Raw genomic sequence first — 57,038 nt, 5'->3', positions numbered from 1 at the left:
GTAGCGCTCAACGACCCCGGCCAGCGCCCCTTCCACGTCGTCGCCCCCAGGCCCACCCGCCCAGCGGGCGTCCAGCGTCTCAGCAGACACAGATTCCAGCCCAAGCTGCTGGCGCATGGTCGCCAGGTTAAAAGCAAAGTCGCGGACATCCAGCCCCAGTTGCGCCACAATCGCGGCACGATCCTGAAGCAGCCACTCCTGGCGTACGGCACCATCAACACAGATGCGATCGGCCCAGGTGCGGACCCAGACATTTTTCCCGGTCGGCGGGCCAAAAAATCCCTCCCCCTGGTGCTGAATGCGGGCTACGGTACGCTGCGCCGCATAGAACTCGTCCCCCGGGTTCTGGCTGCACAGAATATCCTCCGTCAGCACCGCTCGCTGCGGGAAGCTGTGCATCGCCTCAAGCGTCAGGCGCATAAACTGGGAAAGCTCATGCAGCTGTTTTTCGGGGGTAGTGAAAACCACCGGCGTGGCGTAAAAATCCGCCAGCTGGCCGATATCTTTCTGCTCCCACACCACATGCGTCAGCGTCAAAATGAACTGCTGGATAGAGTCGAATTGAGGGCTGAAGCCCCGTAATCTGGTCATGTGCGCTCCTTAGACTGGAATAGCGTTAAACCATTGGTTTCGATAACGCCGCTGCGTGGGCGACGCGCCGAGTGGCGTATCACCAGCGTACCGGGCACCGTAATCTGTTCAGGCTCTATGGTTCCGCTGTCAATTTGCTTCATTAACAGTTCCACCGTGGCATCCACCATCGCGCCGACCGGCTGCGACGCCGAGGTCAACGCATAAGAGGGCCAGCCGGAAGGGCCGATGTCGTCATACCCGACAACGGAGACCTCCTCCGGAATGCGCAAACCAAACTCATAGCGCGCCACATCCATTACCGTGACGGCCATATGATCGTTGGCGACAAAGACCGCATCCGGCGCTGGCGACGTCGAAAACAGGCTATAGGCTGCCCGGGTGGTTTGCTGAGCGTCGTAATTCCCGTGCACCACCCGCACATCAGTGATGCCATGTTCTTCCAGCGTGGAAATAAACCCGCGCTGGCGGGCGATATTGACCGGGGAATCGGCCACGCCGCCCACGTAGGCAAAACGCTTGTGCTCCCCCGCCAGCAGAAACTCGGCAATCTGCCGCGCGGCCGCTTCGTTATTACTGTTGACGCTGGAGGCCATGCCACTCTCTTCGCTGCGGTTAAACAGCACTACCGGGATCCCGGCGGCAAGGCACTCCTCGGATAACTCCAGCGACAGCGTCACCGAGGCCAGCACAATGCCATCCACCCGGTACTGCATAATCTGGTCAAAAATACGGTCTACGTTACCTTCCCGATCGCCAACGAACAGCAGCAGGTGATAGTTCAGCGTATCCAGCTTTTGCGCCAGCGCCTCCAGCACCTGCGAGTAAAAGGGGTTATCAAAGTAAGAAATGACGACACCGATAATGCGCGAACGAGCCGTGTTGAGCGAACGGGCGATCGCATTCGGGCGATAGCCCAGCTCGCGCGCTGCCTTCAGCACTTTTTCACGCGTTGCCGGTGAAATGCTGGCCCCCGGCGTGAATGTTCGCGACACCGCAGATTGCGATACCCCCGCCAGCTGAGCGACCTGTTGGGATGTGACTGCTGCAAAAGTCTTACGTTTCATTACCCCTGATTCCTTATCAACGTCCTGCCCATTTGCGCGTGCTTCAAACGCCTCAGCAAGTGGGTGTTTTTTATACTTACACCACCTTTGCATGCGTATGCAACACAAAAAATTAAAATTCTCACAACAAGATCGAGATCACTTTACAAACATGAAACCTTTTCGTAACTTCAAATCTTGAATACGTATGCAAAGAGTTTTCATACCGTCAATGGTACCGGAGAGAACAGGAGTCGCCCAAAGGATTGAACCGGTAAACGTCGTCCCTGACTGGTTATAACCCATTAATTCTTAAGAGGTTCAAAACCATGTTTCAAGCTCTGTTACGCCGTCGGGAAGCCCGGCTCTTTTTCATCATCAGCATCCTGTTCTTTATCTGCATTCATAGCATTGATGCATTCCTGGCCCCCATGATGATCAACCAGGGCATTGAGCCACAGATCATGGGCATCATCATGGGCGCGTCCGGGCTGGCAACCCTTCTGATACGCTTTCCGTTAGGCATTATTTCCGACGTGGTTAAAAGCCGCAGGATCTTCATCCAGATTGGCCTGCTGCTGCCAATTATCGCCTGGCCGATTGCCTGGCTTGAACCCAACGCCATTACGCTGTATCTGGCGAAAGCGGCAGACGGCGTCACGGCGGCGACCTGGGTGCTGTACAACATCCTGTTCATGCGTTACTTCGGTCGCAACGAAGCGCCTGCCGCCGTCGCGCTGCTGGCGCTGGCAGGGCCCATCGGCGTGTTTCTCGGCAACTGTATTGGCGCGGTGCTGATTCACTATTTCGCCAATAACATCGCCTTTTTTGTCTCCTGCATCTCCGCCCTGGTGGCGTTGATCCTGACGACCCGCATTCAGGACGTACACGACCCGGTTCAGGCCCCCACGCTTAAAGCCTGCATTACCGGTGCGCGCCAGCAGCTGGCCGACCGTTCCGTCTGGCTGATTGGCATCCTGGCGACCGTCGTCATTCTGGTGCCCTTCGCCACCCGCGACACGCTGACGCCGGTCTATGCCGAACAGCTTGGCGCCCGGGCGGGGATCCTCGCGCTGCTGGGTAACATTCACCTTCTTTTTTACGGGCTGGCCATCGCCCTGTGCAGCTCGGTGTTTTATCAGCGCCTTGGGCTGGTTAAAACCGCCGTGCTCGGCATCGTTTTACAGGTGATCTCCACTTTCGGCATTCCCTTTACCAGCAATATCTATGTTATTTACCTGTGGCAGGCGCTGGCGGGGTTCTCGTTCGGTATGGCCTTTGCCGCATTCATGTCGCTCAGCGTAGTGAATACCTCGTCTGATGAACAATCCACGCGAATGGGACTATTCCAGACCATTTATTCCTGCGGCATGTTTGTCGGGCCGGTAATGATGGGCGTAATGATGCAACATATTAACCTGTCGTCCGGTTATATATTGATTGCTGCCCTTTCCGTTGTGGCCGCTATTGCCACGCCGCTGTCCGCTCGATGGGTATATGCCCGTAAAACGCAAACCTCAGCCCAATTATTAAAAAACGGTGCGTACGCTGCCGCGCCGGATCAATAACCCTTTCTGAAGTAAACACCCTTTCCCGGCTCGCCGGGAGGACAACTGACATCTGAAAAAGGTAAGGAGAAGCGAGTGTCCTGGAAATTAAAAACCGGTAAATCTACCGAAGAGCGCCAGCAAGCCAACCAGCAAATAAGAGAAACGGTTGAACAAATACTTGCGGATATTGAAAAACGCGGAAATAAAGCCATTCGCGAATTATCCATTAAATTCGATCGTTATGACCGTCAGGATTATCGTCTGACGTCCGCGGAGATTGACCACTGCATAAAACAGTTAAGCCGCCAGGATATTCAGGATATTGAATTCGCCCAACAGCAGGTGGCGAATTTTGCCCGCGCGCAGAAAGAATGTCTGCGGGACCTGGAAATTGAAACGTATCCCGGGGTGATCCTCGGGCATAAAAATATTCCGATTAACGCCGTAGGATGTTACGTGCCTGGCGGAAAATATCCCCTGCTCGCCTCCGCGCACATGTCGATCATCACCGCCAGCGTGGCGGGGTGTTCAAGAATCATCAGCTGTGCCCCGCCGTTTAACGGTCAGCCCGCCCCGGCGATTGTCGCGGCGCAAAAAATGGCTGGCGCAACGGAATCTATGCCCTTGGCGGCATTCAGGCGATAGGCGCCATGGCGCTGGGCACGGACTCGCTGGCACCGGTCGACATGCTGGTCGGCCCCGGTAACGCCTTCGTCGCGGAGGCCAAACGCCAGCTGTTCGGTCGGGTAGGTATCGACCTGTTTGCCGGTCCGACGGAAACGCTGGTAATTGCCGATGACACCGTTGACGCGGAAATGTGCGCCACGGATCTGCTGGGCCAGGCCGAACACGGCGTCACCACCCCTGCCATCCTGCTGACGAACTCGCCCCAGCTTGCCAAAGAGACGCTCAGCGAAGTGGAACGGCTGCTGGAAAAGCTCCCTACCGCCGACATTGCCCGCCAGTCGTGGCAGGACTACGGGGAAATCATCGTCTGCGACAGCCACGAAGAGATGCTGCTGGAGGCAGATCGTATCGCTTCCGAACATGTTCAGGTGATGACCGACCGGGACGACTGGTTCCTGGCTAACCTGACCAATTACGGCGCGCTGTTCCTTGGACCACGTACTAACGTGGCCTACGGCGATAAGGTGATCGGCACCAACCACACCCTGCCCACGCAGAAAGCCGCACGTTATACCGGCGGCCTGTGGGTGGGCAAGTTCATGAAAACCTGCACCTTCCAGAAAGTCCTCAGCGACGAAGCCACCGCCGAAATCGGCAGTTATTGTTCCCGTCTGTCGCTGCTGGAAGGGTTCGCCGGACATGCCGAGCAGGCCAATATTCGCGTGCGCCGTTATGGCCAGACGGAAGTTCCCTACGCCACACCGGCCCCGGTCAGGGAAAAGGTGTAAGCCATGACGCTTTTGCAAACGCCCTCTTTCACCCTGCACGGCAAACGCGCGCTGGTGACCGGCGGGTCAAGAGGGATTGGCTTCGCCGCCGCCGTCGCCCTCGCACAGGCGGGAGCAGAGGTATGGATCGCCGCCCGGGGTCGCGAGGCGCTGGCGCATGCCACAGGTCTGGCAGCGGAACACAGTCTCGCATTTCACCCACTGGAACTGGATATTACCGACACTCAGGAGGTGGAGCGTGTGCTGGCGACGTTGCCCACGCCCGACATTCTGGTGAACAGTGCCGGGCTGGCCCGCCACCAGCCGTTTCTTGAGGTGAACGAGGAAAATTTCGATGCGGTGATGGCGCTTAACCTGCGCGCCACCTTTTTTGTCAGCCAGCGCGTGGCGCGCAGAATGCGGGCGGGCGGTAAGGGGGGATCGATTATTCACATCTCATCGCAAATGGGACACGTTGGCGGCCCCGAGCGTAGCGTGTACTGCGCCTCCAAATTCGCGCTTGAAGGGTTAACCCGAACGATGGCGCTGGAGCTGGGCGATGCGGGGATCCGCGTCAATACGCTGTGCCCGACCTTCATTGAAACCGACCTGACGCGTTCGTCGCTTGCCGATCCGGCGTTCCGCCACTACGTGCTGGACAACATCAAACTGCGCCGGCCAGGCAGGCTGGAGGACATTATGGGGCCGGTGGTGTTCCTCGCCTCGGATGCCGCCGGGCTGATCACCGGCAGCGCCCTGATGGTTGACGGCGGCTGGACGGCTACGTGAGGGATGCAATGGAATATCCGCTTCTGGACAATACCGATCTGCCGCTGGTGCTGCTTGGCGGCACGCTCTGTAACGCCCGGCTCTGGCAGCCCGTCATTGAACGGCTGAACGTCTCAGCGGTGCTGTGCATCACGCTGACGGGCGCAGAGTCCGCGCCGCAGGCGTCACGGCGGTTATTAAAGGTTCTGCCGCCGCGCTTTCTGTTGGCGGGCTTTTCGCTCGGCGCGATTGTCGCGCTGCAAATGGCCGCCGACGCGCCAGAAAGAGTGAACGGGCTGACGCTGATTTCCGTTAATCCGTTGCCCGTTGCGCCGGACACCCTCGCTTCACGCCGGGAAGCGGTACACACCGCACAGGCGCGGGGCCTGGCCGACTGGCTGGTCTCCTCGCTATGGCAGAGCTATGTCGCCCCGTCACGTCTGTCCGATCGGATCCTGCAAGAGACTATTTGCCGAATGGCGCAAGAGTGCGGCATTGAGACCTTTGCGGAGCAAACGGAAATGGCCATTTACCGGCAGGACAACCGGGCTGCGTTTAACGCCCTCTCCTGCCCCACATTACTTCTAAACGGCGCGCAGGACGTTATCTGCACGCCCCATCATCATCAGCTACTGGCAGCAGGCAACGCGAACGTGACCAGGCATACGGTGGAGGCTGGCGGGCATTTTATTCCGCTGGAAACCCCGGATGAGATCGCGCCGCTGCTGCGTCAGTGGATAACGGAGTGCATACAGTGCGCAAAAACAGTTTAAAGACCGCATTTCTGGAAAATACCCCGATCGTTAACGGCTGGCTGGCGATCCCGTCCGGGTATAGCGCGGAAATTATGGGCCATCAGGGTTACGACGCCGTCACGGTCGATTTGCAGCACGGCATGATTGATTTTGCCAGCGCGTTGTCGATGCTACAGGCGCTGTCGGCCACGCCTGCCGTGCCGCTGGTGCGGGTGGCAGATAACGATCCGGCGCAAATCATGCGGGTATTAGACGCCGGCGCGTACGGCGTAATCTGTCCGATGATCTCCAGCGCGGAACAGGCTCGCCGTTTTGTCGCGGCCTGTCGCTATCCACCGCTGGGGGTTCGCTCCTTTGGTCCGGCCAGAGGTCTGCTCTATGGCGGCAGTGATTATCCGCAGCACGCTAACGACGAGATCCTGACGCTGGCAATGATCGAAACCCGCGAAGGGCTGGCGGATCTTGACGACATCCTTGATACCGAAGGACTGGACGGTGTGTTTATTGGCCCCAACGATCTCTCGCTGACGCTGACCGGCAGCGCCAGCGCCGAATCCCAACATCCCGAAATGCTTGCTGCTATTGAGCGGGTGATTCACTGCTGCCGCCAGCAGCAGAAGATTGCCGGTATTTTCTGCACTTCCGGCGCGGCCGCCGCAGCGCGTATTGCGCAGGGTTTCCAGTTTGTTACCCCAGCAAACGACGTTATGCAGCTGGGTCGCGCCTCACGTGAAGCCATTGCTCTCGCCCGCGGCAACGCCATCCCTACCACCGGTGCATCCGGTTATTAAAAGGAGAAATGATGAAAACTATCCATCTTACCCAGAGCCAGGCACGAACACGGTTAATCGCCCCCGACGATATGGTTTCCTGCAATCTTGCTTTTATTGATTGCAAGCTGCCCGGTTCGCATCTCAAACAAAACTATTCCTTCATCGGCCCGGGTGTAACCCAGTCCAGCGAGCAGATTGTTAATATCCCCGAGCCGCACGGCTTTAACATTGGCGCGGCGGCTATGCCGAAAGGGGTGACCAATAACCTGCATCTGCATTTCACCGCAGAAGTGTTCCTGATCCATGAAGGGACGTGGCGTTTTCGCTGGGGCGCCAACGGCGAGCATGAAGCTGAATTTAGCGCACCCACTATCCTCTCAATACCGACCTGGATCTTCCGCGGTTTTACCAACGTCAGTAAAGAAGATACCTGCGGCATGGTGTTTACGGTGCTCGGCGGGGACAACACGGGCGGCATCATCTGGCACCCATCAGTGCTGGCGGCCGCCAGCGAGTACGGTATGTATCTCAGCAAGGAGAATATGCTGATTGCGCAGGAGGCAGGTGAGCCAACGCCCGATCCCGCCACGCTGCTGACGCCGCTGTCAGAGCAATATATTGCCGGTCTGCGTGACTACAGCGTTGAGGAGATGCGCCAGCGTGCGGTAACCGGCGATGATCACTGCTGGTCAGCACAGGGACTGCTGGACTCGGTGCTGCCGGGACACGGCGGCGAAATTGCGCCGGTTATCGGTTTCGGCATTTCACAGGATCGGGATTCCGCTCCCGCTATCGTGAGCCCGCACGGTTTTTCCGTCGAATGGCTGCGCCTTGCTGACGACCACATTGTCGGTCGCCATCTCTGCCCGGATATTCAGGTGATCATGGTCTTTAAAGGCCAGCTGGAGGTGACCTGGAACGAGGCGGGTAAGGAAGTCAGCATTATCGCCCCGGAACGTTCGGTGATCTCCATTCCGGCAAACAGCTGGCGCCGCTACCGCGCGGTTGATGGCAATGTGGAGTTTATTCTGACGACCCGGGGCGATCAGCGTAAGCGCCTCTACTGGGACGAGGCGATTCTGCACGAGGCGAGAGAACACAATCGCTGCCTCGATCCTGATGGCTACGTGGCGGATGCCGACATCCTGCCAGCCACGGCCCGTCGGGCCGGAGAAAAAGTAGAAAAAGTGCCAGCAGCTAACTGATTTTTACGGCAAAGTGGCGCAAAATAGGGGGGCAGGGATCGCCTGCACCATCATCATTAATGATGCGCGTAAAACGGATTGCATGATAAACATGGATGGAAAATCAAATGTACAGACCCATAGTCGTTATCCTCTTTATTCTTCTGACGCTCGCCGCACTGATTGAAATAGGGATTATCTCTTTCGGCTAAACCTCCCCCCTCAGAAAGGCCATTTTTTCGGCCTTTTTATTTATTAAATATGTGAAGTCGGCAGTTTATTTTTATGCGTAGCAGAATATAAACCCAACCTGAAAATATATTTTATTTATGCGATCCCTTGAAATATATCATACAGCAGATAATTTACCCTAACTTAAATCGCAATTAAGCAGCCATTAACACTCGCTTAAACTATTATTAAAACCTATGTTTTCAGTATTATTTCCCTCTCACTCCTGCCGCTACCTAAGCCGCATCGCCTGTACGTCAGCGCTACTGCGGCGCGGCCCGCATAGCCAACAAAATATATTCACGCTATCAATTAATTTTCTCTGCAATCACAGTGCAGGGTTTACAGACACTTAATTTGCACATTCAGTTATTTATAGCTATATCATTTTTACAGCAAAATAAATTAATACCTGCATAAATAATAAGGTTTAAAAAACACGAAAATATAAATAAATAACAGTTTCTCATGTAAATAATTAGCTTCGCCCTGATGTTGCCACGTTGATTGCTGGCGGGTCTCGGTCGCTCTAAAGAAAGCAACGGTAAATACTGTTTTATTCACAGTATCTTCGCCGGGAGCGCCCTCATCCCTTCAGAAAATATGGCCACGTCTGACACGCCGTAAACAATAACTCTGCTGGAGTAATAACTGTATGAGCCAAATATCTGTTATATCTAAATTAACTGGCGTGGAAACGACCACGGAAGGGACACAGATAACACTCGATCACTCCTCAATCGTTAAACTTAACGTGGATCGCGCCGACATCTCAGGTTACTCCCGCAGCGGAAACGATCTGGTGATTACCCTCCACTCGGGCGAAGTGATTACCCTTAAGAATTTCTACGTCACCGACGCGCAGGGCGTGAGCCAGCTGGTGCTTGAGGAGAGTGACGGTGCGCTGTGGTGGATTGAAGATCCAACCGGTGCCGCCACCTATGAATCCATCGCCTCCACGGACGCCCTACTGGCGGCGTCAGGGAGTGATACCGGCGGCGCCGCAGCGTGGCCCTGGGTGCTGGGTGGCCTGGCCGTCGCAGGTGGGATTGCCATTGCGGCGGGAACCGGCGGTGGAGGCGGCGGAGATGACGATAACAACAGCCCGAGCCCCGGCAATCCGGGAAATCCTTCCGAGCCAGATACCACGCCTCCGGATGCCCCCACCAATCTACAGGTCTCCCCTGACGGCAAAACCGTCACCGGTACCGCTGAGCCAGGCAGCACGATTACCCTGAAAGATGCCGATGGCAACACCATCGGAACGGGCAAAGCGGGCAGCGACGGGAAATTTACGATTGATCTCGGTACGCCACTCACCAACGGGGAACAGATCACCGCCACCGCCACCGATCCGTCCGACAATACCAGCCTGGGCGGCCAGGTCACGGCACCGGATCTCACCGCGCCGGATGCCCCGGCCAATCTGGAGGTCTCTCCTGACGGCAAAACCGTCACCGGTACCGCTGAGCCGGGCAGCACCGTTACCCTGAAAGATGCCGATGGCAATACCATCGGAACGGGCAAAGCGGGCAACGACGGGAAATTTACGATTGATCTCGGTACGCCGCTTACCAACGGTGAACAGATCACCGCGACCGCCACCGATCCGTCCGGCAATACCAGCCCGGGTGGTCAGGTCACGGCACCGGATATCACCCCGCCTGCCGCACCGGGCAACCTGGTGGTGGCGGAAGACGGGGCCAGCGTCAGCGGAACCGCCGAGCCAAACAGCACGATTATCATTAAAGCGCCGGACGGTACGATCATCGGCCAGGCCACCGCCGGTCCGGACGGCACCTTTACCATCCCGATTTCGCCAGCCCAGACCAACGGCGAAGCCCTTGAGGTGACGGCCACCGACGGCAGCGGCAACACCAGCCCGTCTGGCTTTGCCGACGCGCCAGACAGCACGCCGCCGCTGGCGCCGGAAAACGTGGTGATCTCTGCCGACGGCACCACCGTAACCGGTACAGCCGAGCCGGGCAGCACCGTCACCATCCGTGAAAATGGCGTGAAGGTCGGGGAAGCGGTCGCCAACGATCAGGGGAATTTCAGCGTTGATCTGATCCCGCCGAAAGCCAACGGCGAAGCCCTGACCGCCGATGCCACCGATACCGCCGGAAACACCGGTCCGACCGCGCCGTTTGACGCGCCGGACATCACCGCGGCACAAATCCCGGTCATCACGGGCGTGGTGGATGATGCCCCCGGCGTCACTGGTCCTGTCAGCCAGAACGGTCTCACCAACGACAGCACGCCAACCATCAACGGAACGGGCGAGCCTGGCACCACCATCACCCTCTACAGCGGTACTACCGAAATTGGCACAGCAGTCGTGTCGGCGAACGGTCAGTGGTCCATCACGCTGGAAACCGCGCTACCGGACGGCGGGCACGTACTGACGGCGACAGCGGTTGACGCCAACAATAACCTCAGCGGGACATCGAACACCTGGAGCATCACGGTGGATACCGCCGCCCCGGGCGCGCCAGCCATTACGCAGGTCATTGATGACGTACCGGGTCGCACGGGTGCGCTCGACACCAATGAAACCACCAACGACACGCTCCCGACGCTGAACGGTACCGGCGAGCCGGGCTCCACCGTGACGATCCGCCTGGACGGACAGGATATTGGTACTGCCGTTGTTAACAGCGGTGGCGCATGGACCTTCACGCCCACCACCCCATTAGTGAACGGGCAGCATACGTTTACCGTCGTCGCGAGCGATGCGGCCGGTAACGCCAGCGCACCATCAGCTGACTTTACCCTTACCGTCGATACCACCCCGCCACCGGCGGCCACCATTGACACCGTCTCCGATAACGTGGGGCCGGTGCAGCTTCCGCTTAACAGCGGGGACACCACCGACGACACGCTGCCGCAGTTGCAGGGAACCGCACCGGACGGCACCACCATCGCGATCTATGACGGAACCACCCTGCTCGGCCCGGCCGTGCTCGACGGCAGCGGCGGCTGGAGCTTTACGCCAACCACGCCGCTGACGGACGGCCCGCACTCGCTGACGGTCCACGCAACGGATGAGGCGGGTAACACCACCATTTCGCCACCGTTTGAACTGGCGATCGACACGACAGCGCCTGCAACGCCTGATATTCCTGAGATCACCGTCAACCCGGACGGCGGCACGCCGGGGACGGCCCTGAATCCTGGGGAGACCACCCGGGATACCACGCCAACCCTGAGCGGCTCGGGCACGCCGGGCGATACCGTCAACATTTACGATGGCGCCACCAAAATTGGTGAAGCCGAGATCGATGGCGACGGTAACTGGAGCTGGACACCCACCACTCCGCTGCCTGACGGCACCTACGATCTCTCCCTGACGGTCACTAACCAGGACAGCGCCGGGAACGAAAGCGCGCCGTCCACGCCGGTGACCATTACCATTGATACCGACGCGCCTGCCCAGCCGGGAACCCCAACGGTGACAGACAGCGTAAGCCAGATCACCGGCCCCGTGCTGGATGGCGAATCCACCAACGATCCGCGTCCGGTCCTGAGCGGCACCGGTACGCCGAATGACGTCATTACCATCTATGACCAGGTGGGTACAGGCGAGCCGCAGGCCGTGGGCAGCGTTACGGTGGACGGTAACGGTAACTGGAGCTGGCGTCCTGAGAGCAACATTGGCGAAGGGACGCATGAATACACGGCGACCGCCACCGATGAAGCCGGGAATGAATCTGTGCCATCAGCCGGTATCACGATAACGGTCGACACCCTCGCCCCGAATACTCCGGTTATCAGTGCCATTGGTGGCGTGCAGAATGGCGAGTCTACCAACGACACTACGCCAGGCATCGGCGGAACCGGCACCACCGGCGAGACGGTGATCATCTACAACAACGGCGTGGAAGTCGCGCGCGTTGAGGTCGTCAATAATGAATGGTCCTATACCCTGCCGACGCAGACCGACGGCCCGCTGAATATCACCGTCGCGGCGGTGGACGAGGCCGGGAACGTGAGCCCGGTAAGCCCGGTCTTTACGGTGGAGGTTGATACCCAGGCGCCAACCGTGCCGCAAATTGACGCCGTCTCTGACAGCCAACTGACCAACAGCGTGCTTTACACCCGCGACGGTACGCCAACCCTCACCGGGATCGGTGAGCCGGGTTCAAGCGTCACCGTCTCCGTTGATGGTGTCGCATCGCCAGTGGTCGTGGAGGTTCAGCCGAACGGGACGTGGTCCTGGACAGCCGACCCTGCGCTGACCGAGGGGCCGCATACCTTCTCCGTGGCCGCGAGTGACGCGGCGGGAAATACCTCCGCCAGCTCCGGGGAGCTCAGCGTGACGGTGGATACCCTGCCGCCTGCAACGCCAACGAATATCGCCATTGCCGCGGAGGGCACTCCGCTGACCGGGACGGCGGATGACGGAACCACGGTGACGGTTCGTGACGCCAACGGCAATGTCATCGGGACCGGGGTCGCGACGGGAGGCTCCTTCTCCATTGCCCTCTCCCCGGCCCAGTTAGATGCCACTACGCTGACGCTCACCGCCACGGACCCCGCAGGCAATGCCAGCCCGTCAACCACCTTTGACGTGCCGGACTCCCCGCTCGATCTGCCTGCGGTACCGGTGATTACGGCGATCAACGATGACCTCGATCCCGTCATTGGTGATGTGAAAGATAAAACCACCAATGACACCACGCCTACCCTTACCGGCACCGCCGATCCGGGTAGCGTGATCGCCATTTATCAGGATGGGGTGCTGGTTCCGCTGACCAACGTTGTTGCAGATACCAACGGCAACTGGAGCTACACGCCGCTCCTGCCGCTGACGGAAGGGCCACACACCTTCGCCGTCACCGCCACGAATACCACCACTGGCGAGACCAGCGGGCAGTCGCCGATCGCGACCGTCACCGTCGACCTTACCGCCCCGACAGCGCCAGCCATCGGTGCGGTGACCGATGACGTAGGTCCGGTCACCGGCCCAATCGCCGACGGGCAGAGCACCAACGACAACCGTCCTACCCTGACCGGGACAGGCACGGCCGGGGACACCATTACCGTGTACAATAACGGCGACCCGCTGGGCACCGTTGTTGTCGGTCCGACCGGCACCTGGAGCTACACGCCGCCTGCGCTGGACGACGGCAGCCACACCCTGACCGTGACCGCCACCGACCCGGCAGGCAATGAGAGCACCCCGTCGGCCGGGATCACCATTGTGGTCGACACCGTCTCCACCACGCCGGTGATTACCAGCGTGACGGATAACGCAGGCAATGCGGCAACGCCTGTCCCAAGCGGCGATCCAACCAACGACACCACGCCAACCCTGACCGGTACCGCCGAGCCGAACAGCGTCGTCGCCATTTTTGATGGCGCCACGCAGATTGGTACGGTGGCGGCAGACGGTACCGGCGCCTGGACATTTACCCCTGAAACCGCCCTCGGCGAAGGGACGCATGACTTTACCGTCAGAGCGACGGATCCGCAGGGCAACGTCAGCCAGCCGTCCGGCGTCTGGAGCATCAATATCGATCTGACGGCGCCACAGGTGCCGACGATCGATACGGTCAGCGACAACGCCCCGGGTGGCGTAACCGGCCCGCTTACCGCCGGGCAGGTCACCAATGACACCACGCCAACCCTGAGCGGCACCGGCCAGGCGGGCACCACCATTCACGTTCTGAATAACGGCGTGGAGATTGGTACCACTACGGTCGACGGCAACGGTAACTGGACCTTTACGCCGGATCCGGTTCTGACAGACGGGACGTATAACCTGCGCGTCAACGCCAGCGATGATGTCGGAAACGTATCCGCCAACTCGCCAGTGTTTGCCTTTACGGTGGATACCACTGGCCCTGCGGCCCCGGTGGTCACCACGGTGATAGACGATGTCAGCCCGGGAACGGGAATCATCGCCAGCAACGGTTCCACCAACGACACCCGTCCAACCTTCAACGGTACGGGGGAAGTGGGCGCAACGGTGCACGTTATTGTCGATGATGTGGAAATCGGCACGGCGGTGGTCAACGCCCAGGGTAACTGGACCTTCACGCCGACCACCGCGCTCGGTGAAGGGCCGCATACCATTACCTTCAACGCCACCGATGCCGCAGGCAATACCGGGGTCACCTCGCCACCGTTCAACCTGACGGTGGATACGTCGGTGCCCGACGCACCGGTCTTTACCCCTGCCACCGACAATGCCGGTCCCGTGCTGGGCCCGGTTGCCTCGGGACAAAGCACAGACGACACCACGCCAACGCTGAACGGCACCGCGGCAGCCAACGCGACCATCACCATTTATGAGAATGGTCAGCAGGTGGGCACCGCCGTGGCGGATGCCAACGGCGTATGGAGCTTCACCACCGGCACGCTGGCAAACGGCAGCCACACCTGGACCGCCACGGCAACCGATGCCGCGGGCAACGTCAGCCCTGCCTCACCAGGCTTTACGCTGGTTGTGGATACGACTGCGCCTGCCGCGCCGGTTATCACCCAGGCGATTGACGATGTTGGCACCATCACCGGGGCGATTGGTTCCGGCCAGACCACGAACGATCCTCTCCCGCGTCTGGTGGGGACCAGCGAGCCGCTGGCCACCGTGAATATCTACGAGGGCACGACGCTGGTGGGCACCGGTACTGCCGATGCTAACGGCAACTGGACCGTGGATATCACCGTGCCGCTGGGCACCGGGTCACACACCTTTACCGCAGAAGCAACGGATCAGGCGGGGAACACCGGCGCACCGTCCGCCGATTTCAGCCTGACCATTGACACCACGCCGCCAGCGCTACCGGTGCTGACCAGCATCACCGACGACGTCGGTAACGCTGCGACGCCTGTCGCCAACGGCGGGTTAACCAACGATGCACGTCCAACGCTCACCGGTACGGCAGAAGCTGGCGCGACGGTAACCATCTATGACAATGGGGTACAGATTGGCACCGCGGTCGCCACCGGCGGCGCGTGGAGCTTCACGCCGTCCACCCCGCTGGCTGACGGGCCGCATAATCTGACCTTCTCCGCCACCGACGCCGTGGGCAACGCCAGCGCGCAAACCGGGGGTTACACCATCAATGTGGATGCCACCGCCCCTGTCGCACCGGCAATCACCTCGATTGTGGATGATGTGGGAACCGTCACCGGCCCTGTCACCGGCACCAACCCAACCAACGACACCCGTCCGACCTTAAACGGTACGGCGGAAGCCAATGCCACCGTACGTATTTACGACGGCACGACGCTGGTGGGAACCGTCACTGCCGATGCCAACGGCAACTGGACGCTGCCGCAAACCAGCACCACGCTGACCGAAGGCGCGCATAACTTCACCGCCACCGCCACCGATGCCGCGGGCAATACCAGCGCACCATCGCCGATTATCACGATCAACGTTGACCTGACGCCGCCGCCAGCCCCAACCGGGCTGGCGGTGATCACCAACGGGACGCAGGTTACCGGTACGGCGGAAGCGGGAAGTACCGTCACCATCACCAGCAGCACCGGAACCGTGCTTGGTACCGCCGTCGCGGACGGCAGCGGAAACTTCAGCGCCACCCTCACCCCTCCACAGACCGGCGGGGAGTCACTGATTGTCTTTGCTACCGATAAGGCCGGTAACGCGGGTATCACCACCTCCGTGATTGCCCCGATCACCACGATCCCGAACGCGCCGGTTATCGCTAACATCGACGATAACGTCGGCACGGTGACGGGCAACCTGACCAACGGGAAAACCACCGATGACACCACGCCAACCCTGAGCGGCACGGCGCAGCCAAACGCGACTATCACCCTCTATAACAACGGGGTGCTGATGGGCACGGTCACCGCAAATGCCAGCGGCAACTGGAGCTTCACCACGCCGGTGCTGAGCGAAGGGCCGCATGCCTTCACCGCCACGGCGAGCAACGGATCGGGCACCAGCCCGATTTCCACCTCGACCACGGTGATTGTCGATCTCACTGCGCCAACGGCTCCAACCGGGACCTTCAACGCAGACGGCAGCGTACTGACCGGTAGCGCCGAAGCGGGCAGTACCGTCACCATCCGTCTGGCGGACAACTCAACGGTCACCGCCACGGCAGACAGCAACGGCTCCTGGAGCTACACCTTCCTCAATAAACAGACGGAAGGTCAGACGCTGCAAATCACCGCCACCGACGCGGCAGGCAACGTCTCGCTGCCCGGCTCAGCCCTTGCGCCGGTGGTGCCGCTCTCTGCCAGCACCAACGTTGAAGAGCTGGCGCTGACAACCACCGCAACGGTGACCAACTCGCAGTACAGCGACTATGGTTTCCTGCTGGTGGGCGCCGTAGGTAACGTGCTGACGCTGCTCGGCAACGACACCGCGCAGGTAGGTTTCACCGTCGGCAGCGGCGGCAGTGCGGATATTGCCGTGAACGCCAACGCCACGGGTGCCGTACTCTCCCTGCTCAATACCCTTGAGCTGGTGGTACAGCGCTTTGACGCCGCCAACAACACCTGGACCACCGTGGTCGACACCGGACAGCCGCAGTTCGCTGACCTGCTGACCCTCGGCGCGACGGGGGTGTCGCTGAACCTGACCGGCCTGGCGGATGGTCAGTATCGCGTCCTGAGCTACAACACTAACCTGCTGGCAACCGGCTCTTACACCAGCCTCGATGTGGCGGTGAAAGAGACCAGCGCAGGCACCGTGTCCGGCGAGACCAGCGTTGTCGGGAACGTCATCACTGACGTGGACCCAACCGCAGGCAGCGACAACGCCCCGGCGGGCACCACCGTCACCGCGGTCACCAACGCCCAGGGCACCACCACCAGCGTTACGGCTGACGGCACGGTGATTCAGGGGCAGTACGGCACGCTGACCATCAACCTGGACGGCAGCTATACCTATAACCTGACCAACACCAGCGCCGCCGTCATTGGGCGCACGGAGAACTTTACCTACACCATCACCCACAACGGCACCAGCGCCTCGGCAAATCTGGTACTGTCGCTGGGCGAAGGCACCAGCAGCAGCGGTATCGTGGCCGTGGACGATACCGCCTCGCTGACCTTCGATACCACCGTGGAGGCGATCAACAACGGCACCTCGTCGCAGGGCGGCTTTACCCTGGTGGGGATCAACCTTGGCAATACGCTGGGGCTGAACCTGCTGGACGATCTGGCCAACCCGATCATCTATAACGTGGAAGAAGGCACCACCCGCACCATGACCGTTCAGGCGTCCGTGGGCGGCGTGGCGCTGGCCTCGGTGTTCGACCTCTACATCTATAAGTTCAACAATGCGACGCAGACCTTCGAGCAGATGCGCGTTGAACCCGGCTGGCTGCGCGCGCCGCTGCTGGGCGGCACCTCTTCGCAGCTGACGCTGAATCTGCCCGCCGGTGAGTACCTGTTCCTGCTCAATACGGCGGCGGGGATCACCGCCCTGACGGCCTACACGCTGAACGTCTTGCAGGATCATGTCTACAGCGTGGCAAGCGTGAGCGAGAGCACCACCGGAGATGTGCTGGCGGATGATATTGCGCCAGCGGGTACCGTGGTCTCCGACGTTAACGGCGTGGCGGTGAACAGCAGCGGCCTGACGGAGATCACCGGCGAGTACGGTACGCTGCGGATCAACGCGGCCGGGGAGTACACCTACACCCTGGACAGCGGGGTCGGCGCGGACCATATCAGCACGCCGGATACCTTCGTCTACACCATCACCGCGCCTGACGGCTCGAAAGACACGGCATCGCTGAACATCACCCCAACCGCGCGCCCAATGGATGCGGTAAACGATGTCAGCACCGCGATGGACGTCACGTCGGTTCACCATACGTCAACCTATACGGATACCTCCGTCGGCACCGCCAGCTGGACTACCGCCCTGTTGGGATCAACGCAGGGCAGCGGAAGCGGAACCTTCGTGGTGGATGCAAACACCGCGCTGCATAACGCCTCGCTGCACTTTAACGTGGCCTCGCTGCTGTCGCTGGGCGGGCTGACGGTGAACTGGTCAATCACTGACGGGACGAATGTGATTCGCAGCGGCTCCTTCAGCGGAGGCTCACTGCTGGGCGGCAGCATCGACGTTCCGCTGACCGGGCTGGATCTCAACGCCGGGACCTATACGCTGAACTTTACCGGCAGCGTACCGGGGCTGAGCGTGGGGAACATCACCATTACCCCAAGCGTAAACGGCACGACCTACTCCCTGTCGCAGTACGACGCGACGGGCACCCACACCGTTGACGGCAATATCTTCGACGGCACCGGCTCCGCAGGGGCAATGGACCAGCTGCACTCGGTTGATACCCGCGTGAGCATCACCGGCTTCGACGGCGTGACCACCACGCTCGATCCGTACACCGGCAGCACGATGTCTAACATCACGGGCCACTACGGGACGCTGGCGATTGCCGCTGACGGCAGTTACACCTATACCCTCAACCCGGGGATCTCGCTCTCTACCATTACCAGCAAGGAGGTCTTTAACTACACCCTGACCGATGCCAACGGTGTGAAAGATACCGCGTCGCTGACCATTGACATGGCGCCGAAATTTGTCAGTTCGGAGCATAACGATGTGATTAGCGGCACGGCCTACGGCGACACGCTGATTTATCAGGTGTTGAACAATACGGCGGGTAACGCCACCGCAGGTAACAGCACGGGCGACCACTGGACGAACTTCTCCCTCACGCAGGGAGACAAGATCGACATTGGCGATCTGCTGGTGGGCTGGAACGGTAGCGCGTCGACGCTGGGGAACTATGTCTCTGTTTCACAAAGCGGTAACAATACTGTGATCTCCATCGACCGTGACGGCACGGGAGCCGCCTACACTAAATCTACGCTCGTTACGCTGGACAATGTTCAGACCACCTACGACGAGCTTGTAAACCAGCAACACATCATTACCTGATAGCACCTGCAAGAAATGACCCGGGCGCGCACAGCGCCCGGGCATAAACAAAAAAGCAGTACTTTTTTATTAGGGACAAGACATGGGAAAGAAGATGCCTTACTGGTGGCTCTCGTGCTGCCTGATATCTGTGCCCGCTATCGCGGCAAACCCTGCGGCGATGATTAATACCGGACAATTAAGCGAAACGCAGGAACTCCCCTCTTTAAATGGCCGCGTGGCGCCCGTAGCCAGCAAAGCCGCCCCCGGCACGCTACAGCTGAATGAAGCGGTTAACCGCGCCGTGACCTGGCATCCGGCCATCAGTGAAGCCGTCGGCAAACTCTATCAGCAGAGCGAAAATGTGGACGTCGCCAAATCAAAATATTATCCGCAAATTAACGCTGGCATGGATAACGGCTATAGCCACGACGGCGACGATAATGGCTTTACCCCCTCGCTGGTGCTTTCTCTTTCGCAAATGCTGTACGACTTCGGCAAAGTCGCAAGCCAGGTGCGCGCCGAAAACGCGGGCGTCGCCCAGCAGCAGGCCAACGTGCTGGTGAGCATCGACACCATCGCCCACGATACCGCCATCGCCATGGTGCAGGTGCAGACCTGGCAGCAGATGGTCGAGACCGCCAAAGAACAGCTGGATGCCCTGTCCTCCATCGGCACCCTGACGAAACAACGTAATGATGAAGGCGCAACGTCACTCTCTGACGTGGTGCAGACCGACGCCCGCATCGAAGGGGCGCGTGCGCAGCTGATGCAGTATCAGGCCAGCCTCGACAGCTCGCGCGCCACGCTGATGAGCCTGCTGGGCTGGGACAGCCTGAACGCGGTCAGCAATGACTTTCCGCAGAGTCTGGCCCGCAGCTGCGACATCGCCGAGCCGGACGATCGTCTGGTGCCCTCGGTATTAGCGGCCTGGGCGCAGGCCAACGTCGCGCAGGCTAATCTCGACTATGCCAACGCGCAGATGACCCCTACCGTTTCGCTGGAGCCGGAAGTTCGTCACTACCTGAACGACCGCTACGCGGGCAACGAAACGCGGGACCGCACCCAATACTCCGCGTGGGTAAAAGTGCAGATGCCGCTCTATCAGGGCGGCGGCCTCACCGCACGGCGTAACGCCGCCGGACACGCGGTGGAATCCGCCCAGTCCACCATTCAGCGCACCCGTCTTGAGGTGCGGCAAAAGCTGCTTGAGGCGCGCAGCCAGGTAATGAGCCTGATGAGCACGCTTCAGATCCAGGGCCGTCAGGAAGCGCTCAGCGCCCGCACCCGCGAGCTGTATCAGCAGCAGTATCTCGATCTCGGTTCCCGCCCGCTGCTCGACGTGCTCAACGCCGAGCAGGAGGTGTATCAGGCGCGCTTTACCCAACAGCAAACCGCCGGACAGCTACATCAGCTTCAGTTGAACTGTCTGTACAACACCGGGCGCCTGCGTCACGCGTTCGATCTTGAAAACCGCACCATCCAGACCGTGGAGATCCAGCCATGAAGCAACGCGATATTCCGCAGGGTGAAAATATGACGGATGAGGCGCTGGAGCAGTGGGCGCAGGCGTTTGGCTATGTGGCGACGCGCTATCGCGTTGCCTGCTCGCCAGGCTCGCTGATCGCCGGCGCGCCGTGGCTGAAAGGCAAACCGATGGTGCCCGCGCTGACGCAGCTCGCCCGTGAAGCCGGGCTGACATTCCAGCTGCTGACGGCCGATCAGCACGCTATCAACAGCTGGCGTCTGCCGGTAGTAGTGGAGCTGAACGACGGTAAAATCGGCGTGATCGACAATTTCGACGGCGAGGATACGCTTGAAGTCAGCTTTTTCGACGACAGCACGCACACCAACCGCCTGTCGATGAGCGCGATGCTGCCTGCCATCCGCCACGTCATCGCCCTGCGTCCGCTGGCGGCGCTGAAGGACAGCCGCGTGGATGCCTATATCTCAAAATACCGCCCGGACTGGCTCTACCGGCTGGTGATGCGCGACCTTCGCCCTTACAGCTGGGTGATGCTGGCGGCACTGTTCATTAACGTGCTCTCCCTCTCGGGCATCGTCTTTTCCATGCAGGTGTATGACCGGGTGATCCCCGCCCAGTCCTATCCGACGCTCTATGTGCTGACCATCGGGGTGCTGATCGCCACGCTGTTTGGTTTTGTGCTGCGCGTGGCGCGCGGACACATTATGGATCTGCTGGGTAAACGCTCGGATCTGCGCGTCTCGGATCGGGTGTTCGGCCACGCGCTGCGGCTGCGCCACAGCGCCATTCCGCGATCCACCGGCAGCTTTATCTCCCAGCTGCGCGAGCTGGAGCAGATCCGCGAGATGGTCACCTCCTCCACCATCTCCACCATCGTCGATCTGCCGTTTTTTATCCTGTTTGTGATTGTGCTGGCGATCATCGCCCCGCAGCTGGCGTGGATCGCCCCGGTGGCGGCGGTGATCATGGTCCTGCCTGGCCTGCTGCTGCAAAAGAAGCTGGCGGAGCTGGCGAAGCAGTCGGCGCATGAATCGACCCTGCGCAACGCGGTGCTGGTGGAGAGCGTGCAGGGGCTGGAGGACATCAAGCTGATGCAGGCGGAGAACCGCTTTTTGCAGCAGTGGAACAGCTATATCCAGATCACCGCCGAATCCGGCCTGCGCACCCGCGAGCTGACGCAGAACCTGATCAGCTGGGGGATGACCATTCAGAGCCTGGTGTATGCCGGGGTGATCGTGGTGGGCGCGCCGATGGTGATCGACGGCACCTTAACCACCGGTTCGGTGGTGGCCGCCTCAATGCTCGCCTCACGGATGATCGCCCCGATGGCGACGCTGTGCGGCGTGCTGGCCCGCTGGCAGCAGGTAAAGGCGGCCAAAGAGGGGCTGGACAGCATTATGCAGCTGCCGACCGAGAATCAGCGCGAAGAGACGCCGATCCGTCAGGACGTGCTGCGCGGACATTACCTGTTCGAGCAGGCGCAGTTCCGCTATCACCCGGAAGATCCGCGCATGGCACTGCGCATTAACCGACTGGAGATCAAAGCGGGCGAGAAAGTGGCGATCCTCGGGCGCAACGGCGCGGGCAAATCAACCCTGTTGCAGGCGATGGCGGGCGGGATGGATCTGGCGGGCGGTGAACTGCGGCTCGACAACCTCAGCCTGCCGCATCTGGACGTGGCTGACGTGCGGCGAAACGTCGGCTTTATGACCCAGAACGCCCGGCTGTTTTACGGCACCCTGCGCGAGAACATCACGCTCGGCATGCCGCGCGCCACCGATAAAGAGATCTTCGAGGTGCTGGAGATGTGCGGCGCGGCCAGCTTTGTGCAGAAGCTGCCGAAGGGGCTGGATTACCCGATTATGGAGAACGGCGTCGGGCTGTCCGGCGGGCAGCGGCAGTCCATCCTGCTGGCGCGGATGCTGCTGCGCGACCCGAATATCGTGCTGATGGACGAACCGACTGCCTCCCTTGATGAACACACCGAGCGGGAATTTATTCAACGTCTCGGCGCGTGGCTTGGCAACCGCACGCTGATTGTCGCGACCCACCGCGTGCCGGTGCTGGAGCTGGTGGAGCGCGTGGTGGTACTCAAAGATGGCATGCTGGTGATGGATGCGCCAAAAGCCCAGGCGCTGAACAACAGCCGTATGCAGCAACAGCAGCAGGCAACCGGACGGGAGTGGAAAAATGAAAATCAGTCAGCGTGACGTTGCCGCAGTAGAAGATCTGGATAACGCGCTCGACTCCGAAAGCGGTTATACCGGTGCCCGGCGCATTGTTTTCTTCTCCCTGCTGATGTTTGTGGTGCTCGGCGTCTGGGCGTGGTTCGGGGTGCTGGACGAAGTCTCAACCGGCACCGGGAAAGTGATCCCCAGCTCACGCGAGCAGGTATTGCAGTCGCTGGATGGGGGCATCCTTACCGAGCTGAACGTGCACGAAGGGGATCAGGTGCAGGCCGGGCAGGTGCTGGCGCGGCTGGATCCTACCCGCTCGGAATCCAACGTCGGCGAAAGCGCGGCGCGTTACCGGGCATCGCTGGCCTCCAGCGCGCGTCTGTATGCCGAGGTGAACGATCTGCCGCTCAAATTCCCGCCGTCACTGGCGAAATGGACCGACCTGACCGCCGCTGAAACGCGGCTCTACAACTCGCGCCGCGCCCAGCTTGAGGATACCCAGCGGGAGTTGCGCGCCGCGTTAGATCTCGCGAACAAAGAGCTGGCGATCACCCAGCGGCTGGTGAAAACCGGGGCCGCCAGCCACGTGGAAGTGCTGCGCCTGCAACGGCAGAAAAGCGACCTGGAGCTGAAGCTCACCGACGTGCGTTCCCAGTATTACGTGCAGGCCCGTGAAGCGCTGTCGAAGGCCAACGCCGAGGTGGATATGGTGTCAGCGATCCTGAAAGGCCGCGAGGATTCCGTTACCCGTCTGACGGTGAAGTCTCCGGTGCGCGGGATCGTGAAAAACATCAAAGTGACGACGATTGGCGGTGTGATCCCGCCCAACGGTGAGCTGATGGAAATTGTGCCGGTGGACGATCACCTGCTGATTGAAACCCGCCTCTCGCCGCGGGATATCGCCTTTATTCACCCTAATCAGGAGGCGCTGGTGAAAATCACCGCCTACGATTACGCGATTTACGGTGGGCTGCACGGGGTGGTGGAGACCATTTCGCCGGACACCATTCAGGACGAAGCGAAGCCGGAGGTGTTCTATTACCGGGTGTTTATCCGTACCAGCCAGGATTATCTGGTGAATAAGGCGGGCAGGCACTTCTCGATCGTGCCGGGAATGATAGCGACGGTGGATATTAAGACCGGGGAGAAAACGGTGCTGGATTATATGATCAAACCGTTTAACCGGGCGAAAGAGGCGCTGAGGGAGCGGTAGTCAAACGCCGGGTGGCGGCTGCGCCTTACCCGGCCTACTTCTGAGAGCTGACGCTGCTGTATCAGGTTACAGCGATATCTTCAAACGTCTAACCGCTTCTTTAAGCTGCTCATCCGTTGGGGTAACGAATGACATGCGCAGCGTGGTGTGGTCCGGCTCGTTGCAGTAGAAGAACTCACCCGGCACAAACACGACGCCGTTGCTTAATGTTTTTTCCAGCCATTTCGTCGTATTGATGCCGTTGTTCATTTTCGCCCACAGGAACATGCCGCCCTTTGGCTTGTGGAACGACATCACATCGCCCAGCTCCGCTTCCAGTTCACTGGCAAAGGTCTGGTATTTCTGGCGATAGGCTTCGCGGATCATTTTAATCTGATTCGCCAGACGACCGGTTTTCAGATACTCGTACGTCATCAGCTGCGACAGCGTGCTGGTGTGCAGATCGGTGGTTTGCTTGAGGTTCACCACCGCGCGCTTCAGCCACTCCGGCACCAGCACCCAGCCCACGCGGGTGCCCGGCGCGAGGATTTTAGAGAAGGTGGAGGTGTACACCACGTTATCCTCATTGCCGATATCTTTGGCATGGGCAATCAGCGGGCGGAACGCTTCGTCGGTGTAGTTAATTTCGCTGTACGGGTCGTCTTCGATAATCACGAAGTCATAGCGCTTCGATAATTCCACCAGCTGTTTACGACGCGCTTCGGAGAGCGTTACGCCGCCCGGGTTACCAAAGGTTGGCACGATATAAACCGCTTTGATGGTTTTGGTGGCTACCAGCGCTTCAAGTTCATCCACTTTCATGCCGTCGCCGTCGGTGCCGACGGATTCAAATTTCGCCTGCGCCAGGCCAAAGACCTGCAACGCGGCGAGGTAGGTAGGCCGCTCCACGACGACCGTATCGCCCGGGTTAATTAACGCCCGCGCCAGCACGTCAAGCGACTGTTGCGAGCCGGAAGTAATGACCACGTCATCGGCTTTACAGGCGATGCCGCGACCTTCACAGATGCGTTGGATCTCTTCGCGCAGCCCCGGGACGCCTTCCGTCAGGCCGTACTGGAATGCTTCGCCAAAATGCTGAGACAGCACGGCATCAGCGGCGATTTTTAAACCTTCATGATCGAACAGGTCCGGATTTGGAATACCGCCACCCAGCGAAATCACGCCTGCCATTTTGCTATGTTTTAATAATTCACGGATGGCAGAGGATTGCAGGCCCTGAGCGCTGCTGGCGAGTTTGTTTGCAGACATTCTTTACTTACCTTCTTTTTTTATATTGTGCCCAATCTTAGCAGAATATGGGCAATAAATTCCGTTAGCTTAGGCAGCGGCCGCAAATCCTGACGCCAGAGTAAATGCACCGGCCTCGGCGCGGGCGTAAACGCTTCCAGAACCCGAACCAGCCTGCCGCTCGCCAGCTCTTCCGCCACCAGCACTTCCGGTTGCAGCAGTAGCCCTGCCCCGGCTCGCGCCGCCATGCGTAAGCCGTAGCCGTCATTGCATCGTAAGACGGCATCACGCTTCCAGCGCACTTCGCCTTCCACACCCGGCAGCCGCCACTCGTTACGCGCCGTCCATACCGTGTGCGACAGGCACAGGTGATCCACCAGATCGGCTGGCGTCTGCGGCGTACCGTGACGCGCCAGATAATCCGGCGCGGCGCAGATCACCATGTTGTAGGGACACAGGTATTTCGCCACCAGATCCTCATTACGGATCTCCCCGATACGAATGGCCAGATCGACCCCTTCCTCTACCAGATCCACCATTCGGTTGGTGAGATCCAGTTCGATGCGCACTTCCAGGTAGCGCTGCAAAAACGTGGCCGTCAGAGGCGCGATAACGCAGCCGCCAAACGAGGTAGGCGCCGTCACGCGCAGGGTGCCGGCGGGCGTGGCTCGCAGGCGCTCAACCGCGTTTTCAGCAATCGAGACCTGCTCCAGCACGCGCCTCGCCTCTTCGAAATAAACGCGTCCGGCATCGGTCAGGCTCTGGCGCCGGGTGTTGCGCTCCAGCAGCCGCGTGCCGAGCTGCGATTCCAGCTGCGCAATATACTTCCCGACCATTACCGCCGACATCTCCAGCCGAGCCGCCGCGCCGGTAAAGCTGCCGCTTTCCACCACCGCGATGAACGTCTCCATGCCGCGAAGCTTATCCATATTCCGAACCTCTGGTTAGTAATCTTCTAACGTCAGCCCAGTTTATCTGAATTTTTATTTATTAAAGAATGAAGGCTCACAACATAAGGAGTCTGCTATGAAAATCGTCATTATTGGTGCCAGCGGTACCGTCGGTCGTGCTGTGACAGAAGAGCTAAGCCGTCGTCACGAGGTGATCCGCGTGGGTCGCACGCAGGGCGACCATCAGGTGGATATCAACTCGCAGGCGAGCGTGCAGGCGCTGTTCGGAAAGATCGGCCCGGTGGATGCGATTGTCTCCGCCAGCGGAGGGTTGCACTTCGGCCCGCTCGCAACCATGACCGACGGCGAGTTCAACCGGGGTTTGCAGGATAAGCTGCTGGGGCAGGTTCGTCTGGCGCTGACCGGCCAGCACTACCTGAACGAAGGTGGCTCGATTACGCTGATAAGCGGCATTGTGGCGCACGAGCCGATTGCGCAGGGCGTCAACGCCACCACGGTCAATGCGGCGCTGGAAGGGTTTGTGCGCGCCGCGGCCTGTGAACTGCCGCGCGGTATTCGCATTAATCTGATCAGCCCGACGGTGCTGACCGAATCCGCCGAAGCGTACGACGGCTTCTTCCCCGGCTTTGAAAGCGTCCCCGCCGCGACCGTTGCGCAGGCCTACCGCCGCAGCGTGGAAGGGGTGCAGAGCGGGCAGGTGTATAAGGTGGGTTACTGAAGCAGGAAAGGGGCGAGTGAATACTCGCCCCGCAGGGTTCAGAGCCTGCGCCGGATTTTCTCCACCATGGCGGTGGTCGAAATCCCGTAGCGGTCGTGCAGGGTGGGCAGCGCGCCTGCGTCAAGGAATGCGTCCGGCAGTGCGACAGTATCGAAATCCACGTTCACGCGGTTGCGCATTAACAGCGACGCGACGGCTTCGCATAGCCCGCCGACGCTGCTGTGGTTTTCCGCCACAATCACCAGCCGTCCCGGCTTTGCGGCCTGCGTCAGGATCGTCTCTTCGTCCAGCGGCTTAATGGTGGGCGAGTGCAGCACCGCCACGCTGACGTTATCTTTACGCAGCTGTTTCGCCGCCTCCAGCGCACGCATGGTCATCAAACCTGAAGCAATGATCAGGACGTCGCTCCCCTCTTCCAGCAGCGCGGCTTTGCCAATCTTAAACTGGTAGTTGTACTGGTCCAGCACCACCGGCACCTTGCCCCGCAGCAGGCGCATATAGACCGGCCCATCGTGCGCAGCCATCGCCGGTACTGCCTGTTCGGTGTCTATTGCGTCACAGGGATCGATAATCGTCATGCCCGGAATACCGCGCATAATGGCAATATCTTCTGTCGCCTGGTGGCTCGGGCCGTAGCCGGTGGTCAGCCCCGGCAGCGCCGCGCAGATCTTCACGTTCAGGTGCTCCTCCGCAATCACCTGATGAATGAAGTCGTAAGCGCGGCGGGTAGCGAAGACGGCATAGGTGGTGGCGAAAGGGATAAAGCCCTCCTTCGCCATGCCGCCCGCGGCCCCCATTAAAAGCTGTTCAGCCATGCCCATCTGAAAGAAGCGTTTTGGGCAGGCCTGGGCAAAGATATGCAGATCGGTGTACTTCGACAGATCCGCCGTCATGCCAACAACCTCCGGTCGCTGTTCCGCCAGCTTCACCAGCGCGTGGCCGAACGGTGCGGCGCGCGTCTCCTGGCCTTCTTCCGCGATAGAGGCAATCATGGCCGACGTAGTTAAACGCGGTTTTTTCTCCGTGGTCTGGCTCATTACAGCACTCCTTCAGGTTTGTTGGCATCCAGTACGGCGAGTGCCTTTTGCCACTCGTCAGCATCCACGCGAATAAAATGGTTCTTGTCACGCTGCTCAAGGAAAGGCACTCCCTTGCCCATCAGCGTGTCGCACAAAATGACGCGCGGCTGGTTTTCCGGATAGCGTTTGGCGTTATCAAACGCCGCCACCAGCGCAGGAACGTCATTGCCGTTTACGCGCTGCACGTACCAGCCGAAGGAGGTCCACTTATCCTCCAGCGGTTCAAAGCCGAGGATCGCGTGCGAGTTGCCGTCCGCCTGCTGGCGGTTAATGTCCACCAGCACGATCAGGTTCGACAGGCCATGGTGTGCCGCCGACATCGCCGCTTCCCAGGTTGACCCTTCATCAAGCTCGCCGTCCGACATGGAGTTGACGACCCACGCCGTGCTCTGCTTGTGCTTCAGCCCCAGCGCCATGCCAACGCCAATGCTTAAGCCCTGCCCCAGCGAACCGCCGGAGATCTCCATGCCTGGCGTGTAGGTTGCCATGCCGGACATCGGCAGGCGGCTGTCGTCCGCGCCGTAGGTCTCCAGCTCCTCTTCAGATATGACCCCTGCTTCAATCAGGGCGGCATAACAGGCGATGGCGTAATGGCCGTGGGAGAGCAGAAAACGGTCACGCCCTTCCCACTCCGGCTCGCCCGGCTTAAGGCTCATCCCGTGGGTAAACGCGGTGGCCAGCACATCGGCATAGCCCAGCGCCTGCCCGATGTAGCCCTGCCCCTGAACTTCGCCCATTCGTAACGCATAACGGCGAATGCGCCAGGCCGCCGCGGCCACCTGTTGAACTGTGGTATCCGTCATCTTCGAGTCTCCTTAATGGATCAGCATCCCGCCGTTCACGTCGAGCGTGATACCGGTGGAGTAAGACGAAAGGTCGCTGCCGAGGAACAGTGCGGCGCGGGCAATATCCTGCGCATCGCCGAGGCGGTTAAGCGGAATGCCCGCCAGGATGGCGGTTTTCATCTCATCACTCAGCTTGCCTGCGGTGATGTCCGTCTGAATAAGACCCGGCGTGATGCAGTTAACGCGCACGTTATCCGGCCCCAGCTCGCGGGCCATCGCTTTCGCCAGGCCCAGCACACCCGCTTTCGCGGCACTGTAGTGTGGCCCGCCAAAAATACCGCCACCGCGCTGGGCTGATACCGATGAAATACAGACGATGCTGCCCGACTTCTGCGCGCGCATGGTGGGGATCACCGCCTGAGACATCAGCAGCGTGCCGCGCAGGCTGACGTCCAGCACCGCATCGTAATTTTCACGTTTGATATCCATCAGCTTGATAGGCTGTGTAATACCAGCGTTATTCACCAGAATATCGATGCGCCCGTATTTCCCCAGCACCTGCTCAATGGCGGCATTAACCTGTAATTCATTGCTGACGTTCGCCGCAAGGCCCAGATGTTCATCGCCCAGACTCGCCGCCGCTGCCCGGCTTGCTTCGACATCTAAATCGATAATCACCACTTTCGCGCCCTGTTCGGCATATAATTTCGCCGTGGCGAAACCCAAACCGCGTACGGAGGCCGCGCCGGTAATGACGGCGACTTTATCTTTCAGTAGCATATATTTACTCCATTCTTACAAGAGGGATTTTTTTATTATTTCGGTTCTTCCAGCAGCATAATCATAATTAAGCCAATGGCTGCACAAATACCGAAATAAATAAACACAGAATTAAAACTGCCTGTTTTATCCAGCAGATAACCTGCCAGCATCGGGGAAACAAATCCGCCGAGATTACCGCCGCTATTGATAATGGAGGCAGCTATCGGATAGGTTTTACTGTCCGCGACGGCCATACCGTAAGCCGTAAAAGCAGGCCAGCCGATATTCAGACAGAGGCCAACAAAGAACAGCCCCACGCAAACCGCCACGGTGCTTTGCGGAATATTCAGCATAATGACCATCATCAAAACGGTGCTGATCGCGGTAAACATCATGGTCGGTTTGCGCCGACGGCCGAGTAGTTTGTCGGAAACGTAGCCGCCGAAAATTGCACCGATAAATCCGCCGATGCACGGCATACTGGCGACCAGCCCCATACTCATAAACGAAAAGCCTTTTTCCTTCACCAGATAGAGTGGGATCCACGTCAGCAGGCCGTACAGCACGCTGACCATCATGAAATAGGCCAGGCAGTCACCGAGTATATTTTTCGAGGTAAACAAGCCTTTCACCGTGCTCACCGGCGCTAACTCCCGCACGCGGATCAGGCGATCAAGGTGCGCAAATCCTGGTGAAATAACGATATTTTCCCGTCTGGCGTCCGGCGTCTCCTGACCGGCGGTAATGGTCTCCAGCTCCGCTTTAGAGACGAATGCGCTCTCTGACGGCTTAGTGCGCACCAGCAGATACCACAGAACGGCAATAACAAGACCGGGGATCGCAAAGGAGAAGAAGACCCAGCGCCAGCCCCAGGTCATGGCGATCCACACTGCCAGCGGCGGCACGAGGATCGGCGCAAACATGGTGGCAGCAATATAGACGCCTGTTGCCGTGGCTTTCTCCTTTGGCGGAAACCAGTTATTGATGGTGGAGGCCAGCCCGACGGGGCACGGCCCCTCCGTTAACCCCAGCCCCAGGCGAATAAATTTCAGCCCCAGCACAGAAGTCGCAGTGCCCATCAGCCAGGTAAAGGCGGAGAAGCCGAATATCGACAGCGCCACCATCCCGCGAATACCCTTTCTGGCGATAAAAAAGCCCGCCGGAATTTGGCTCAGGGCGTATCCCAAAAAGAACATACTGGCTATCGCACCGGCTTCGAAATTATTGATATGAAATTCGTCAATGATAAACGGAAGTACCGCGCCAATATTTGTTCTGTCGGCATAGTTAATGGCATACACAATAAAAATTAATGCCAGCACAACGAAACGGTAATGGGTTTTTTTAGTGTTTATGTAGGGGACAGCTTGTTCTATACGAGACATAACTTACCTCATTATTCGAACAACGTGAGTCGTTTTATTTTTGCGTTCAACGTCAATATATCGGCTCACGAATGAAACACCATGCAATAAAACTCATTTATTGCTGAGATAAATTTGATTCGCGATACAGTTCAAAAAAAATCATATTGGGATAAAATTGCCCGCACGTAATCTCAATGTTATGTTTTTTATCCATAACCCTGAAAGGAGTACGCTATGTCCGCGCAGGATCGCCAGACGTTATCGCTGCCCTCGCTCAGAAATTTACAGGCGTTTATCGCCGTTGCTAACGCCCTGAGCATCCATCAGGCGGCCGAACAACTCAACGTCACCCCCTCCGCGGTGAGTCATCAGATCGCGTCCCTGGAATCGTGGATGGGCAAAAAATTATTTATCCGCAGCGGTAAAGGGGTTCAGTTAACCCCGACGGGAGAAAAGTATCTGCGAGAAGTTTCAGCGGCAATGAGCGCCATTGGGCGTGCCACCGATCAGATTGTCAAAGAGAAAGATACTGCCGTACTTCGCGTGCACTCCTCGCCCACCTTTGGCTTGTCATGGCTGTTGCGCCGTCTGGGCAAGTTCCGCGACGAATATCCCGATATCACCATCAATCTCACCTGCTCCTATGAAAACCTGCAATTCGCCAGAGACAATATTGATATTGATATCCGCCACGGCATACCGGACTGGGATGCATACCGTGTGATGACCATTAAAAATGACACGCTGGTCGTATTGGCCTCGCCCACTTATGTGGAAAAACATCCGATCAGCACGCCAGCCGATCTGCTGCAACAGTCGCTCATCTCCTCAACCAGCACCCTGGTGAACTGGGAAAAATGGTTCGCCTGGCACAATATCGACAGGCCGTGGCTCAACTTCAGCCTCAGTTTCGATCGCTCCTACATGAGCTTTGAAGCAGCGCGTATGGGGCTGGGCTTTATTCTTGAGAGCAAAATGATGGCGACCGATCACCTGAAGGATGGTTCGCTGGTGCAGGTACTGCCGGATGAAATGGGTATCGCCATCAACGCGCACCATCTGGTAATGCCGCACATGAACGAACGCGCGTGGAAGATCCAGCAGTTCGTCGAGTGGATCGACCGGGAGTTGCGATTGTCGGGGTATCACCTGTAGCGATACCCCAGCGTGGCGTCAGGCGACCGTGCCCCAGACGAGGTTGCCCTTATGGAACGTCGCGGTGCGCGGTGAAATACGCGCCACGGCCTCGGCGGAACAGGAGGCGTCTACCAGCACAAAGCTGGCGTCGTCTTGCGCTTTCGGCCACACGCGTTCACCTTTATCGTTCAGCGGCAGCACGTCGCCGGTGGCGATGCCCAGCGCGCGCGAAAGCGTCTGCTCGTTCGGGCGAATATAGAGCTGGGCGTACAGATTAGCTTTCTCCAGCATGTCCCCCAGACCGTACGGTGACCAGTGGTCGATCACGCTGTCGGTACCGGTCATGACAAACACGCCTTTATCACGCAACTGCTTCAGCGGCATGTGCAGAGTGCCAATCGGCACGGTGGAGGCGATGGTCACCTGTTGTGCCGCCATGCGGGTGGCGATCTCATCCACCTCTTGCTCGTTAAGCGTCGCCAGGGCGAAGGCGTGGCTGATGGTCAGCTTCCCCTTCAGCGCCGGCGTTTTCTCCACGGTTTCTACCATGTAGTTCACCGCCGCCACGCCCGCCGGGCTGGTTTCATGCAGATGGATATCCACCCCTTTGTCATAATCCAGCGCAATCTGGAACATGGTGTTGAGGGATTTCTCCATCGCGCCGTCGACGTTGGTCGGGTCCAGCCCGCCCACGTAATGCGCCCCCGCCTGCATCGCCTCGCGCATCAGCTTTTCAGAATGAGACAGCAGCAGACCGTGCTGCGGGAAGGCAACGATTTCACAGTCAAAACCTGGGCTTCGGCGCGCCAGTACCGCCTGCAAATTTTCCAGGTTTTTCAGGCCGGAAACCGGCTCTATGTTGCAGTGGCTGCGGGCGATGGTGGACCCTTTGGACTGGAGCAGGTCGATCAGCTTTTCGGCGCGTTCTTGCGTGTAGGGCTGTAACTCCGGCAGCAGCTTCTGCTCCAGGCGGATCATGTCCTGAATGGTGGTGCCCGCCGGACGGTTCAGGGAGCGCCACGGGCCGCCGTAGAAGGTTTTATCCAGATGGATGTGCATGTCGCGCATCGCCGGAAGCATCAGCTTTTTGCCCGCGTCGTAGTGCGGCAGCGAGGCGTCGGCGTGGCTGTTGTTGTCGCGCAGGGCGACGATTTTCCCGTCTTTGATTTCCAGCGTTTTCAGCTCGGTGCGGGTGCTTGTCGCCACGCTGCCGTCGAAGTTAAACCCGACTTCCAGCAGCACGTTGTCGAGATAGTAATGCTTTGCGGTGATGTTCATCGGTTTACCCGTCTCGCAGGTTGCCTTTGCAGAATCGGCAGCATACGCGACGGAACCCGTGGCGCCAAACAGCGCGCAGGCGGTAACCATTTTGCCGCTCTGGCTGATAAACTCGCGGCGGCTTTTGTTTTCACTCATCTTATCTTCCTTCATTAACAATGTGGGTACCCGTTTCCCCGCGCAGCGCCGCGGGCAGGCAGTCCGGCGAGGTAATGATCACCCGCCTGCCGCCATGGCGTAAAAATTCCAGCGAGGCGACGATTTTCGGCAACATGCTGCCCGCCGGAAAATGTCCTTCTTCCATGTAGCGCGTCATCTGCGCCACGTTCACCGTGCTCAGCGCCTGTTGATTCGGCTTGCCGAAGTGGATGCACACTTTCTCCACGCCGGTGGTGATCACTAGCACGTCGGCGCGGATCTCGCGCGCCAGCAGCGCGGTGGAGAGATCTTTATCTATCACCGCGTCCACGCTCTGGTAATCGCCCTGTTCACTGCGCACCACAGGAATGCCTCCGCCGCCCGCGCCGATCACCACAAAACCTTTCTGCGTCAGCGCCTTGATGGCATCTGCCTCAACGATACGTCGCGGCTGCGGTGAAGCCACCACGCGGCGATAGCCCCGGCCTGAATCCTCGACAAAATGCCAGTCCGGGTGCGCAAGTTGCAGTTCGTCGCGCTGCGCCTCGCTGAAGAACGCGCCGATGGGCTTCGTCGGGTGCGTAAAGCCAGGATCGTTTTTATCCACTTCAACCTGAGTAACGACCGTGACCGCTTTTTGTTCCCCGCGCGCCGCCAGGCGGTTGTTGAGCGCCTGCTGGATCAGGTAGCCGATCCCGCCCTGGGTATCCGCCACGCAGTTTGCCAGCGGGGTCAGCGGCAGCCCTTCCCGCTCGTGGGCGATTTCGGCGCGGCGCAGATCCAGCCCCACCTGCGGGCCGTTGCCGTGGGTGAGCACGATGTCATAGTCCGAGGCCAGCATTTCGAGCACCGACTCAGCCACCGCTTTGACCGCCTGCGCCTGATGCTCAATCGACTGGCTGGCGTTGTCTTTGATAATGCTGTTGCCGCCGATGGCGACGACCATAAGCTCTTTCATTTTGTTTCCTTTAGAAGGTGCGTTCTGGTGCCCTCACCCCGGCCCTCTGCCACAGGGAGAGGGGGATTAACAGAGGTATCCAGCACATGCTTCACCACAAACATCCCGCCCATCATCAGGTAGGCCGTAACGAACAACAGGGAACTGCCCTCGGCAAAGCCCACCACCGGCGCGTGGATCACGCCAAACAGCGCCAGCAGCGCGCCTCCTACGGTGGCGACGGCCCCGCGCAGCGGTTTGTTAATGATGGCGAAGATAGCGATACAGCCCCAGAGCATGCTGGCGAGCGGCGCACCGTTGCCGAGGTGCATCAGACCCTCATAGTAGATCCCTTTGCTGTGCAGCACGTCGGTGCCAATTTTCGCCGCGCTGGTTCCCGCCGCGCTCATCACGCTGTTCATCATGGTCAGCGCCCAGTTAGCGATCCACGGGAACAGGCAGATAAAGATGACGGGCACCTCCACTTTCGGCGTTTCCCTCACCACCTGGTTGGCGGTGACGACGCCGATAAAGACCAGAATCGGCACGATGGCGGTCATTGGTATGATGGCGAGCATAAAGGCTCCCAGCCCGAACAGCGGCACGATGAACATGGTCACGCCGGACGCCAGGGTGTAGCCGATGCTGGCGCCCATCGCTTTCCAGCCAGGATGGCCGACGTAGACCGTGACCGGGAACGGATTGCCCATCAGGCAGCCGAGCATCGAGGCCAGACCGTTCGCCAGCATTACCTTGCGGGTCGGGTATTCATCCCCCGCCGCGTGGGCGCTTTCGATGTTCTCCAGGTCAAAGATGTAGTTCGCCAGCCCCAGCGGTACGGCGGACGCCAGATACGGCAGCGCGTGCGGCAGCCCCTGCATGAAGCTGTCCACGTGCACCTCCGGCGGGTTAAAGCCGAAGGATGACATGGACGCTTTAATGGCATCCGGGCTTTGCAGGCCGGAGATCCACGCAAGCAGAGTACCGGCAATTAACAGCAGCAGGCCGGTCGGGATACGGGCGAAAATCGGCTTTTTACCGAACCAGTTAATGAAGATCAGCAGCAGGACGATAAACGACACGGTCGGCGCTTCGAACGCCTGCAACATCGGGTTCATCGCCAGCAGCAGCAGGCCAAGACCGGACAGGCACGACAGCAGCACGGTACGCGGGATCATCTTGCGGATGGTCTCACCCAGGAACGAGCCGCCCGCGAGGATCATCGCTTCCACAAAGCACCACACCAGGCCAATCTGAATCGCGAAATCCGCATCGCCGGTTTGCTGGTAAACCGGCATTAAGACCAGGAAGGTCACGGTAAAAATCGACGGCGCGCTCGGGCCGGACGGCAGCGCGGTGACGTCCGTTCGTCCGGTGGCGCGCGCCATTTGCAGGCCAAACCACGTATAGCAAAGACTCGCCACCAGCACCGCCAGCCCGAAGGCTGGCGCGATGCGTCCATAAACAATCTCCTTCGGGATGCCGACGACAAAAATGAGCAACCCCATCATGGTCAGCAAATTGGTCAGGTTGTTGGTCATCAACCCGAAATAAGCTGCCCAGTCACCTCTTTTCCACTCCAGTTTCATGTTTTTCATGGATGCATACCTTATAGAACGTAGCGATCGCGGAAGGTTAACAGCGCCTTTTCAAAACAGCTAAACGGCGGGTGAACGATGCCCGCCCCAATCATGCCGATCCCGGCGTCCTTGTGGGCAATGGCGGTATTAATGACCGGCAGAATGCCGCTGCCCGCGACCTTCGTGATGTCGATGGCGGTCGGGATGCCCATAAACGAGAGCAGTGGAATGGTGACGTTCGGGTTTTCGCCGAGGGTGATTTCGCGCATCTGGCGGGAGAAATCGATGGCTTCCTCCACCGTGCCGCCCACCAGCGCCACGATGGCCGGGGCCGTCGCCATCGCAAAGCCGCCGATGCCGTAGGTTTCGGTAATCGCGCTGTCGCCGATATCCAGCCCGGAGTCTTCCGGCTTATAGCCCGCGAACATCGGGCCGATCACCTGCTGCGCCGGGCCGGTGAACCACTGCCCCGGCAGGCCGGAAACGCGCAGGCCGAACTCGTAGCCGTTGCGCGCCATGGTGGTGACGACGGTGCTGTACTCAATGCCGTGGGCGGCATCCAGCGCGGCCTTACACATCGCCATCCACGTCGGGCCGGAGAAGTAGTCGCTGCTGGCGACAAACTCGAACACCTCACGCTGCTGCGCCACCGGATAGCCCGCCTGGATCAGCCCCGGCGTCAGCGCCTGAATAAGCAGCGTAGTGCCCGCGTTGTTGCGGTTGTGGCACTCGTCGCCCATGTGCAGCGCCTGGGCCAGCATCAGGCGCAGGTCGATTTCGCCGATAATCTTCATCGCCTCGCGCAGCATCGGGCCGAGCACGTTGCGCATCCAGTTCAGGCGCTCGATGACGCTCTGGTCGTTGGCCCCCATGCGCAGGATCTTCGCCATCTGCTCGCTGAGGTTGGTGAAGGCGCGGTTGCCGTAAGTTTTGTTCTCAACGATGTGCATAAACATCGACGCGGAGGTAACGCCCGCCATGGAGCCCACGCAGTCGTGCTCGTGGCACGGCGAGAAGGTGATGTCGCCTGATGCCGCCAGCCTTGCCGCGTCCTCCAGATCCGTCGCCAGCCCTTCAAACACCAGCGCGCCGGTAACCGCGCCTTTCATCGCCCCGCACATGTTTTCCCAGGTAACAGGCGGACCGGCGTGCAGAATGGTCGTGCGGGTCATGCCCGGCACCACGTTGATCGCCTGGTCATAGCCCACCAGCACCGGATGGGACTGAATAATCCGCTCCAGGGCAATTTTGTTCGCGGCGGCGATTTTCTCCGCCAGCGGTTTTTCCGCCAGCTGGTCGAGCGCGTCCACTACCTGCATATTGCCCTGCCCCGGCGGCGTCCAGTCGAGCTGGGTCACGGGAACGTGCTGTTTTTTGAGGTCGTCGCTGAACATCGCAATCCCGACGTTAATCACGTTCAGCGGCTGGTTGAATAAGGTCGCCATTATGCTCTCTCCCCTTTGCAGACGAATTCGCGTGCCAGTAATCCGGTATTGGTGCTGCTGCTGGACCAGATGACGCCTGCGTCAGTCAGCAGCTGGCACTGCTGCGCCAGCGACTGCGGATCCTGATCGGTGCCGAGCACGTAGCCGAGAATTTCCAGCGGACGGTTGTCGGCTTTCGCGATCGCCTGTGCCTCTTTGATCGCCTCGATCATCACCCCCACCGGATCGTCGTGCGCGCCAAAGCCGAGCACGAAATCCATCACGATTACCCCCACCTGCGGGTCCCGCGCCTCCTGTAGCAGGCGGCTGATGCGGTTGGTTGGGTCGATCATCGGGTGTGGTTTGCCGTTGGTGAAGTCATCGTCACCGAAATCAAGGAAGGTGTGGGCCTGACTGACGTTGATATCTTTCAGACGCCTGGCCGGGTCCGGCTGGATGTTGCTGTAAACATCGTCAAACTTCTCCAGCGCGGCAAACATCGCTTCGTCGCACAGGGTGCCGCCGCAGAACAGGCCGCGAATGTACTTCTGCTGCGGCGTCAGGCGGGCGCGTACCTCTTCGATCAGCGGCCAGTTGAGCGGATGTAAATCCAGGGTGTCTTTTTTAATGCCGGTAAGCAGCACCGCTTTCAGGGCCGCCTCTTTGGTGCCACGAGCAAACTGCAAACCGTCTTCATCGGCAGGCGGTTCGTTACGGCCCAGAAAGCACACAACCACAGGCTTGCGGCAGGCGCGTGCCCGGGCCAGCACGTTCTCTGCCACCGCGGGTGCAGGCGGTTTGGAGATGAGCGCTATCACCCGGGTCGCGTCGTCCGCCTCCAGCATGTCGATGGCATCGAGCATCATCAGGCCGCCGATCTTCTCGCTGAGATCGCGTCCGCCGGTGCCGATCAGCTGCGACACGCCGCCGCCGAACTCATGAATGCGCACGCTCAGCTCCTGGCTGCCGGTGCCGGAGGCGCCAACGATGCCAATCGGCCCGCGACGCACCGCGTTGGCGAAGCACAGCCCCGCACCGTTGATAATGGCGGTGCCGCAGTCTGGCCCCATCATCAGCAGACCCTTTTCATGCGCCAGCTGCTTCAGCGCCAGCTCGTCGTCGAGCGAGACGTTATCGGAGAACAGCATCACGTTAAGATCGTTTTCCAGCGCCTGGCGCGCTTCCCGTGCGGCGAAGGTGCCGTTGACGGAAATCACCGCAAGGTTGCTGTCCGGACGATGGGTTTTGGCGCTGGCAATCGTCGCGTAGCGTGCTTCATGGGAGCCCGTGCGCTCTTTACGCGTGAATAACGCTTCAATGGCGCCGAGGGTTTCCTCATTCGCCGCATCGCCTTTAATAACGATCATCAGGTCGCCGTTTTTCGCGTCCGCTAATTCCGGCGTTAATAGCCCGAGGTTTTTTAATACGCCTTTGTTCATTTCCGTCGCCATCGCCACAAACGCCTGCTCGACGCCCGGCAATTTATTGGCTTTGGTGGAAACCGACATTAAGGAAACCGAATCGAAATACGTATTCTTTTTTATGACGATTTTGGTTGGCATTATTTTCACCTGTTTAAGATAAAAGGGGGCCGCCGTCGTGCTAAATGCACGTCGGTAACAATGCGTTTATTGATTAACGGCCAGCCAGGGGAAGGCTGACCGAATGCGCTATGCGCCTGCCGCCAGCAGCAGGTCTGCGATCGCGTTGAAGCCTTTTTCCCGCGCCAGTTCGAGCGGGGTTTTGCCGTATTTATCGGTCATGTGCGGGTTCGCGCCGTGATCCAGCAGCAGCTTCACAATTTCCTGCTGCTTTGCGCCGCCGTCATTTAATACGATGGCCTCCAGCAGCGGCGTCCAGCCGACAAAATTGGTGTGGTTGACGTTGATGTCGGTTTTTTCCAGCAGCTCACGCACGATTTCAACGTGCCCTTTTTCACTGGCAGGGGTAATGCCCACGCCGCCAAAGCGCGTCAGACGGTCGAGATCCGGATTCGCCGGAAGGACAATACGCAGCAGGGTTAAATCATTGGTCAGGCAGCCGATCAGGAAGGGGTTAAAACAGGTCTGGTCCTGTTTATCAATATCCGCCCCGGCGGCAATTAAAAACTCCACACAGGCGTAATGCTTTTTCAGGCTGGCAATAATAATGGCGGTTCTTTTCTGGCGGTTGGTTGCGTTAATATCCACGCCTTTCTCCAGGCAGGCTTTTAGCGCGTCGATATTGCCCTCTTCTGCCGCCAGCAGAAATTCTGTAACCCGTGCAGTTGCAGACATATTCAGACTCCCTATGTTTCACTTCTGATGACCTGAGAATAGCAACAGCCTGGTCATAAAAGAATCCGCTTAAAAATGATTCATCGACACGCAATTCATTGTTGAGTTAAATTCAACGGTCCGGCAGAAACGTGCGTCTGTGCAACCTTTTTCTTATGTTTTACCGCGTTTACGCGCTTCAGGCTGCATTATCCTTATGGCTGAAAAAGCCTTACACAGCGCGGCCCTACGTAAAAAGCCAGAACTGTGACCGACATCAACTATGATGTAACGCCGCTGTTAAAATATGTTCAAAACTGATGGTCACCAGGAGCCATAATATGAATTCCATCTTTACCGAAGAGAATTTGCTGGCCTTCACCACCGCGGCACGTTTTGGCAGTTTCAGCAAAGCGGCTGCCGAGCTGGGCGTGACCACCTCCGCCATCAGTTACACCATCAAACGCATGGAGACCGGACTGGACGTAGTGCTGTTTGTACGCAACACGCGCAGCATTGAGCTGACAGAATCCGGTTTTTACTTTTATCGTAAAGCGACCGACCTGCTGAATGACTTTCATGCCATCAAGCGCGGGATTGATACCATTTCTCAGGGCATTGAGACGCGGGTGCGCATCTGCATAAATCAGCTTTTGTATACGCCACGCCATACCGCGCGTCTGCTCCAGGTACTGAAAAAACAGTTTCCCACCTGCCAGATCACAGTGACGACCGAGGTGTATAACGGCGTCTGGGATTCCATCATTAATAATCAGGCCAACATCGCCATTGGCGCGCCGGATACGCTGCTGGACGGCGGCGGCATTGATTACACCGAGATAGGCGCGATCCGCTGGGTATTTGCCATCGCGCCCACCCATCCGCTGGCGTTCGCCCCGGAGCCCATTTCCGAAAGTCAGCTGCGTCTGTATCCCAATATCATGGTCGAAGACACCGCGCATACCATCAACAAGAAGGTGGGCTGGCTGCTTCACGGCCAGGAGGCGATTCTGGTGCCGGACTTCAACACGAAATGCCAGTGTCAGATCCTGGGGGAAGGTATTGGCTTTTTGCCGGAATATATGACGCGGGAGGCGGTGGAGGACGGGCTGCTGGTAACGCGGCGGATCAATAATCCACGTCAGGATTCGCGCATGCTGCTTGCCACGCAGCATGCGGCGACCGGTCAGGTCACGCGCTGGATCAAACAGCAGTTTGGCCCGGAAGGCGTGCTGACCCGGATCTACAGTGACTTACTGTGGCGTACCTAGCTCTTCGTCTGAACCCAAAATGCGTGGATAAGACCGGGGAAGTAGCCCAGGATGGTCAGAAGGATATTCAGAATAAACGCCCAGCCCAGCCCCTTGCCAAGCAGCACGCCCAGCGGCGGGAGAATAATCGTAAAAACAACGCGCCAAAAACCCATAAAACACTCCGTGCAAGCTAACCAATTGAAAATTATAAAAGACACTTCTCTAAGCGTAGCCAGTTTACGGGTAACTGCCATGCGTCTCTCGCGCTTTTACCTGCCTTTACCCTCTTTACACTGGCTTAAACCCCGCCTTAAATGCTCTACTGTGCCGAAATTGACCGTAAGGAAACACAATGTCTCTTCCTCTAATTTCGCCGCAGCAGGCAAACGCGCTGATTGCTGAAGGCGCCAGACTTATCGATATTCGCGACCCCGACGAGTATGCCCGCGAGCATATTCCGGCGGCGCACTCCATTCCGCTGGATTCGTTACCCGGCGGGCTTAACGCAGCGCCGGGAGAAACGGTGATTTTCCACTGTCAGTCCGGCGCACGAACCTCAAACAATGCTGCTCGTCTGGCGCAGGCAGCGTCCCCTGCGAACGCCTTTGTGGTTGAGGGAGGCATTCAGGGCTGGAAGCAGGCCGGGCTGCTGACTGTTGAAGATCGATCGCAGCCGCTTCCGCTGATGCGTCAGGTGCAGATCGCCGCCGGGCTGCTGATCCTCTGCGGCGTAGTGCTGGGTTACAGCGTCTCCAGCGGCTTTTTCCTGCTGAGCGGTTTTGTGGGCGCCGGGCTGTTGTTCGCCGGTGTGACAGGTTTTTGCGGTATGGCGCGACTGCTGAAAGTGATGCCGTGGAACCGACGTACCTGATAAGGAGTATCTGAAAGATTAGGCTGTACCCCGCCCCCGGACGTGGGCTATGGTGAAGATCATGACAATGATGAGGAGGTGCTATGTTTTCTGTCGGTGATTATGTCCAACCGCGTCAGGGCGGTCCGAAACTGAAAGTGCTCGAAGTGAATGGTGAAAACATTGTGGCTGTGCAGGCCAGCAATGAGCAGGGCGAGAAATATCACCTGAAAGCGGCGGACGTGGTTCTGTACTCCGAAGACGGTGACTTTGGCGTCTGCTAAGTCAATAATCGGGCGGAATACACCGCCCGAATAATCATCAGATCAGGAAATCGTCCAGCGATTTACCGTTTGCCAGTGCGGTTGCAATTGGCTTTGGCGTACGCCCCTGGCCGGTCCAGGTTTTTTCTTCACCGTTCGCGTCAATAAAACGATATTTCGCCGCACGCGCTTTACGTTTTTTCGTCGGCTGACCCGCCTGCGCCAGGTCACTGCCTAACAGATCGCTCGGAGAAATACCGTCAGCTTTCATCAGTTCCAGCAGAGCATTAATTTTATCCTGCTGTTCAGCGCGTTGACGCTCTAATTCAGCCTGCTCGCTGCGTTTTTCTTCAGTGACAATCCGGAATTTTTCCAGCACTTCTTCCAGAACATCCATGGATAATTCACGTGCCAGCGCCCGGAGGGTACGAATATTATTAAGATTCTGTAACGTTAAAGCCATAATAATGAAAAACCTTTCTTCGTGTGTATAACATAAATCAGGCAACAGAATAATTGATTTTGGTTCTGATATCTACCCACCCTGACGTTTTGACATTATTGTAAATGTTTTAGAATATCCCGTTAATATAACCCCGAAATATATGTCTGTTTTAATGTGTAATATACCGCCCTTCCCCTGACCACAAGCTCCTGTTTAAAACAGTTCAAAAAACCGCCTCCACTCGCCCACACAACAGAGGTTTCACACGCACACAGACAAACTAATCCATTGATATATTTCACTAAAATATGCTCGAGGAGAGAAAATAACGAAGCGCGCAAAAAACGCACAATTTTAGAGAATTTTATGGCTAAAGCGCCTGTAAATAAAAATTAATCACTACTTGTTAGTTAAAAGCCAGAGAGATACGCTATACACTCAAAACAAACCAACCTAAAGCACTAAAGGCAGCAGGTATAACGCCACTTTTTTGTCCTGTTCGAGGAGTTCAGACATGTTCTCACCGCAGTCTCGCCTGCGCCATGCGGTAGCGGATACATTCGCGATGGTCGTTTACTGTTCCGTCGTGAATATGCTGATTGAAATTTTCCTGTCGGGAATGTCCTTTGAGCAATCCCTCTCGTCGCGCCTGGTGGCCATTCCGGTGAATATCATGATTGCCTGGCCGTACGGCCTGTATCGCGATGCAGTGATGCGTTTAGCCCGGCGTATTAGCCCGGCGGGTTGGGTAAAAAACCTGGCGGACGTGCTGGCTTACGTGACGTTCCAGTCCCCGGTATATGTGGTTATTTTGCTGACGGTGGGCGCAGACTGGCATCAAATCGCCGCTGCGGTAAGTTCAAATATCGTGGTATCCATGCTGATGGGTGCGGTGTACGGTTACTTTCTTGACTACTGCCGCCGCCTGTTTAAAGTCAGCCCTTATAGCCAGGCAAAAGCGTAAGGTAAGGCGACTGGCTCATGCCAGTCGCAGAGTTATTGTACGTCGCCAAACAGTCCTTTCAGGAACCGCTCCAGCGCCATACGCGAGCTGAAACCGTGCGGAATACCATAATGTTCATGCGTCTCGCCGCCTAAATAGAGCGGAAATTGCTGATAATGATCGCAGGTTTTAATATCCGAGGCGGGCTCAGCAAATGACAGGCTTCTGTCTTTAAGTGTCGGGTGAATAATGAGAGCAGTACGCCCCATTCTTGCTTCACGGTTGACGTAAACATAATTCTCACCACGGCGATATCCGTACGCTTTTGATGTTACCTCATCCATGGTGAACCCTTCTTTTTCAAGAACGCGCGCCACCTCATCGGGTCGTAAATACATATCTTTTCCTCATTATCATTCCTGCCCGGCAACCTTACAGTATTCAGCATTAGCAGGGCTTTCAGAATATTCCATAAACTGCCCGATAAGCCGTGACTCGCTTCAGATATTACATTTCTGGACTAAACTAAACGGGAACACAAATTATGGAGGATCGTATGTTTAACAGACCGAACCGAAACGATATTAATGACGACACACAGGATATTCGTAACGATGTCAGCCAATTAGCGGACACGCTGGAAGCCGTATTGAAATCCTGGGGCTCTGACGCGAAGGACGAAGCGGATGCCGCGAAACGTAAGGCTCAGTCTCTGCTGCGTGAAACGCGGGCAAGGATGAATGGCCGCTCACGTACCACTCAGGCGGCCTGCGACATGGCCAGCTGCGCCACCACCTTCGTACGTGAAAAACCGCTTTGTACGCTGGGAACGGTCGCGGCGGTCGGGATTTTTGTCGGCGCCCTGCTTAGCCTGCGTAAGTAAGCGCGCGTTCTTAGCCCCGGTAGCCTCAGGCGCCGGGGCTTTTCTTTGCCTGAAAGCCTGAAAAACCCGCACAGCCCGCCCTGCCCCGACAGGCTCATCATTGGGGCCATATTAATCTGCATTTCCCATATCTTGTGTGGTTGAAACTTATCGCAACTACATCTAGTATTCCCTTTAGCAAGATACACACAACATGACGCGTTAACTCGCGCCGTTCTCTCATTCTAAATGGAAATACGAATCATGAGCATTATTATTTACACTCGTAACGATTGTGTTCAGTGCCACGCCACGAAACGGGCAATGGAGAGCCGCGGCGTGGCATTTGAGATGGTCAATATTGATCAGGTGCCCGACGCGGCAGACACCCTGCGGGCGCAGGGGTTTCGTCAGCTTCCGGTTGTGGTTGCCGGCGACACCAGCTGGTCTGGCTTTCGTCCGGACATGATCAACCGCCTTGCCGCTCAGGGCGTCAGTGCATGAGCACGCTGGTCTACTTTTCCAGCAGCTCGGAAAACACGCTTCGGTTTATGGAGCGTCTCGGGCTGCCCGCGATACGCATTCCGCTGAACGAGCGGGAGCGTATTCAGGTAGACGAACCCTATATTCTGGTGGTGCCCAGCTATGGCGGTGGCGGCACCGCGGGGGCGGTGCCTCGTCAGGTGATCCGCTTTCTGAACGATCCCCATAACCGGCAGCTGATTCGCGGCGTGATCGCGGCAGGCAATCGCAACTTCGGCGAGGCCTTTGCCCGCGCCGGGGATGTCATCTCTCAAAAATGCGGCGTGCCGTATCTCTATCGTTTTGAACTGATGGGGACACAGCAGGACGTAGAGAACGTGCGTAAAGGAGTGAACGAATTTTGGCAACGACAACCGCAGAACGCGTGATTCAGGCGACGCCGGATTACCACGCATTAAACGCCATGCTAAACCTCTATGACCGCGAGGGGCGCATTCAGTTTGGCAAAGATCGTGAGGCGGTGGACGCCTTTTTTGCCGCTCATGTACGCCCGAACAGCGTCGCCTTTGGCAGCCAGCAGGAACGTCTCGACTGGCTGGTAAAAGAGGGTTATTACGAAGAGCGTGTCCTGACCCGCTACGACCGCGCCTTCGTGGTGGCATTGTTTGAACGGGCGCACGCCAGCGGTTTTCGCTTCCAGACGTTTCTCGGCGCGTGGAAGTATTACACCAGCTACACCCTGAAAACCTTTGACGGCAAACGCTATTTAGAAAGCTTTGAAGATCGCGTGGTGATGGTGGCGCTGACGCTGGCGCAGGGCGATGAAGCGCTGGCCGAAAGACTCATGGAGGAGATCCTCTCCGGCCGCTTCCAGCCCGCCACGCCAACGTTCCTTAACTGCGGGAAAGCCCAGCGCGGTGAGCTGGTCTCCTGCTTCCTGCTGCGTATTGAAGACAATATGGAGTCGATTGGCCGTGCGGTGAATTCGGCGCTACAGCTGTCGAAACGCGGCGGCGGCGTGGCGTTTCTGCTTTCGAACCTGCGGGAGGCGGGCGCGCCGATTAAGCGCATCGAAAACCAGTCCTCCGGCGTCATCCCGGTGATGAAGATGCTGGAAGATGCCTTCTCATACGCCAACCAGCTTGGCGCACGTCAGGGCGCGGGCGCGGTTTATCTGCACGCGCACCACCCGGACATTCTGCGTTTTCTGGATACCAAACGTGAAAATGCCGACGAAAAGATCCGCATCAAAACCCTGTCGCTTGGCGTGGTGATCCCGGATATCACGTTTAAGCTGGCTAAAGAGAATGCCGACATGGCGCTCTTCTCACCGTATGACGTTGAGCGGATTTACGGCAAAGCCTTTGGCGACGTGGCGATAAGCGAGCTGTACGACGAGCTGGTGGCCGACGATCGCATTCGCAAAAAAACCATCAACGCCCGCGATTTCTTCCAGACGCTGGCTGAAATTCAGTTTGAGTCCGGCTATCCGTACATCATGTACGAGGACACGGTGAACCGCGCTAACCCGATTGCCGGGCGCATCAACATGAGCAATCTGTGCTCGGAGATTTTGCAGGTCAACAGCGCGTCCAGCTACGACGAAAACCTCGACTACGCGGACGTGGGCAAGGATATCTCCTGTAACCTCGGGTCGCTGAATATTGCCCACACCATGGATTCACCCGATTTTGGCCGCACGGTAGAGACCGCCATTCGCGGGCTGACGGCGGTATCGGACATGAGCCACATCCGCAGCGTACCGTCCATTGAGGCGGGCAATGCCGCGTCGCATGCCATCGGCCTTGGGCAGATGAACCTGCACGGCTATCTGGCGCGGGAGGGCATCGCCTACGGCAGCCCGGAAGGGCTGGATTTCACCAACCTTTATTTCTACACCATCACCTGGCATGCGCTGCATACCTCGATGATGCTGGCGCGCGAACGCCACCAGCGGTTCGCAGGCTTTGAGCAGTCGCGCTACGCCAGCGGAGAGTATTTCAGCCAGTATCTGGAAGGCGACTGGCAGCCGAAAACTGAAAAAGTACGCGCGCTGTTCGACCGCGCTGGCATCACCCTGCCGACGCGTGAGATGTGGCAACAGCTGCGTGAAGAGGTGATGCGCTACGGCATTTATAACCAGAACCTTCAGGCGGTGCCGCCAACCGGCTCCATTTCCTATATCAATCACGCCACGTCGAGCATCCACCCCATCGTGTCGAAGATTGAAATCCGTAAAGAAGGCAAAACCGGGCGCGTCTACTACCCTGCCCCGTTTATGACCAACGAGAATCTGGCGCTGTACCAGGACGCCTATGAGATCGGCCCGGAAAAGATCATTGATACCTACGCCGAGGCGACTAAACATGTGGACCAGGGGCTGTCGCTGACGCTCTTCTTCCCGGACACCGCCACCACGCGGGATATCAACAAAGCGCAGATCTACGCCTGGAAGAAAGGCATCAAAACGCTGTACTACATTCGCCTGCGCCAGCTCGCGCTGGAAGGCACCGAAATTGAAGGCTGCGTGTCCTGCGCGCTGTAAGGAGAAAGGATGAAACTGTCACGCGTAAGCGCCGTTAACTGGAACAAAATTCAGGATGATAAAGACCTGGAGGTCTGGAACCGCCTGACCAGCAACTTCTGGCTGCCGGAAAAAGTCCCGCTCTCCAACGATATTCCGGCCTGGCAAACCCTGAACCATGCCGAGCAGCAGCTGACAATCCGCGTCTTTACCGGCCTGACGCTGCTGGACACCATTCAGAATACCGTGGGTGCGCCCGCGCTGATGAGTGATGCGCTAACCCCGCACGAAGAGGCGGTAATGTCGAATATCAGCTTTATGGAGGCGGTGCATGCCCGCTCCTACAGCTCGATTTTCTCCACCCTGTGCCAGACCAGAGACGTGGACGCCGCCTACGCCTGGAGTGAAGAGAGCGCGTCATTGCAGCGCAAGGCAGATCTGGTGCTGGGATATTACCGGGCCGACGAGCCGCTGAAGAAAAAGATCGCCAGCGTGTTCCTGGAATCTTTCCTCTTCTATTCCGGCTTCTGGCTGCCCATGTACTGGTCGAGCCGGGGCAAGCTCACCAACACCGCCGATTTGATTCGCCTCATCATCCGCGATGAAGCGGTACACGGGTATTACATCGGCTATAAGTATCAGAAAGGGCTGGAGAAAGTCAGCGCGGAAAAACGCGAGGAACTCAAAGGTTTTGCCCTCGATTTACTGATGGATCTGTATGACAACGAGCTGAGCTATACCGAAGAGCTGTACGCCGGAACGGGCTGGGAAGAGGACGTAAAAGCTTTCCTCTGCTACAACGCCAACAAAGCGCTGATGAACCTGGGCTACGAAGCGTTATTCCCACCAGACATGGCGGAGGTGAACCCGGCGATCCTCGCGGCGCTGTCGCCCAACGCTGATGAAAACCACGACTTCTTTTCCGGGTCCGGCTCGTCGTACGTGATGGGTAAAGCGGTGGAGACGCAAGACGAGGACTGGGATTTTTAATGAATGAATTAACGTTCATTAATTAACTCTGCATTTCATTATTTCCAGCCGAATATTCCACGACGTACTACACTGTAATTTCCCCGTCATATTCGCCTGAATCACACCGATTCAGGCGAAATTTCCCCATGCAACAGCAAAAAATTGAGAAAAATTCAAACCGCCCTCAGCCCTTTATTCATGGGAAATTCAGCCGTTTCGCTTGCGGCAAAATTCCGCCCTCAGGCTGGACCAGGGTTGTCTCAGATTCTGAGTATGTTAGGGTAATGCCAGTTAACTATTTACCATGGTAATCATATCGACATAAACAAATAACAGGACACTCTCTATTGCATGGCAATTAAATTAGAAGTGAAAAATCTTTATAAAGTATTTGGCGAGCACCCGCAGCGTGCTTTCAAATATATTGAGAAAGGCCTTTCGAAAGAGCAAATTCTGGAAAAAACCGGGCTATCGCTTGGCGTTAAAGACGCCAGTCTGGCCATTGAAGAAGGCGAGATTTTTGTCATCATGGGATTATCCGGTTCGGGTAAATCCACTATGGTTCGCCTTCTCAATCGCCTGATTGAACCCACCCGCGGACAGGTGCTGATAGACGGCGTGGATATCGCCAGAATATCAGACGCCGAACTCCGCGAGGTGCGCAGAAAGAAAATTGCGATGGTATTTCAGTCATTTGCACTGATGCCGCACATGACGGTACTCGATAATACCGCCTTTGGCATGGAGTTAGCCGGTACACCCGCTCAGGAACGTCAGGAAAAAGCCCTTGATGCACTGCGTCAGGTCGGGCTGGAAAATTATGCTCATGCGTATCCGGATGAACTCTCCGGCGGTATGCGTCAGCGTGTGGGATTAGCGCGCGCATTAGCGATTAATCCGGACATTTTATTAATGGACGAAGCCTTCTCGGCGCTCGATCCCTTAATTCGCACCGAGATGCAGGATGAACTGGTAAAATTACAGGCCAAACATCAGCGCACCATTGTTTTTATTTCTCACGATCTGGATGAAGCCATGCGTATTGGCGACCGTATCGCCATTATGCAAAATGGTGAAGTGGTGCAGGTCGGTACGCCGGATGAAATTCTCAATAATCCGGCGAATGATTATGTGCGCACCTTCTTCCGCGGCGTGGATATTAGCCACGTATTCAGTGCGAAAGATATTGCCCGTCGAACACCAAACGGCATTATTCGTAAAACGCCAGGTTTTGGCCCGCGCTCCGCGCTGAAGCTGTTGCAGGACGAAGACCGTGAATACGGTTATCTGGTTGAACGCGGCAATAAATTTGTCGGCGTGGTCTCCATTGACTCTCTGAAAACCGCCCTGAGCGAAAACCAGGGAATCGATGCGGCGTTGATTGACGCTCCGCTTGCCGTGGACGCCGAAACGCCGCTCAGCGAGTTGCTCTCTCACGTGGGTCAGGCGCCGTGCGCCGTGCCGGTCGTCGGTGAAGAACAACAGTACGTTGGCATCATCTCAAAACGGATGCTGCTACAGGCTTTAGATCGCGAGGGGACAAACAATGGCTGATCAATCAAACCCATGGGGCACCACTGAAGCAGCGGACAGCGCGGCGCAATCTGCCGATGCGTGGGGGTCGACGCCTGCGCCTGCCGATGGCGGCGGCGCGGCAGACTGGCTCAACAGCGCACCAGCGCCTGCCCCAGAGCATTTCAATATTATGGATCCGTTCCACAAGACGCTGATCCCGCTGGATAGCTGGGTAACGGAGGGGATCGACTGGGTCGTTACCCACTTCCGTCCGGTGTTCCAGGGGATCCGCATCCCGGTGGATTACATCCTGAACGGCTTCCAGCAGCTGATGCTGGGCATGCCCGCGCCGGTGGCGATTATCCTGTTCTCGCTGATCGCATGGCAGTTCGGCAGCGCGGGTATGGGGATCGCCACGCTCATCTCCCTGATTGCCATCGGCGCGATTGGCGCGTGGTCTCAGGCGATGATCACCCTGGCGCTGGTGCTGACCGCCCTGCTGTTCTGCGTGGTGATCGGCCTGCCGATGGGGATCTGGCTGGCGCGCAGCCCCAGGGCCGCGAAGATTATCCGCCCGCTGCTGGATGCGATGCAGACCACGCCAGCGTTCGTTTACCTGGTGCCTATCGTGATGCTGTTCGGCATCGGTAACGTACCGGGGGTGGTCGTGACCATTATCTTCGCCCTGCCACCGATTATTCGCCTGACCATTCTGGGCATTAACCAGGTGCCTGCGGATCTGATAGAGGCATCGCGCTCGTTCGGCGCCAGCCCGCGTCAGATGCTGTTTAAGGTTCAGCTTCCGCTGGCGATGCCGACCATTATGGCAGGTGTTAACCAGACGCTGATGCTGGCGCTGTCGATGGTGGTGATCGCCTCGATGATTGCCGTTGGCGGGTTAGGTCAGATGGTACTGCGCGGCATTGGCCGTCTCGATATGGGGCTGGCGACCGTCGGCGGCGTCGGGATTGTGATCCTCGCCATCATTCTTGACCGCCTGACCCAGGCTGTCGGTCGTGATTCACGTAGTCGCGGCAACCGTCGCTGGTACACCACCGGCCCTGTCGGGTTACTCACCCGCCCATTTACAAAATAAGGAACAACGATGCGACATAACGTACTTTTTGCCACAGCGTTTGCGACCCTTGTCTCCACCAGCGCCGTTGCCGCTGACCTGCCGGGCAAAGGCATTACCGTGCAGCCGGTGCAGAGCACCATTTCGGAAGAGTCCTTCCAGACCCAGATTGTCAGCCGTGCGCTGGAGAAACTGGGCTATACGGTGAATACCGCCAGCGAAGTGGATTACAACGTGGGCTATACCTCCATTGCCTCCGGTGATGCCACCTTTACCGCCGTGAACTGGCAGCCGCTGCACGACGACATGTATGCCGCCGCAGGCGGTGACAAGAAATTCTACCGCGAAGGCACCTTTGTGACCGGCGCTGCGCAGGGATATCTGATCGACAAGAAAACCGCCGATAAATATCACATCACCAATATTGAACAGCTGAAAGATCCGAAGATCGCAAAACTGTTTGATACCAACGGTGACGGTAAAGCCGACATGATGGGCTGTTCGCCGGGCTGGGGCTGTGAAGCGGTGATTAACCACCAGAACAAAGCCTTCGATCTGGCGAAGACCGTCGACGTGAGCCACGGCAATTACTCTGCGATGATGGCCGACACCATCGCCCGCTTTAAAGAAGGCAAGCCGGTGATCTACTACACCTGGACGCCGTACTGGGTGAGCGACGTGCTGAAGCCGGGCAAAGACGTGGTGTGGTTGCAGGTGCCCTTCTCCTCCCTGCCAGGCGAGCAGAAAGATATCGACACCAAACTGCCAAACGGCATGAACTATGGCTTCCCGGTGAACACCATGCATATTGTGGCGAACAAAGCCTGGGCCGAGAAAAACCCGGCGGCGGCGAAGCTGTTCTCGGTGATGAAACTGCCGCTGGCAGACATTAACGCCCAGAACGCGATGATGCACGCGGGTAAATCATCCGAAGCTGATATCAAAGGCCACGTGGATGGCTGGATCAAAGCCCACCAGCAGCAGTTCGATGGCTGGGTGAAAGAGGCGCTTGAGGCGCAGAAGTAAAACATTTTCCCTCACCCTAACCCTCTCCCAGGGGGAGAGGGGACGATGACCACCCTCTCCCTTTGGGAGAGGGCCGGGGTGAGGGGCTTAACCGCACAATCCACCACGTAACTATTCCCCAACATTCACCATCATTGGTTATTATGTTTCCGGAAAAATAATCACTTAACTCACGATTCCTGAAACTAATGACAAAAACAACTCAAGGGCTTAGCCCCGCACTCATCCTTTTAATGTCCGTGGCAACGGGTCTGGCCGTCGCCAGCAACTATTACGCACAACCACTGCTCGACACCATCGCACGCGCCTTCGATCTTTCAGCCAGCTCCGCCGGGTTTATTGTCACCGCCGCACAGCTCGGCTATGCGGCCGGGCTGCTCTTCCTGGTGCCATTAGGCGATATGTTTGAGCGCCGGATGCTTATCGTCTCCATGACGCTGCTGGCGGCGGGCGGGATGTTGATCACCGCCAGCAGCCAGTCGTTAACGATGATGATTATCGGCACCGCGCTGACGGGGCTGTTCTCGGTGGTGGCGCAAATTCTGGTTCCCCTCGCCGCGACGCTGGCTTCCCCGGAAAAACGCGGCAAAGTGGTCGGCACTATCATGAGCGGCCTGCTGCTGGGCATCCTGCTGGCGCGAACCGTTGCCGGGCTGCTGGCGAGCCTCGGCGGCTGGCGCACCGTTTACTGGGTGGCGAGCGTGCTGATGGTTATCATGGCGCTGGCCCTGTGGCGCGGCCTGCCAAAGGTGAAGCAGGAAAATCACTTGAACTATCCGCAGCTCCTCGCCTCCGTTTTCAGCCTCTTCACCCGGTATAAACTCCTGCGCACGCGCGCCGTTCTGGGGTGTCTTACCTTCGCTAACTTCAGCATCTTATGGACGTCGATGGCATTTCTGCTCGCCGCGCCGCCGTTTAACTACTCAGAAGGCGTGATTGGCCTGTTCGGGCTGGCAGGCGCGGCTGGCGCACTGGGCGCGCGCCCGGCGGGTGGGCTGGCTGATAAAGGTAAATCTCATATGACCACCTCCGCAGGGCTGGTTTTACTCCTGCTCTCCTGGGCGGCCATCTGGTACGGACACGTCTCCGTGCTGGCGCTGATTGTCGGTATTCTGGTGCTCGACCTCACCGTGCAGGGCGTACACATCACCAACCAGACCGTGATTTACCGGGTGAAGCCGGACGCCCGTAACCGTCTGACGGCCGGGTACATGACCAGCTACTTTATCGGCGGCGCGGCGGGCTCGCTCATCTCAGCCTCCGCCTGGCAGCATGCGGGCTGGACGGGCGTGTGCGCCATCGGCGCCATCGTCGCGGCGATAAATCTGCTGGTATGGTGGCGCGGCTATCACCGTCAGGAAGCAATTCACTAAGTTTTACATTGCTTTGGGCCCCCTGGGGTGTAAAGGGGGCCTGCATCTGTTAAGGTAACGGTAATCATTTATCCCAGAAATTTTACTGTGGGTGACATATTTACTACCGGCATGAATAGTTCAGACCCCTGTCCTCACATCCCCTCTTTCGCGGGTACACACCCCACGCTCTCTGTGCTCACCGGGTCACGGATTTACCCGGCGCTTTCTGATGGTGACATACGTTTGGCGGATATAACCGCACAAATAATTCATTTACATTATTTGTCACTGTCGTTACTATATCGGCTGTAATTAATGAGGTTATGCCCAAAATGGATAGTTCGTTTACGCCCATTGAACAAATGCTTAAGTTCCGCGCCAGTCGTCATGAGGACTTCCCGTATCAGGAAATCCTGCTGACCCGCCTGTGCATGCACATGCAGGGTAAGCTGCTGGAAAATCGTAACAAGATGCTGAAAGCGCAAGGGATTAACGAGACGTTGTTTATGGCGTTGATTACGCTGGAGTCTCAGGAAAATCACAGCATTCAGCCGTCGGAACTGAGCTGTGCGCTGGGGTCATCCCGTACCAATGCGACCCGTATCGCGGATGAACTGGAAAAGCGCGGCTGGATTGAACGCCGTGAAAGCGATAACGATCGCCGCTGCCTGCATCTGCAACTGACCGAGAAAGGTCACGAATTCTTGCGCGAAGTGCTGCCACCGCAGCACAACTGCCTGCACCAGCTCTGGTCTGCCCTCAGCACCGCCGAGCGCGACCAGCTTGAGCACATTACTCGCAAGCTGCTCACCCGTCTGGACCAGATGGATGAAGACGGCGTCATCCTTGAGGCGCTGCGCTAACGCGACGATCCGCTCAACATTCCAGATTGCTAAAAAGAAAAACTGACAGGCCAGCACGTGAAACTGCTGGCCTTTCTGACAACAGGTCGGCTCAGCCGATGTGAAAATAAAAAGATCGTGGAGAACAACAATGAGCGCAAATGCGGAGAACACCCTCCCGCAGCAACCGGCCAACAAAAAGGGCAAACGTAAGAGCGCCCTTATTCTGCTGACCTTGCTCTTTATTATTATTGCCGTGGCATATGGGATCTATTGGTTTTTAGTCTTGCGTCATGTTGAAGAGACAGACGATGCATACGTGGCAGGGAATCAGGTTCAAATCATGGCGCAGGTGTCAGGCAGCGTGACGAAAGTCTGGGCTGATAACACCGACTTTGTGAAAAAAGGCGATGTGCTGGTCACGCTCGACCCGACCGACGCCCAACAGGCGTTTGAAAAAGCACAGACGGCGCTGGCCTCCAGCGTTCGCCAGACCCGCCAGCTGATGATCAACAGCAAGCAGCTTCAGGCCAATATCGACGTGCAGAAAACGGCCCTGGCTCAGGCGCAGAGCGACCTCAATCGTCGTGTTCCTCTCGGCACCGCCAACCTGATTGGCCGTGAAGAGTTGCAGCACGCCCGCGACGCGGTGGCCAGCGCACAGGCGCAACTGGACGTGGCGATCCAACAGTACAACGCTAATCAGGCGATGGTGCTGGGTACTTCTCTGGAAAACCAGCCAGCGGTGAAACAGGCGGCGACCGAAGTGCGTAACGCATGGCTTGCCCTGCAACGTACCAAAATCGTCAGCCCGATGACCGGCTACGTTTCCCGTCGTTCCGTACAGCCAGGGGCGCAGATTAGCACCACCACGCCGCTAATGGCGGTCGTTCCGGCGAACAATCTGTGGGTCGATGCGAACTTCAAAGAGACCCAGCTGGCGCATATGCGTATCGGCCAGACCGCGACCGTGGTCAGCGATATTTACGGCGATGACGTTAAGTACACCGGAAAAGTGGTCGGTCTGGACATGGGGACCGGCAGCGCGTTCAGCCTGCTGCCTGCACAGAACGCCACCGGCAACTGGATCAAAGTGGTTCAGCGCTTGCCTGTGCGTATCGAGCTGGATCCTAAGCAGCTGGCAGACCATCCGCTGCGAATTGGCCTTTCCACGCTGGTGACGGTCGATACCGCCAACCGCGACGGTCAGATCCTCGCAAGCCAGGTGCGCAGTACGCCAGCTTATGAAAGTAACGCCCGTGAAATTAGCCTCGATCCGGTCAATAAGCTGATCGATGACATCGTGAAGGCAAACGCCGGTTAAGCCGAAGGTGAGCGTTATGCAACAGCAAAAGCCGCAAAAACCGCTGGAGGGGGCGCAGCTGGTCATTATGACCATTGCGCTGTCGCTGGCGACATTCATGCAGGTGCTGGACTCCACCATCGCAAACGTGGCGATCCCTACGATCGCCGGGAACCTTGGCTCATCGCTGAGCCAGGGGACCTGGGTCATTACCTCGTTCGGGGTGGCGAACGCCATCTCCATTCCCATCACCGGCTGGCTGGCGAAGCGCGTCGGTGAAGTGAAGCTGTTCCTCTGGTCGACGATCCTGTTCGTGCTGGCCTCCTGGGCCTGCGGCATGTCCAGCAGCCTGACGATGCTGATTTTCTTCCGCGTCATCCAGGGGATTGTCGCCGGGCCGTTGATTCCGCTGTCGCAGAGTTTGCTGCTGAACAACTATCCGCCCGCCAAGCGCTCCATCGCGCTCGCGCTGTGGTCGATGACGGTGATCGTCGCCCCGATATGCGGGCCAATCCTCGGCGGCTATATCAGCGATAACTATCACTGGGGCTGGATCTTCTTCATCAACGTGCCCATCGGTGCGCTGGTGGTGCTGATGACGCTACAGTCTCTGCGTGGTCGCGAAACGCGGACCGAACAGCGGCGGATCGACGGCATCGGGCTGGCTCTGCTGGTTGTCGGCATCGGCAGCCTGCAAATCATGCTCGACCGCGGCAAAGAGCTGGACTGGTTTGCCTCTACGGAAATCATTGTGCTGACGGTGGTCGCCGTGGTGGCCATCAGCTTCCTGATTGTCTGGGAGCTGACGGACGATAATCCGATAGTCGACCTCTCGCTGTTTAAATCGCGAAACTTCACCATCGGCTGCCTCTGTATCAGCCTCGCCTATATGCTCTACTTCGGCGCGATTGTTCTGCTGCCGCAGCTGTTGCAGGAGGTGTACGGCTATACCGCAACCTGGGCGGGGCTGGCCTCCGCGCCGGTGGGGTTAATTCCGGTTCTGCTGTCGCCGATTATTGGCCGTTTCGCCCATAAGCTCGACATGCGCAGGCTGGTGACGTTCAGCTTCATCATGTACGCCGTGTGCTTCTACTGGCGCGCGTATACGTTTGAACCGGGAATGGACTTTGGCGCCTCCGCGTGGCCGCAGTTTATTCAGGGCTTCGCCGTAGCATGCTTCTTTATGCCGCTGACCACCATTACGCTCTCCGGCTTGCCCCCTGAGCGGATGGCGGCGGCATCGAGCCTGTCGAACTTCACCCGTACGCTGGCGGGCTCCATCGGGACATCGATCACCACCACGCTGTGGACCAACCGGGAATCGATGCACCATGCTCAACTCACCGAAGCGGTGAACCCGTTCAACCCTAACGCTCAGCAGATGTATAGCCAGCTTGAGGGGATGGGGATGACGGAGCAGCAGGCGTCCGGCTGGCTTGCCCAGCAGATCACCAACCAGGGGCTGATTATCTCGGCAAACGAGATTTTCTGGATATCGGCGGGGATCTTCATCGTCCTGCTGGGGCTGGTGTGGTTTGCCAAACCACCGTTTGGGGCCGGTAGCGGGGGCGGTGGGGCGCACTAGCTCTGTGCTCGGGTTGCCGGGTGGGGGGGGGGGGGGGGGGGGGGGGGGGGGGGGGGGGGGGGGGGGGGGGGCGGGGCGCGGGGGGGGGGGGGGGGGGCGGGCCGGC

General features: G+C 58.2%; 44 protein-coding genes and 1 pseudogene. 28 read left to right on the top strand and 17 right to left on the bottom strand.

Annotated elements, in window-relative coordinates:
- Together ACNQ0W_RS17470 and ACNQ0W_RS17465 are read right to left on the bottom strand one after the other, a co-directional pair.
- On the bottom strand, positions 1-591 hold a 591-nt coding region (locus ACNQ0W_RS17470; protein ID WP_417933220.1), incomplete at its 3' end, for an ester cyclase.
- Complete coding sequence (locus ACNQ0W_RS17465) at positions 588-1,658, bottom strand: LacI family DNA-binding transcriptional regulator (RefSeq protein ID WP_048981849.1); 1,071 nt, start codon at positions 1,656-1,658, stop codon at positions 588-590. The genes ACNQ0W_RS17465 and ACNQ0W_RS17470, both read right to left, overlap by 4 nt.
- 308 nt (positions 1,659-1,966) lie before the next feature.
- Between ACNQ0W_RS17465 and ACNQ0W_RS17460 the strand changes: the two genes are divergently transcribed.
- The 10 genes and pseudogenes from ACNQ0W_RS17460 (at position 1,967) to ACNQ0W_RS17415 (ending at position 24,038) form a co-directional block, all read left to right on the top strand.
- Positions 1,967-3,205 carry an MFS transporter gene (locus ACNQ0W_RS17460; RefSeq protein WP_022651680.1) on the top strand — a complete coding sequence of 413 codons (1,239 nt, stop codon included), beginning with the start codon at positions 1,967-1,969 and terminating at the stop codon, positions 3,203-3,205.
- 75 nt (positions 3,206-3,280) lie between these two features.
- Positions 3,281-4,602: pseudogene (gene hisD, locus ACNQ0W_RS17455) on the top strand (histidinol dehydrogenase).
- Between the two features lie 3 nt (positions 4,603-4,605).
- Positions 4,606-5,370, top strand: a complete 765-nt coding sequence (locus ACNQ0W_RS17450) for an SDR family NAD(P)-dependent oxidoreductase (protein WP_062933573.1) — start codon at positions 4,606-4,608, stop codon at positions 5,368-5,370.
- Positions 5,371-5,378: 8 nt separating this feature from the next.
- Positions 5,379-6,122, top strand: coding sequence for an alpha/beta fold hydrolase (locus ACNQ0W_RS17445; RefSeq protein ID WP_047729522.1), 744 nt, complete (start codon positions 5,379-5,381; stop codon positions 6,120-6,122).
- Entirely contained in the window at positions 6,104-6,895 is a 792-nt protein-coding gene (locus ACNQ0W_RS17440) for an HpcH/HpaI aldolase family protein (RefSeq protein ID WP_062933572.1), read from the top strand. The genes ACNQ0W_RS17445 and ACNQ0W_RS17440 overlap by 19 nt, the downstream gene beginning before the upstream one ends.
- Before the next feature lie 11 nt (positions 6,896-6,906).
- Positions 6,907-8,082 (top strand): hypothetical protein, encoded by a 1,176-nt coding sequence (locus tag ACNQ0W_RS17435; protein WP_062933571.1) that lies wholly within the window; start codon positions 6,907-6,909, stop codon positions 8,080-8,082.
- Positions 8,083-8,947: 865 nt separating this feature from the next.
- Positions 8,948-19,183, top strand: a complete 10,236-nt coding sequence (locus ACNQ0W_RS17430) for a BapA/Bap/LapF family large adhesin (protein WP_062933570.1) — start codon at positions 8,948-8,950, stop codon at positions 19,181-19,183.
- An 82-nt stretch (positions 19,184-19,265) separates the two neighbouring features.
- Positions 19,266-20,669, top strand: a complete 1,404-nt coding sequence (locus ACNQ0W_RS17425) for a TolC family outer membrane protein (RefSeq protein ID WP_023295304.1) — start codon at positions 19,266-19,268, stop codon at positions 20,667-20,669.
- Positions 20,666-22,858: a type I secretion system permease/ATPase gene (locus tag ACNQ0W_RS17420; RefSeq protein ID WP_017692801.1), complete on the top strand. Its 2,193-nt coding sequence runs from the start codon at positions 20,666-20,668 to the stop codon at positions 22,856-22,858. Before ACNQ0W_RS17425 ends, ACNQ0W_RS17420 begins: the two co-directional genes overlap by 4 nt.
- Positions 22,839-24,038 carry an HlyD family efflux transporter periplasmic adaptor subunit gene (locus tag ACNQ0W_RS17415; protein WP_017382757.1) on the top strand — a complete coding sequence of 400 codons (1,200 nt, stop codon included), beginning with the start codon at positions 22,839-22,841 and terminating at the stop codon, positions 24,036-24,038. Before ACNQ0W_RS17420 ends, ACNQ0W_RS17415 begins: the two co-directional genes overlap by 20 nt.
- Before the next feature lie 66 nt (positions 24,039-24,104).
- Here the strand turns inward: ACNQ0W_RS17415 and ACNQ0W_RS17410 are convergent, their stop codons facing one another.
- Positions 24,105-25,286, bottom strand: coding sequence for a PLP-dependent aminotransferase family protein (locus ACNQ0W_RS17410; protein WP_062933569.1), 1,182 nt, complete (start codon positions 25,284-25,286; stop codon positions 24,105-24,107).
- 20 nt (positions 25,287-25,306) lie between these two features.
- Positions 25,307-26,194, bottom strand: a complete 888-nt coding sequence (locus ACNQ0W_RS17405; protein WP_062933568.1) for a LysR family transcriptional regulator — start codon at positions 26,192-26,194, stop codon at positions 25,307-25,309.
- A gap of 97 nt (positions 26,195-26,291) precedes the next feature.
- Here ACNQ0W_RS17405 and ACNQ0W_RS17400 point away from each other — a divergent pair, with 97 nt between their 5' ends.
- Positions 26,292-26,894 carry a short chain dehydrogenase gene (locus tag ACNQ0W_RS17400; RefSeq protein WP_417933219.1) on the top strand — a complete coding sequence of 201 codons (603 nt, stop codon included), beginning with the start codon at positions 26,292-26,294 and terminating at the stop codon, positions 26,892-26,894.
- A 38-nt stretch (positions 26,895-26,932) separates the two neighbouring features.
- Here ACNQ0W_RS17400 and ACNQ0W_RS17395 read toward each other — a convergent pair whose 3' ends face one another.
- From ACNQ0W_RS17395 to ACNQ0W_RS17380, 4 genes are read right to left on the bottom strand one after another with little or no spacing between them, the layout of a single operon-like run.
- Positions 26,933-27,931: a transketolase family protein gene (locus ACNQ0W_RS17395; protein ID WP_062933566.1), complete on the bottom strand. Its 999-nt coding sequence runs from the start codon at positions 27,929-27,931 to the stop codon at positions 26,933-26,935.
- Positions 27,931-28,776, bottom strand: a complete 846-nt coding sequence (locus tag ACNQ0W_RS17390) for a transketolase (RefSeq protein ID WP_062933565.1) — start codon at positions 28,774-28,776, stop codon at positions 27,931-27,933. Before ACNQ0W_RS17390 ends, ACNQ0W_RS17395 begins: the two co-directional genes overlap by 1 nt.
- A gap of 12 nt (positions 28,777-28,788) precedes the next feature.
- Positions 28,789-29,538: an SDR family NAD(P)-dependent oxidoreductase gene (locus tag ACNQ0W_RS17385; RefSeq protein WP_062933564.1), complete on the bottom strand. Its 750-nt coding sequence runs from the start codon at positions 29,536-29,538 to the stop codon at positions 28,789-28,791.
- 35 nt (positions 29,539-29,573) lie between these two features.
- Positions 29,574-30,905: an MFS transporter gene (locus tag ACNQ0W_RS17380; protein ID WP_062933563.1), complete on the bottom strand. Its 1,332-nt coding sequence runs from the start codon at positions 30,903-30,905 to the stop codon at positions 29,574-29,576.
- Between the two features lie 216 nt (positions 30,906-31,121).
- Between ACNQ0W_RS17380 and ACNQ0W_RS17375 the strand changes: the two genes are divergently transcribed.
- Positions 31,122-32,042 (top strand): LysR substrate-binding domain-containing protein, encoded by a 921-nt coding sequence (locus ACNQ0W_RS17375; protein ID WP_062933562.1) that lies wholly within the window; start codon positions 31,122-31,124, stop codon positions 32,040-32,042.
- Positions 32,043-32,060: 18 nt separating this feature from the next.
- On the opposite strand, the gene ACNQ0W_RS17370 is transcribed toward ACNQ0W_RS17375, so the two are convergent.
- The 6 genes from ACNQ0W_RS17370 to ACNQ0W_RS17345 all read right to left on the bottom strand — a co-directional run bounded on the left by ACNQ0W_RS17370 (position 32,061) and on the right by ACNQ0W_RS17345 (position 39,657).
- On the bottom strand, positions 32,061-33,440 hold the full coding sequence (locus ACNQ0W_RS17370) for an amidohydrolase family protein (protein WP_062933561.1): 1,380 nt from the start codon (positions 33,438-33,440) through the stop codon (positions 32,061-32,063).
- Between the two features lies 1 nt (position 33,441).
- Positions 33,442-34,398 (bottom strand): carbamate kinase family protein, encoded by a 957-nt coding sequence (locus tag ACNQ0W_RS17365; RefSeq protein WP_062933560.1) that lies wholly within the window; start codon positions 34,396-34,398, stop codon positions 33,442-33,444.
- Positions 34,395-35,975, bottom strand: a complete 1,581-nt coding sequence (locus ACNQ0W_RS17360) for a hypothetical protein (protein ID WP_062933559.1) — start codon at positions 35,973-35,975, stop codon at positions 34,395-34,397. Before ACNQ0W_RS17360 ends, ACNQ0W_RS17365 begins: the two co-directional genes overlap by 4 nt.
- A gap of 11 nt (positions 35,976-35,986) precedes the next feature.
- Complete coding sequence (locus ACNQ0W_RS17355; RefSeq protein WP_180261548.1) at positions 35,987-37,402, bottom strand: DUF1116 domain-containing protein; 1,416 nt, start codon at positions 37,400-37,402, stop codon at positions 35,987-35,989.
- Positions 37,402-38,943 (bottom strand): acyl-CoA synthetase FdrA, encoded by a 1,542-nt coding sequence (gene fdrA, locus ACNQ0W_RS17350; protein WP_062933557.1) that lies wholly within the window; start codon positions 38,941-38,943, stop codon positions 37,402-37,404. The genes ACNQ0W_RS17355 and fdrA overlap by 1 nt, the downstream gene beginning before the upstream one ends.
- 108 nt (positions 38,944-39,051) lie before the next feature.
- On the bottom strand, positions 39,052-39,657 hold the full coding sequence (locus ACNQ0W_RS17345; RefSeq protein WP_045911570.1) for an ankyrin repeat domain-containing protein: 606 nt from the start codon (positions 39,655-39,657) through the stop codon (positions 39,052-39,054).
- A gap of 320 nt (positions 39,658-39,977) precedes the next feature.
- Between ACNQ0W_RS17345 and ACNQ0W_RS17340 the strand changes: the two genes are divergently transcribed.
- Positions 39,978-40,907 carry a LysR substrate-binding domain-containing protein gene (locus ACNQ0W_RS17340; protein ID WP_015571650.1) on the top strand — a complete coding sequence of 310 codons (930 nt, stop codon included), beginning with the start codon at positions 39,978-39,980 and terminating at the stop codon, positions 40,905-40,907.
- On the opposite strand, the gene ACNQ0W_RS17335 is transcribed toward ACNQ0W_RS17340, so the two are convergent.
- Positions 40,904-41,062, bottom strand: a complete 159-nt coding sequence (locus ACNQ0W_RS17335; protein ID WP_003862203.1) for a YqaE/Pmp3 family membrane protein — start codon at positions 41,060-41,062, stop codon at positions 40,904-40,906. The genes ACNQ0W_RS17340 and ACNQ0W_RS17335 overlap by 4 nt on opposite strands.
- A gap of 179 nt (positions 41,063-41,241) precedes the next feature.
- Between ACNQ0W_RS17335 and ACNQ0W_RS17330 the strand changes: the two genes are divergently transcribed.
- Positions 41,242-41,760, top strand: coding sequence for a rhodanese family protein (locus ACNQ0W_RS17330; protein WP_062933556.1), 519 nt, complete (start codon positions 41,242-41,244; stop codon positions 41,758-41,760).
- A gap of 83 nt (positions 41,761-41,843) precedes the next feature.
- Entirely contained in the window at positions 41,844-42,023 is a 180-nt protein-coding gene (locus ACNQ0W_RS17325) for a hypothetical protein (protein WP_015571651.1), read from the top strand.
- A gap of 37 nt (positions 42,024-42,060) precedes the next feature.
- On the opposite strand, the gene stpA is transcribed toward ACNQ0W_RS17325, so the two are convergent.
- Positions 42,061-42,465 carry a DNA-binding protein StpA gene (stpA, locus tag ACNQ0W_RS17320; RefSeq protein WP_022651717.1) on the bottom strand — a complete coding sequence of 135 codons (405 nt, stop codon included), beginning with the start codon at positions 42,463-42,465 and terminating at the stop codon, positions 42,061-42,063.
- 496 nt (positions 42,466-42,961) lie between these two features.
- Between stpA and alaE the strand changes: the two genes are divergently transcribed.
- The gene (gene alaE, locus ACNQ0W_RS17315) at positions 42,962-43,411 is read left to right on the top strand and encodes an L-alanine exporter AlaE (protein ID WP_015571653.1); all 450 of its coding nucleotides are present in this window, start codon (positions 42,962-42,964) and stop codon (positions 43,409-43,411) included.
- A 32-nt stretch (positions 43,412-43,443) separates the two neighbouring features.
- Here the strand turns inward: alaE and ACNQ0W_RS17310 are convergent, their stop codons facing one another.
- Positions 43,444-43,788 (bottom strand): DUF2002 family protein, encoded by a 345-nt coding sequence (locus tag ACNQ0W_RS17310; protein WP_006811693.1) that lies wholly within the window; start codon positions 43,786-43,788, stop codon positions 43,444-43,446.
- 158 nt (positions 43,789-43,946) lie between these two features.
- On the opposite strand from ACNQ0W_RS17310, the gene ACNQ0W_RS17305 reads away from it, so the two are divergent.
- From ACNQ0W_RS17305 to emrB, 12 genes are all read left to right on the top strand, one after another.
- A complete protein-coding gene (locus ACNQ0W_RS17305) occupies positions 43,947-44,273 on the top strand; it encodes a DUF883 domain-containing protein (RefSeq protein WP_017382769.1) in 327 nt (108 codons plus the stop codon).
- Between the two features lie 243 nt (positions 44,274-44,516).
- Positions 44,517-44,756 (top strand): glutaredoxin-like protein NrdH, encoded by a 240-nt coding sequence (gene nrdH, locus ACNQ0W_RS17300; RefSeq protein ID WP_017382770.1) that lies wholly within the window; start codon positions 44,517-44,519, stop codon positions 44,754-44,756.
- Positions 44,753-45,163 (top strand): class Ib ribonucleoside-diphosphate reductase assembly flavoprotein NrdI, encoded by a 411-nt coding sequence (nrdI, locus tag ACNQ0W_RS17295; RefSeq protein WP_015571656.1) that lies wholly within the window; start codon positions 44,753-44,755, stop codon positions 45,161-45,163. The genes nrdH and nrdI overlap by 4 nt, the downstream gene beginning before the upstream one ends.
- On the top strand, positions 45,136-47,280 hold the full coding sequence (gene nrdE, locus ACNQ0W_RS17290; RefSeq protein ID WP_062933555.1) for a class 1b ribonucleoside-diphosphate reductase subunit alpha: 2,145 nt from the start codon (positions 45,136-45,138) through the stop codon (positions 47,278-47,280). Before nrdI ends, nrdE begins: the two co-directional genes overlap by 28 nt.
- A 9-nt stretch (positions 47,281-47,289) precedes the next feature.
- Positions 47,290-48,249, top strand: coding sequence for a class 1b ribonucleoside-diphosphate reductase subunit beta (nrdF, locus tag ACNQ0W_RS17285; RefSeq protein ID WP_062933554.1), 960 nt, complete (start codon positions 47,290-47,292; stop codon positions 48,247-48,249).
- A gap of 333 nt (positions 48,250-48,582) precedes the next feature.
- Positions 48,583-49,785, top strand: a complete 1,203-nt coding sequence (proV, locus tag ACNQ0W_RS17280) for a glycine betaine/L-proline ABC transporter ATP-binding protein ProV (protein WP_022649131.1) — start codon at positions 48,583-48,585, stop codon at positions 49,783-49,785.
- Positions 49,778-50,842 carry a glycine betaine/L-proline ABC transporter permease ProW gene (proW, locus tag ACNQ0W_RS17275; protein ID WP_015571659.1) on the top strand — a complete coding sequence of 355 codons (1,065 nt, stop codon included), beginning with the start codon at positions 49,778-49,780 and terminating at the stop codon, positions 50,840-50,842. Before proV ends, proW begins: the two co-directional genes overlap by 8 nt.
- A gap of 9 nt (positions 50,843-50,851) precedes the next feature.
- Positions 50,852-51,847: a glycine betaine/L-proline ABC transporter substrate-binding protein ProX gene (gene proX, locus ACNQ0W_RS17270; protein ID WP_017382774.1), complete on the top strand. Its 996-nt coding sequence runs from the start codon at positions 50,852-50,854 to the stop codon at positions 51,845-51,847.
- A gap of 188 nt (positions 51,848-52,035) precedes the next feature.
- Positions 52,036-53,220: an MFS transporter gene (locus ACNQ0W_RS17265; RefSeq protein ID WP_062933553.1), complete on the top strand. Its 1,185-nt coding sequence runs from the start codon at positions 52,036-52,038 to the stop codon at positions 53,218-53,220.
- Positions 53,221-53,534: 314 nt separating this feature from the next.
- On the top strand, positions 53,535-54,065 hold the full coding sequence (gene emrR / locus ACNQ0W_RS17260) for a multidrug efflux transporter EmrAB transcriptional repressor EmrR (protein WP_017694792.1): 531 nt from the start codon (positions 53,535-53,537) through the stop codon (positions 54,063-54,065).
- A gap of 130 nt (positions 54,066-54,195) precedes the next feature.
- Positions 54,196-55,368, top strand: a complete 1,173-nt coding sequence (gene emrA / locus ACNQ0W_RS17255) for a multidrug efflux MFS transporter periplasmic adaptor subunit EmrA (protein WP_017382776.1) — start codon at positions 54,196-54,198, stop codon at positions 55,366-55,368.
- A 16-nt stretch (positions 55,369-55,384) separates the two neighbouring features.
- On the top strand, positions 55,385-56,932 hold the full coding sequence (gene emrB / locus ACNQ0W_RS17250) for a multidrug efflux MFS transporter permease subunit EmrB (protein ID WP_006811709.1): 1,548 nt from the start codon (positions 55,385-55,387) through the stop codon (positions 56,930-56,932).
- Positions 56,933-57,038: the final 106 nt, after the last annotated feature.

The sequence above is a fragment of the Enterobacter cloacae complex sp. 6730903 genome (assembly GCF_048283985.1).
In the GTDB taxonomy this organism is placed as follows: domain Bacteria; phylum Pseudomonadota; class Gammaproteobacteria; order Enterobacterales; family Enterobacteriaceae; genus Enterobacter; species Enterobacter hormaechei_C.
Note: the sequence above shows the minus strand (reverse complement) of the source record. Positions and strands in the feature narration are given on the sequence as shown.

Excerpts from the sequence above, each read along its gene's own strand:
- ACNQ0W_RS17405 (WP_062933568.1), bottom strand. The coding sequence starts at position 26,194 with ATGGATAAGCTTCGCGGCATGGAGACGTTCATCGCGGTGGTGGAAAGC.
- ACNQ0W_RS17420 (WP_017692801.1), top strand. The coding sequence starts at position 20,666 with ATGAAGCAACGCGATATTCCGCAGGGTGAAAATATGACGGATGAGGCG.
- ACNQ0W_RS17340 (WP_015571650.1), top strand. The coding sequence starts at position 39,978 with ATGAATTCCATCTTTACCGAAGAGAATTTGCTGGCCTTCACCACCGCG.
- ACNQ0W_RS17445 (WP_047729522.1), top strand. The coding sequence starts at position 5,379 with ATGGAATATCCGCTTCTGGACAATACCGATCTGCCGCTGGTGCTGCTT.
- alaE (WP_015571653.1), top strand. The coding sequence starts at position 42,962 with ATGTTCTCACCGCAGTCTCGCCTGCGCCATGCGGTAGCGGATACATTC.
- ACNQ0W_RS17380 (WP_062933563.1), bottom strand. The coding sequence starts at position 30,905 with ATGTCTCGTATAGAACAAGCTGTCCCCTACATAAACACTAAAAAAACC.
- ACNQ0W_RS17355 (WP_180261548.1), bottom strand. The coding sequence starts at position 37,402 with ATGGCGACCTTATTCAACCAGCCGCTGAACGTGATTAACGTCGGGATT.
- emrR (WP_017694792.1), top strand. The coding sequence starts at position 53,535 with ATGGATAGTTCGTTTACGCCCATTGAACAAATGCTTAAGTTCCGCGCC.
- ACNQ0W_RS17305 (WP_017382769.1), top strand. The coding sequence starts at position 43,947 with ATGTTTAACAGACCGAACCGAAACGATATTAATGACGACACACAGGAT.
- stpA (WP_022651717.1), bottom strand. The coding sequence starts at position 42,465 with ATGGCTTTAACGTTACAGAATCTTAATAATATTCGTACCCTCCGGGCG.
- ACNQ0W_RS17450 (WP_062933573.1), top strand. The coding sequence starts at position 4,606 with ATGACGCTTTTGCAAACGCCCTCTTTCACCCTGCACGGCAAACGCGCG.
- ACNQ0W_RS17345 (WP_045911570.1), bottom strand. The coding sequence starts at position 39,657 with ATGTCTGCAACTGCACGGGTTACAGAATTTCTGCTGGCGGCAGAAGAG.
- ACNQ0W_RS17415 (WP_017382757.1), top strand. The coding sequence starts at position 22,839 with ATGAAAATCAGTCAGCGTGACGTTGCCGCAGTAGAAGATCTGGATAAC.
- nrdF (WP_062933554.1), top strand. The coding sequence starts at position 47,290 with ATGAAACTGTCACGCGTAAGCGCCGTTAACTGGAACAAAATTCAGGAT.
- ACNQ0W_RS17460 (WP_022651680.1), top strand. The coding sequence starts at position 1,967 with ATGTTTCAAGCTCTGTTACGCCGTCGGGAAGCCCGGCTCTTTTTCATC.
- emrA (WP_017382776.1), top strand. The coding sequence starts at position 54,196 with ATGAGCGCAAATGCGGAGAACACCCTCCCGCAGCAACCGGCCAACAAA.
- ACNQ0W_RS17360 (WP_062933559.1), bottom strand. The coding sequence starts at position 35,975 with ATGAAAAACATGAAACTGGAGTGGAAAAGAGGTGACTGGGCAGCTTAT.
- ACNQ0W_RS17390 (WP_062933565.1), bottom strand. The coding sequence starts at position 28,776 with ATGACGGATACCACAGTTCAACAGGTGGCCGCGGCGGCCTGGCGCATT.
- ACNQ0W_RS17410 (WP_062933569.1), bottom strand. The coding sequence starts at position 25,286 with ATGTCTGCAAACAAACTCGCCAGCAGCGCTCAGGGCCTGCAATCCTCT.
- fdrA (WP_062933557.1), bottom strand. The coding sequence starts at position 38,943 with ATGCCAACCAAAATCGTCATAAAAAAGAATACGTATTTCGATTCGGTT.
- ACNQ0W_RS17310 (WP_006811693.1), bottom strand. The coding sequence starts at position 43,788 with ATGTATTTACGACCCGATGAGGTGGCGCGCGTTCTTGAAAAAGAAGGG.
- ACNQ0W_RS17325 (WP_015571651.1), top strand. The coding sequence starts at position 41,844 with ATGTTTTCTGTCGGTGATTATGTCCAACCGCGTCAGGGCGGTCCGAAA.
- proV (WP_022649131.1), top strand. The coding sequence starts at position 48,583 with ATGGCAATTAAATTAGAAGTGAAAAATCTTTATAAAGTATTTGGCGAG.
- proX (WP_017382774.1), top strand. The coding sequence starts at position 50,852 with ATGCGACATAACGTACTTTTTGCCACAGCGTTTGCGACCCTTGTCTCC.
- ACNQ0W_RS17365 (WP_062933560.1), bottom strand. The coding sequence starts at position 34,398 with ATGAAAGAGCTTATGGTCGTCGCCATCGGCGGCAACAGCATTATCAAA.
- ACNQ0W_RS17330 (WP_062933556.1), top strand. The coding sequence starts at position 41,242 with ATGTCTCTTCCTCTAATTTCGCCGCAGCAGGCAAACGCGCTGATTGCT.
- emrB (WP_006811709.1), top strand. The coding sequence starts at position 55,385 with ATGCAACAGCAAAAGCCGCAAAAACCGCTGGAGGGGGCGCAGCTGGTC.
- ACNQ0W_RS17430 (WP_062933570.1), top strand. The coding sequence starts at position 8,948 with ATGAGCCAAATATCTGTTATATCTAAATTAACTGGCGTGGAAACGACC.
- ACNQ0W_RS17465 (WP_048981849.1), bottom strand. The coding sequence starts at position 1,658 with ATGAAACGTAAGACTTTTGCAGCAGTCACATCCCAACAGGTCGCTCAG.
- ACNQ0W_RS17375 (WP_062933562.1), top strand. The coding sequence starts at position 31,122 with ATGTCCGCGCAGGATCGCCAGACGTTATCGCTGCCCTCGCTCAGAAAT.
- ACNQ0W_RS17425 (WP_023295304.1), top strand. The coding sequence starts at position 19,266 with ATGGGAAAGAAGATGCCTTACTGGTGGCTCTCGTGCTGCCTGATATCT.
- ACNQ0W_RS17400 (WP_417933219.1), top strand. The coding sequence starts at position 26,292 with ATGAAAATCGTCATTATTGGTGCCAGCGGTACCGTCGGTCGTGCTGTG.
- ACNQ0W_RS17385 (WP_062933564.1), bottom strand. The coding sequence starts at position 29,538 with ATGCTACTGAAAGATAAAGTCGCCGTCATTACCGGCGCGGCCTCCGTA.
- ACNQ0W_RS17435 (WP_062933571.1), top strand. The coding sequence starts at position 6,907 with ATGAAAACTATCCATCTTACCCAGAGCCAGGCACGAACACGGTTAATC.
- ACNQ0W_RS17265 (WP_062933553.1), top strand. The coding sequence starts at position 52,036 with ATGACAAAAACAACTCAAGGGCTTAGCCCCGCACTCATCCTTTTAATG.
- nrdH (WP_017382770.1), top strand. The coding sequence starts at position 44,517 with ATGAGCATTATTATTTACACTCGTAACGATTGTGTTCAGTGCCACGCC.
- ACNQ0W_RS17395 (WP_062933566.1), bottom strand. The coding sequence starts at position 27,931 with ATGAGCCAGACCACGGAGAAAAAACCGCGTTTAACTACGTCGGCCATG.
- proW (WP_015571659.1), top strand. The coding sequence starts at position 49,778 with ATGGCTGATCAATCAAACCCATGGGGCACCACTGAAGCAGCGGACAGC.
- ACNQ0W_RS17335 (WP_003862203.1), bottom strand. The coding sequence starts at position 41,062 with ATGGGTTTTTGGCGCGTTGTTTTTACGATTATTCTCCCGCCGCTGGGC.
- ACNQ0W_RS17370 (WP_062933561.1), bottom strand. The coding sequence starts at position 33,440 with ATGAGTGAAAACAAAAGCCGCCGCGAGTTTATCAGCCAGAGCGGCAAA.
- nrdI (WP_015571656.1), top strand. The coding sequence starts at position 44,753 with ATGAGCACGCTGGTCTACTTTTCCAGCAGCTCGGAAAACACGCTTCGG.